Origin of the sequence: Marinobacter segnicrescens (genome assembly GCF_900111555.1) — a bacterium.
GTDB classification, from domain to species: Bacteria; Pseudomonadota; Gammaproteobacteria; order Pseudomonadales; family Oleiphilaceae; genus Marinobacter; species Marinobacter segnicrescens.
This window is the reverse complement of the sequence record NZ_FOHZ01000021.1, coordinates 1-46,659: the sequence shown is the minus strand read 5'-3', so window position 1 is coordinate 46,659 and position 46,659 is coordinate 1. Positions and strand designations below refer to the sequence as shown.

The following is a 46,659-nucleotide window of genomic DNA, read 5'->3' as shown; positions in this document are numbered from 1 at the left end:
CCCTATGTGTCAGCGTAGTTGTCGCCTGATGATTTCAGAGGACAACCATGCCCCATTACTCACCGGAACGTAAGGAAGCCATCCTCCAGAAGATGGCCCCACCTCACAGCCTGACGGTGGCCGAGTTAGCTGGCCAGGAAGGCATCAGCACCGCGACCTTGTACAATTGGCGCAAAGCCGCCAGAGAACGAGGTGCCGTTTTGCCGTCGAACTCAGCCACGCCTGAAAAGTGGAGTAGCGAAGAGAAGTTCCGCATTGTTCTGGAGACCGCCCCGATGACCGAGGCGGAACTCGGTGAATATTGTCGCAAGCACGGTCTGTATCCGGAACAAATCGAAGCCTGGAAGACCGCCTGCATGGGTGCCAACGCCCAGTCTGATGAACAGGCCAGGCGTAACCGGAAAGCGGCGACGACTGAGAAAAAGCGCGTCAAAAAGCTCGAATCTGAATTACGTCGCAAGGAAAAGGCCCTGGCAGAAACGGCAGCGCTACTGACGCTGTCAAAAAAAGCCGAGGCGATCTGGGGCCCCAAAGACGAGGACGAATGACCAGCCTCCCGGATCGCCAGCAGGCGGTTGCTCTGATCCACGAAGCTCAGAGCAGCGGCGCCCGGCTGGCCAAGGCCTGTGCCTTGCTGAACCTGAGTGTGCGCACCTTCCAGCGCTGGACGACTGATAAGGCTGTCAAAGCGGATCAGAGACCGGTGGTGCCCAGGCCGGCACCGACTAACAAACTGACGGATCAGGAGCGTCAGGCTGTGGTGTCACTCAGCAATCAAAAGAGATACCAGAGCTGTCCGCCGGCATTCATCGTTGCGGACCAAATGGATCAGGGGCATTACCTGGCCTCGGAGTCGACCTTTTACCGTGTGCTGCGGGAGCATGGCCAGGTTAACCCCAGAGGCCGTCAGAAAGCGCCACAGCCCAAGAGACAGGCGACGACACACCAAGCCACAGAACCCAACCAACTGTGGTCGTGGGATATCTCCTGGTTGCCGGGCCCAGCACGAGGCACCTGGTTCTATCTGTACCTGATGCTGGACGTCTACAGCCGCAAGATCGTTGGTCACGAGGTCTACCAGAGCGAAACGGGAGAGCTGGCCAGTGAGTTCATCGAAAAGGCTTACTGGCGTGAGCACCTGGCAGCCAGGGAGAAGCCTCTTGTGCTGCACTCGGACAATGGCAGCCCCATGAAGGCCTCGACCTTCCTGGAAAAGCTGTACGACCTGGGCATTACGCCCTCGAACAGCCGGCCCAGAGTAAGCAACGATAACGCCTACTCAGAGTCGCTGTTCAAAACCCTGAAGTTCCGACCAGGGTTCCCGGTCAACGGCTTCAGCACCATCGAGGACGCCCGTGACTGGGTGCTGGCCTTCGTGCGCTGGTACAACACCGAGCACCGTCACAGCGCCTTGAATTACGTAACACCTCAGCAGCGTCACGATGGCGAGGCTGACCAGATCCTGGCTCAGCGCAAACAGGTGATCGAGGCTGCGAAGACCGCGAACCCGCGGCGCTGGTCCGGTGATATCCGAAACTTCAGCTTGCCGGAATCAGTGACCCTGAATCCGGAGAAGGCGGTGAACTGTTAAAGAGCTGAATGCTTAAACGCGACAACTACGTTGACAGACTCCGGAGATGAAGGGTGAGCTGAAAAAGCGGGTCAACGCCCTGGCTAAATACGACCTGTTGGTCATTGATGAGCTGGGTTACCTGCCCATGACGCGGCAGGCCCGGTACAACCTGTTCCAGCTGATAAACAGCCTGTACGAATACCGCTCCATCATCCTGACCACCAGCAAGGACTTCACCAGCTGGGGCGAGTTCTTCCACGACGACAACGTGGCGGTGCCGATCATTGACCGGGTTATCCACCATTCACACATCTTCATGTTGGGAGGAGAAAGCTATCGACTGAAGCAGAAAGTTACAAGTTAGACTATGAAAGGTGGGTCAATTTTATTGGCCAAAGGTGGGTCAAAATAAATGGCCATTGACAGGCGTGGTGAAAATGGGGCAGAGGAGTATTTTTGCTGCACTGATATCATCGTGTGCTATGGAGGATTGAAATGATCACTTCTGGCGGCGCGACTACACGTTTCAGTGTTGCCAGTATGTTGAATGATTGGAATGCGGCGAATAGCGCGAGTGAACGGCGCCGAACTTGCTCACGCTTCCGTTTAGTCGAGGGCTGTATTGGGGAAGGTTGGAGTGGCGGTGATTCAACACCGGACAAAGTAAAAAGAAGTCGGCGCACCAATGATCTTGAATGGCTTTAGCAAGATTCTACTCAGGGGCGCACCTGAATGTCTGCGAGGTGAGATTGATGATGATCAGCGGGACTTTTGTTTCTGGGCCTCGATCTCAATCTGGAGCATGGTCGTTGATCTGCATTCGTCATTTTCAGTAGTGAGGTGGTGGAGACTCCTCGTGCTCGGGTTTGATGTTCGATGGTGAAATTTCAGAAAGTTGCTTCTTCAGGTGCTGCTTGGCTTCCCACAGCTTGCGGATATTCAGTTCCTGCTGGGCGACCTGGTCTGACAGGGTGTTGATCAGTTCATCCTGGAAGGCCAGGCGGGTTTCCAGTTCATCCATTCTTTCCAACAGTTTTTCTGTCGTGTTTGTGTCGGTATTCGCCATTATGTGGAACGCTTTGGTCAGGTTTGTGGGGAATCTGGTATTATGCCCGCTTTATTTGCCGGGGTGTCGGGTTTTGGCACGTGTCCGGTGAATAATGGTTATTTCCACAAACGTTATCAATGATTTTACGGAGCCCGTTGTATCCATGCGTAATCCAAAAAGAGCAATTCTGTCAGCGGTATTGGTTGCGATCCTCGCCCCGCTGGTTCTTGGATTTATCCTTGTAAACACCACGCCGGAAGTCCTTTATATCCTTTCCGCCGCCGGTAGCAGTGCGATTGCAGACAGCCCGCAATTTGTTCTGGGCAGCGCCCAGGGTATTGCCGCCTATATCATCACCTTTGTGTTGTTTGCCATTGTGGGTGTGCTGACGGTTGTCATCAATGAGCGCAAACCCGGTAAGGTATCCCGCCCCGTCAGCAACCAGGGTCAGCAGCGTTCACGCCCGCAGGCCCAGGATGACAATGACGAATACGATGATGAAGATTACGGCCCTGAGGGTGAGGAAGAAGGCACCGTCAAGTGGTTCAATGTGAAGAAAGGCTTTGGCTTTATTGTCCGCGAAAGCGGTGATGAGGTGTTCGTGCACTTCCGCGCCATCCGCGGCCGCGGCCGCCGGGTCCTGCGTCAGGGCCAGGCTGTGCGGTTTGATGTGGTCGAGGCGTCCAAGGGCTTGCAGGCGGATAACGTCTCTACCCTCGATTGACCGTTATATCCCTCTCCCTGTGATCAGGGAGAGGGATAGGGTTCTCAGCCCAGCAACTCCACCAACACCTGTTCGTAAATCTCGGACAAGGTGTCCAGGTCCTCTGCTTTAACGCACTCATCCACTTTGTGGATCGTCGCATTCAGCGGCCCCAGCTCCACTACCTGTGCGCCCGTCGGGGCGATAAAGCGTCCGTCGGAGGTGCCGCCGGAGGTGGACAGTTCGGTCTCACGGCCGGTCACACGACGGATGGCGTTCTGTGTGGCTGTCACCAGGGCTCCCCGGTCTGTCAGGAAGGGGCGACCGCTAAGGTGCCATTGCAGGTCGTACTTCAACTTGTGCCGGTCCAGTATGGCTACGACCCGCTCTTCGAGGCTCTCCGCCGTGTTTTCCGTGCAATAGCGGAAGTTGAAGTGCACCAGTAACTCGCCGGGAATCACGTTACTTCCCGTCCCCGCCTCGATCTTGGTGATCTGGAAGGTGGTGGGCGGGAAGAAGTCATTGCCATTGTCCCAGAACTCATTGGCCAGTGCGTCCAGCGCCGGGGCGGCCAGGTGAACGGGGTTCTCCGCCAGGTGGGGGTAGGCCACGTGGCCCTGCACGCCTTGGACGGTCAGGTACCCGTGTAGCGAACCACGACGACCATTCTTGATGATGTCTCCCACCTGATGAGTGCTGGACGGCTCGCCGATCAGGCACCAGTCGATCTTCTCGTTGCGCTTCTCAAGAGTATCCACCACCTTGACCGTGCCGTCCTGGGCGGGGCCTTCCTCGTCGCTGGTGATCAGCAACGCGATGGAGCCCCGATGCTCCGGGTTTTTCGCCACGAAGCGTTCGCAGGCGGTAACGAATGCCGCCAGGCTGCCTTTCATATCGGCGGCGCCTCGGCCATACAGGTAGCCATCGCGGATCACCGGATCAAACGGCGGGTGGGCCCAGTTTTTCTCAGGACCGGTCGGTACCACATCGGTATGGCCGGCAAAGGCCAGCACCGGTCCTTCGGAGCCCTTGCGGGCCCAGAGGTTGTCGGTTTCGCCAAAACGCAGGTTCTCACCCGCAAAGCCCAGCGGGGCCAGGCGGGACATCATCAGTTCCTGGCAACCCGCATCGTCCGGTGTGACGGACTGACGGCGGATAAGGTCGATCGCGAGCTTGAGGGTGGGGGACAGGTCCATATCAGTTATTCGCGTGCAAATCTTCGTTCAGCTCGATGGCGGTCTTGTTGGTCTTGCACTCCACCGCACCAGTCTGGCTGTTGCGACGGAACAGCAGGTCCGGCTTGCCAGCCAGGTCGCGGGCCTTGATGACTTCTACCAGGTTGTTCTGGTCATCCAGCAGGGCAACCTTGGTGCCAGCGGTAATGTACAGGCCGGCTTCTACGGTGCAGCGGTCGCCCAGGGGGATGCCGATACCCGCGTTGGCACCCAGCAGGCAGTTTTCGCCAACGGAGATGATGATGTTGCCACCACCGGACAGGGTGCCCATGGTTGAACAACTACCGCCCAGGTCTGAGCCCTTGCCGATCATGACGCCGGCCGATACGCGGCCTTCGATCATGCTGGTGCCTTCGGTGCCGGCATTAAAGTTGATGAAGCCCTCGTGCATCACCGTAGTACCTTCGCCCACATAGGCACCCAGGCGGACACGGGCGGTGTCGGCGATGCGCACACCACGGGGTACCACGTAGTCGGTCATCTGCGGGAACTTGTCCACGGATTTGACTTCCAGGATGCGGCCTTGCAGGCGTGCCTGCAGCTGGCGCTCCGGCAATTCATCCAGGTCGATGGCGCCTTCGTTGGTCCAGGCCAGGTTGGGCAGCAGGCCGAAGATACCGTCCAGCTTTACGCCATGGGGCTTCACCAGACGGTGGGACAGCAGGTGCAGCTTGAGGTACACCTCAGGGGTGCTGCTGGCGGTGTCGTCGGTTTCCAGGATGGTGACGGCCACTGGCCTGTTGCTTTCGGCGGCCTTCAGTGCCAGCTCTGCCTGGGCTGTTTGGGCGGTGGAGCCCAGTGCATCGGCGAAGGCCTTGAGCTGCTCCGCGGTGGCTTCAATGGCCTGGTTGCCGCCCTGGTAGCCCAGGGTGTTGCCGGCAATCTCGATCAGGTCGCTGTCCGGCATCAGCACCGGCTGCTGATAAAAGACTTCCAGCCACTCACTTTTCTGGTTCTGGCTGCCGATGCCAATTCCGAATGCAAAACTCATCTGGTGCTCCTCTGAAATCATTTCTTGAATCGTGTTGCCCACTCTTCGGCGTTGAAGCCAACGCTCACCTGATCACCGCTCTCCACCACCGGCCGTTTAATAATCGACGGGTTGTCGAGCATGATCTCGTGGGCGGTCTGGGCGCCAATGGTATCACGAAGCTCCTCCGGCAGCTTTCGCCAGGTGGTGCCCCGTTTATTGATCAAGGCTTCCCAGCCGATGGCCTGTTCCCAGCGGGACAGCAGGGTTTCATCCAGGCCGTCTTTCTTGAAGTCGTGGAAGTCGTAAGCGATGCCGTTGTCGTCCAGCCACTTGCGGGCCTTCTTGACGGTGTCGCAGTTCTTGATGCCGTAGAGTTTCATTGGTTGGTCCTGGTTTTTAAGCTTCTCTGCTCCGCAGAAACTTCACAATCCGCTCAGCCGCTTCTACACACTCTTCCAGCGGCGCGACCAGCGCCATGCGTACGCGGTTCTCGCCGGGGTTGTAGCTGTCGACGGTGCGGGACAGATAACGACCTGGCAGCACGTGTACGTTCTGTTCGGCGGAAAGATCACGGGCGAAGGCTTCGTCGCTCATGGGCGTTTGCGGCCACAGATAGAACCCGGCGTCCGGGAAATCCACCTTCATGACCTGCTGCAGGATGGGCACCACCGCTTCGAACTTGGCCCGGTAGGCGGCGCGGTTTTCCTTTACGTGGTCCTCGTCCTGCCACGCGGCGATGCTGGCCAGTTGGTTGTGGATCGGCATGGCGCAGCCGTGGTAGGTGCGATAACGCAGGTATTCTTTCAGGATATTCGCATCGCCGGCCACGAAGCCGGAGCGCAGGCCGGGCAGGTTGCTGCGCTTGGACAGGCTGTGGAACACGACGCAGCGGGCGTAGTCGTCCCGGCCGATGGCGGTGCAGGTCTGCAACAGGCCTTCCGGCGGGTTAGACTCGTCCGGGTAGAGCTCGGAGTAGCATTCATCGGAAGCAATGATGAAGTCGTGCTGGTCGGCCAGTTCGATGACCCGCACCAGGGTATCCCGGGGTATCACGGCGCCACTGGGATTGCCTGGCGAGCACAGGAACAGGATCTGGCAGTCTTTCCAGACGCTCTCGGGCACAGCGTCAAAATCCGGGATGAAGCCGTTGCTGCCATCGCAGGGCAGGTATACGGGCGTGGCACCGGCCAGCAGCGCTGCTCCCTCATAGATCTGGTAGAAGGGATTCGGGCTGACCACGGTGGCCGGACGGCTGGCGTCAATCGCTGCCTGCACAAATGAGAAAATGCCTTCCCGGGTGCCGTTAACGGGTACCACGTTGCCATCGGCCCTGAGGGTGCCCGGGTTCAGCTGGAACCGGCGGGTCGCCCAGTCAGCAATGGCCTGGCGCAGTTCCGGCATGCCGCCGGTGGTCGGGTAGTTGGCCAGCCGGTCCAGGTTGTCGGCAATCACCCGTTTGACGAATTCCGGCGAGGGGTGCTTGGGCTCGCCAATGCCCAGGGAAATCGGGGGGGTGTCAGCCGGTGGCACCACATCGGCCTTCAACTTGGCCAGTTTCTCAAACGGGTAGGGGTGTAGTCGGGACAGGTTGGAGTTCATCGCTATCGTTGCGAGAAATCCCCACGTTGGGTGAGGGGATAGCGTGTCGGTGCTAACCGACTCTGTTCTCGCGGCCTCCTTTAGATTGATTTCTATTTTACAGTTTTATGGCTATTGTGTAAGCCATGAAGAAGCGTGCCTACAAATACCGATTCTACCCAACGTCCGCGCAAGAACAGCTTCTTGCTCGGACGTTCGGGTGTTTACGTTTCGTCTACAATGCGGTGCTTCGCTATCGCACTGATGCTTTCTATGAGCGCCAGGAAACAATTGGTTATATTCAAGCCAATGCCCAACTGACGGCCTTGAAGAAAGACCCGGAATTGGCCTATCTGAGTAGGGTTAGCTCGGTGCCGTTGCAGCAATGTCTCCGGCATCAGCAAACCGCGTTCAAAAACTTCTTCGAGGGTCGGGCTCGTTACCCCCGGTTCAAGAGCAAGCGGCACCGCCAGTCGGCGGAGTTCACCCGTTCGGCATTCAAGTACCGGGATGGGCAGTTGTACCTGGCCAAGTCCAAAGAGCCGCTGGCGGTTCGCTGGAGTCGGGACCTGCCCTGCGAACCCACAACGATCACGGTTTCCAAAGACAGTGCCGGACGCTATTTCGTGTCCTGCCTGTGCGAGTTTGATCCAAGGACGTTGCCGGTCACTCCGAGAATGACCGGCATAGACCTGGGCCTGAAAGACCTGTTCGTGACCAGCGATGGATACCGAGTCGGCAATCCCCGCCATACGGCGAAATACGCGACCAAACTGGCGAAGGCGCAACGGCGCCTGAGCAGGAAAAAGCTTGGCTCCCGGAATCGGGCCAAAGCTCGGATGAAGGTGGCGCGTATTCACGCCAAGCTCTCTGATTGTCGGATGGACAATTTGCACAAATTGTCCCGCAAGATCGTCAACGAGAACCAAGTGATCTGCGTCGAATCCCTCAATGTCAAGAGCATGCTGCGCAACCGGGCCCTGGCCAAATCCATCAGCGATGCCGGCTGGGGCGAGTTCGTCCGCCAACTGGAATACAAAGCTGACTGGGCCGGTCGCCAGGTGGTGGCGATTGGCCAGTGGTACCCGTCCAGCAAACGCTGTTCGGGATGCGGCTTTGTGATGGACTCCATGCCTCTGAACATCCGGCACTGGACGTGTCCGAAATGCTCAGCCAAACACGATCGCGACCTGAACGCCGCGATCAACATTAAAGCCGCCGGGCTGGCGGTGTTAGCCCTTGGAGAGAATGTAAGTGGCATGGAGTCAGTCTCCTTGTCCGGTTCTCTGTGAATTGGGAATCCTCTTCCTTCAGAAGGGCGAGCAGTCAATGAATGTTATCCAGCATGATACGCAGGTCTTCTTGTAGGGCCTGGCAGACTTCCGGGTCGCGGATTGGCCAGCCATGCTCATCAGTGACAAAGAAAGCATCTTCTACCCGTTCGCCGAGGGTGGCGATCTTGGCGTTAGTTAGCCGCACCCGGTGATCCAGCAGGACCTGCCCAACCCGGGCCAGCAGCCCTGGGCGGTCGGGGGTGATCACTTCGATAACCGTGCGCTGATTATAGGTATCATTAGAAAGTGTGATCTCGGTAGGAAACGAAAAATGCTTCAGCCGCCGGGGCGTGCGCCGTTGAATGATTTCCGGGTAGTTGTCAGGGTCAGCCAGTTCTTCCTCAAGCCGTTGGCGTACGCGCTCCTTGCGGGCAGGATCCTTGCCAAGGGGTTGATCTTGGTCATCCAAAACCACGTAAGAGCTGATGGACCAGGGCCCCTTGCTGGCCACGCTGATGCGGGCGTCCACGATATTGAGGTTGAGCTGTTCCAGTATGGCGGTGGTCGCCGCGAACAGGGCTACCCGGTCCTTCACATAGATGACGATGTGGGAGTAACCGTCTGTCGGCCCGCCCCGTGTGTCACGGATCAGCACCAGCGGCTTGGGGTCGTCACCATGTCGGATAATGGCGGCGGTCTGCCAAGCGATGTCCACGGTGGAGTCCTGCAGGAAGTATTCCTCGTCCAGGGTGTCCCAGATGCGGTCAATCTGTTCGTCGGTAACGCCCTGGGCATTGAGGATGCCCCGGGCTTCCGCCTGGGTGGCACGCACCCACTCTTCCCGGTTGAAGGGCGTCTCGGTGCCCCGGCGCAGGGCCCGCTTGGTTTCCACGTACAATTGGCGCAGCAGGGAGGCCCGCCAGGTATTCCACAGTTTGGGATTCGTCGCGCTGATATCGCAAACCGTCAGCACGTACAGATAGTCCAGGTGGACCTGGCTGGGCACCGCCCGGGCAAATTCGTTGATGATGTCCGGGTCGGAGATGTCCTTGCGCTGGGCGGTCATGGACATGAGCAGGTGGTTCTCCACCAGCCAGGCGATGAGCTGGGTGTCCCGCTCGCTCAGGTGGTGGCGCTGGCAGAAGGCTTCCGCGTCCTCCGCGCCCAGCTCGGAATGGTCGCCACCACGGCCCTTGGCCACGTCGTGGTAAAGGCCGGCCAGGTAGAGCAGTTCCGGTTTTGGCAGCTGGTGCACCAGTCGCGAGGCCAGGGGAAACTCGGTGCGGCTTTCCGGGTGGTTCATCCGCACCATGTTGCGGATCACCCTCAGGGTGTGGGTATCCACCGTGTAGATGTGGAACAGGTCGTACTGCATCTGGCCGATGATCTGGCCGAATTCCGGCAGGTAGCGCCCCAGCACGTTGTACTTCTTCATGTGGGCCAGGGTTTCGTCCAGGGGATGGGGCGTCTTGACCAGCTCCATGAACAGGGAGGTCACCGCCAGGTCGTTTCGGAACTGGTCATCAATCAGGTGCCGGTGGGCCCGCAGGGCACGAATGGTGGACGCCCGTATACCCTTGATGGAGGGGTGCTGGGCCATCAGCAGGAAGATTTCCATGATGGCGTAGGGGGCGTAGGCAAACACCTGGGTGTTGATGGCTTCGATGTACTGGTCGCGGATGCGGAAGCGGCGGTTCAGGGGCTGGATCTTCGCTTCCTGGTCCTGCTGCAGGATGGCCTCGTCGTAGTACTGCAGGATAACGTCGGTCAGCTCGGACAGGGCCAGCACCGTGCGGTAATAGACCTGCATCATCTGCTCGACGCCCAGCTTGCGGCCCTTGTCCCGGTAACCCAGCATATCCGCCAGGGCCCGCTGGTGATCGAACAGCAGCCGGTTCTCGTTGCGGTCGGCAATCAGCTGCAGGCCGTATCGCAGACGCCACAGAAAGGTCTCGCCCTTGAGCAAAATGTCGTGCTCTTCCTGGGTGAGAATGCTGAACCGGGTCAGGTCGGCGATGCTGTCCAGGCCAAAATGGCGCTTGGTGATCCAGCCGATGTTCTGGATATCCCGCAGGCCACCAGGGGCGCCTTTAAGGTTTGGCTCCAGGTTGTAGTCGGTGTTGCTGTACTTGCGGTGGCGGGCCAGCTGCTCTTCCCGCTTGGCGATAAAGTAGCTGCGGTCGCTGCAGACTTCATCGGAGTAGACCATGCGGGTGAGTTCGGTGCGCAACTCTTCCGGACCCGCAATCATGCGGGTTTCCAGCAGGTTGGTGAGAACGGTGACGTCGTCACGGGCGGCCTGGCGGGATTCGTCCAGGCTGCGCACACTGTGGCCGATGTCCAGCTTGAGGTCCCACAGCAGGGTGACGAAGGCGCCCAGGTCATCGTGCCAGCTGTCCGCAATGCCATCGCGGGTCAGGATCAGCAGGTCGATATCGGAGTGGGGGTGCAGCTCCCCCCGGCCGTAGCCGCCGACCGCGAGCAGGGCAATGTCCGGGGAGCGGGCAAAGTCGTAACGGTTCCAGATGGTCCTCAGTACCTTGTCCACGGTATCCGCCCGGGACTTCACCAGTTCGCGAACATCGGCACCGCTGCGGAAAGCGTCGGCGTCGGCCTCGTACGCATCCCGTAACAGCTCCCGGGCGGACCGCACTGGTGACGGGTCGTTAGCGATCTGGTAGGTGAGAACCGTGGTGTCCACTCAGAAAGACTCTTCCTTGCGCTTGGTGAGCACTTCGTATCCATCCGCGGTGACCAGGATGGTGTGCTCCCACTGCGCGGACAGTTTGTGGTCCTTGGTGACGGCGGTCCAGCCATCCCCCAGCACCTTGGTGTGGTACTTGCCCTGATTGATCATGGGCTCAATGGTAAAGGTCATGCCTTCTTTCAATTCCATTCCGGTGCCGGGCGTGCCGTAATGCATCACCTGGGGCTCTTCGTGGAAGACCTTGCCAATGCCGTGGCCACAGAAGTCCCGCACCACGGAATAGCGGTGCTTCTCCGCGTGTTCCTGGATCACATGACCAATGTCCCCCAGGCGGGTGCCAGGTTTGACCAGCTCGATACCCTTATATAAGCACTCCTGGGTAATTCGGATCAGTCGCTCGGTGCCCGGCTTGGGGTTGCCGACGACCCACATTTTGCTGGTGTCACCGTGGTAACCATCTTTAATCACCGTGACATCAATATTGATGATGTCGCCGTCCTTTAGCACCTTCTTTTCTGTCGGGATGCCGTGGCAGACCACATGGTTGACAGAGGTGCAGATGGACTTGGGGAATCCCTTGTAGTTCAGGGGCGCCGGAATGGCCTGCTGCTCGTTGACGATATAGTCATGGGCAACACGGTCGAGTTCCTCAGTGGTAACGCCGGGCTTGACGTGCTCGTCGAGCATTTCCAGCACCTCGGCCGCCAGGCGACCGGCCACACGCATCTTCTCGATTTCGTCCGGTGTCTTGATGGATACAGTCATGGGAATTCCTGCTGAATGAATGGGGTCGCCTGGTGGGGCCGCACTGGTTTATCGGGTACCGGCATGGCACCTGCTGCGGCCTCTGCCGTCATGGGCAGGCGGGGCGAAGTCCCTATTTTAAGGGGCTGCCTCCACAGGTACAAGGAAGCACGAAAGACTGGCCTCAACGGGCCGGTTTATGGTATAAACGCGCCGCCGAAATGCGAACCCGGGCCTGGCTCGGGGCGCCGGCAAAATCACACACGCGTCAGCACGTTGTTCCAGGGTGCCTGTTTCATGGCCGGGAGGCCGCTCAGGTTGGAGCAATCGGACGTGTGGAGGACTAACCCGAAGCTAAAAGGTAACTATCATGGCTCAGGTAAATATGCGTGACCTGCTCAAGGCAGGTGCTCACTTCGGTCACCAGACTCGCTACTGGAACCCGAAAATGTCGAAGTTCATCTTCGGCGCCCGCAACAAGATTCATATCATCAACCTGGAACAGACTGTTCCTGCCATGAACGATGCGCTGCAGTTCATTGAGCAGCTGGCAGGTAACAAGAACAAGATCCTGTTCGTCGGCACCAAGCGCGCCGCCGCCAAGATCATCAAGGAAGAAGCCGAGCGTTCCGGTCAGCCGTTCGTCAACCATCGCTGGCTCGGTGGCATGCTGACCAACTACAAGACCATCCGTCAGTCTATTCGTCGCTACCGTGACCTGGAAACCCAGAGCCAGGACGGTACCTTCGACAAGCTGACCAAGAAAGAAGCCCTGGACCGCACCCGTGAAATGGAGCGCCTGGAGCGTTCTATCGGTGGTATCAAGGATATGGGTGGCCTGCCGGACGCCATGTTCGTTATCGACGTGGACCACGAGCGTATCGCCATCAAGGAAGCCAACAAGCTGGGCATTCCCGTTATCGGCGTTGTCGACACCAACAGTGATCCGGACGGCGTTGACTATGTGATTCCGGGCAACGATGACGCCATCCGCGCCATCCAGATCTACGTGAAGGCCGTTGCCGACACCTGCATCGAAGCTGCCCAGGCTGGCGGCGCTGCTGACGAGTTTGTTGAAGTCAGCGAAGAGCCTGCAGCCGGCGAAGCCCCCGCAGCCGAGTAACGCTGCTGGTCATACGGCTATCACGTTGACCCGATTGAATGGGGGGCGAGGGTAACCGCCTCCCTTTCGCTGGATTCAACCGCCGGGCCCAACCAGGGCCCGGCTGGTTCTAACTGTTAAGAGGATTGAACATGGCTGCTATTACCGCTGCAATGGTCAAAGAGCTCCGCGAGCGCACCGGCCTTGGCATGATGGAATGCAAGAAGGCACTGGTGGAAGCTGAGGGCAGTGTTGAAGCTGCAATTGAAGAGCTGCGCAAGTCGTCCGGTCTGAAGGCCGCCAAGAAAGCCGGCCGCACCGCCGCTGAAGGCGTGTCCCTGGTGAAGATCTCTGACGACAACACCGTCGCCTTTATCCTGGAAGTGAACTCCGAGACTGACTTCGTGGCCCGTGACGACAACTTCGTCAACTTCGCCAACGATGTGCTGGATGTTGCTTTCGAGCGTGGCGAAACTGACGTCGCCAAGCTGATGGAAGGTGACCTGGAAGCCAAGCGTGAAGCGCTGGTCCAGAAGATCGGTGAGAACATTACCGTTCGCCGTATCGTGAAGGTAGAAGGCCCTGTAGTTGGTGGTTACGTGCACAACACCAACAAGATTGCCGCTGTCGTGGCAATGACTGCTGGTGACCCGGAAATTGCCCGCGATGTCGCCATGCATGCTGCTGCCGTTAACCCCCGTGTAGGCAAGCCGGAAGACATGCCTGCCGAGGAAGTCGAAAAAGAGAAGGACATCATCAAGGCCCAGCCGGATATGGAAGGCAAGCCTGCCGAGATCGTCGAGAAGATGATGGGCGGCCGTATCAAGAAGTTCCTCAAGGAGAACAGCCTTGTAGAACAGCCTTTCGTGAAGAACCCGGACCAGACCGTTGGCGAACTGCTGAAAGCCAACGGCGCTGAGCTGGTCGGCTTCGTTCGCCTGGAAGTGGGCGAGGGCATCGAAAAGGAAGAAGTGGACTTCGCTGCCGAGGTGGCTGCCGCCGCCGGTACCGGCAAGGCCTGAGTCTGCTGACCCCCGGGGCGGTGTTCATCGCTCCGACGGGGTCTCCGGTTTTTGCCGGAGCCCCCTCAGTCTGCCACGCCAGTGCGGGTTCGCCCGGGCTGCCGTGGCGGGCTTGTATCTGAGATGCCCCTTTTGCCAGGGCATGAGGAGCATGTCAGATACAGGTCCATAGCACCCAGAAACTCCAGCGACGAGGGGAACAGCATGCCAGCATCATCCAAAACCCAGCCCAGATACAAGCGCGTTCTGCTCAAGCTCAGTGGCGAGGCCCTGATGGGTGAGCACGAGTTTGGTATTGATCCCAAGGTCCTCGACCGGATGGCACTGGAAATTGGTGCCCTGATCGGTATCGGTGTCCAGGTGGGGCTGGTGATTGGTGGTGGTAACCTGTTCCGGGGCGCAGCCCTGAACGCCGCCGGTATGGATCGCGTGACCGGTGACCACATGGGCATGCTGGCGACCGTCATGAACGGGCTGGCCATGCGGGACGCCCTCGAGCGCTCGAACATCCGCACCCGGGTCATGTCGGCCATTCCCATGAGTGGTATCGTGGAACATTACGACCGTCGCCGGGCCGTGCGTGACCTCAAGGACGGCGACGTGGTGATCTTCTGCGCCGGTACCGGAAATCCGTTCTTCACCACGGATTCCGCCGCCTGTCTCCGGGGTATCGAGATTGAGGCGGATGCGGTGCTCAAGGCCACCAAGGTGGATGGCGTTTACTCCGCGGATCCCATGACAGATCCTTCAGCAGTCAAATACGACCGCCTGACCTATGATGAGGTTCTGGACAAGAAACTGGGCGTGATGGACCTGACCGCCATCTGCCTGGCCCGGGACCATGGCATGCCGCTGCGGGTGTTCAATATGACTGCGCCGGGTGTGCTGACCCGCATTGTGACCGGTGAGCCGGAAGGGACCCTCGTCGAATAGGATCCCCGCCCAGCGATCAGGGCGCAATGGCGAACAAACCGCCCTGGCAGACGAATTCATGCTCCACGCCGTACTGGCATGGGCAGAGACAAACAGACAAGCGAGGACGCGCAAAGTGATTGACGATATCAAAGCCGATGCCGAAAAGCGCATGAAGAAGAGCCTGGAGGCCCTTTCATCCGCCTTCAACAAGATCCGTACAGGTCGTGCCCACCCTGCGATCCTGGACAGTGTGCACGTTAACTATTACGGCCAGGATACACCGTTGAAACAGGTGGCCAGCGTTAACGTCGAAGATAACCGCACCCTGACCGTATCACCCTGGGAGAAGAACCTGATTCCCACCATCGAGAAGGCCATCATGTCCTCCGACCTGGGCCTGAACCCCGCTACCAGTGGCGACATCATCCGCGTGCCCATGCCCATGCTGACGGAAGAGACCCGGCGGGAGATGGTCAAGCAGGCCAAGCACGACGCGGAAAATGCCCGGGTAGGTATCCGTAATGCCCGTCGTGACGCCAATAACGACCTGAAAGAGCTGGAAAAGGAAAAGGAAATCACCGAAGACGACCAGCGTCGCGGTGAAGACCTGATCCAGAAGTTGACTGACCAGTACATTGTCGAGGTCGACAAGGCGCTCAAGGCGAAGGAAGATGACCTGATGGCGGTATAACCGCCAGAAGTAATGCCCGATCGGTACCAGGGGACTGCATGACGGATTCAGTAACAGCGGAAATACCGGTAGAAGCCGGCAAGGTTCCGCGTCACGTCGCCATTATCATGGATGGCAATAACCGCTGGGCCAAGGCCCGGCGGCTCAACGGAGTGGCTGGCCACAAGGCGGGCGTGAATTCGGTGCGGTCGGTGGTTGAGACCTGCGCCCGGGAAGGGGTGGAGGTGCTCACCCTGTTCGCCTTCTCCAGCGAGAACTGGCGACGGCCGGAGGACGAAGTGTCCGCCCTTATGCGCCTGTTCCTGTTTGCGCTGGAACGGGAAGTTAAAAAGCTTCACCGCAACAACATCCGCCTGCGTATTATCGGTGATCGCAGCGCTTTCACCCCCTTGCTGCAGGAGCACATGGCGAGGGCGGAAGAGCTGACCCGGGATAATACCCTGATGACCCTGGTGATTGCCGCCAATTACGGAGGCCACTGGGACATCACCCAGGCGACCCGTCAGGTCGCGGCCAGGGTGGCAGCCGGTGAACTGACGCCGTCGGACATTACTGACGACCTCGTCCAGCAGTACCTGTCCATTGGTGATCTGCCCATGCCGGACCTGATGATCCGCACGGCAGGGGAGCAGCGCATCAGCAACTTCCTGTTGTGGCATCTGGCCTATACCGAGTTCTACTTCTCCGAGGTGTTCTGGCCGGATTTTCGCAGCGACGAGATGCGCAAGGCCCTGGAGGCCTACGCCCGGCGCAAGCGCCGGTTTGGCCAGACTGACGACCAGGTGGACCAGCGTCTGGCTGCCCAGCAATAATTGCTCAGTAACAAGGCGTTGCGGGCTGCTCCCGACGGGTTCGCTGGCCAGGCTCCGGTGGCTATCGGGGCTGGCCTGCGCCAGAGAACAAGAAACAGACTGAGCCAAGGACAAGAGCGAATAGCGACGTGCTCAAGACCCGAATTCTGACCGCGCTGATCCTGGCGCCCATCGCCGTCATCGGCATCTTCTTCCTGCCGCCGCTGGGCTTTGCCGTATTTACCGGCGTGGCGATCACCCTGGGTGCCTGGGAGTGGGCCAATATGGCCGGCTATACCAGTGGTCCGGCCCGCGCAGGTTACGGTGCCCTGGTGGCCCTGATCCTGGTGGCTGTCTATAACCTGCCAACCCTGCCGCTGCTGTGGCTTGGCCTGGCCTGGTGGCTGGTGGCCCTGCAAATGGTGCGCGTGTATCCGCGGGCCAGCGCCCTTTGGAGCAACCCGGTGGTCAGGGGCCTGATGGGCCTTCTGGTGCTGGTGCCGGCCTGGGTCGGCCTCAATCACCTTCGCAACGGCACGTTGTTGTTTGGCGAGCTGGACAGCGGCCTGATGGCGATTCTCTATGTCTTCCTGGTGGTCTGGGTGGCTGATATTGGTGCCTATTTCTCCGGCAAGGCATTTGGCAAGGCCAAGCTGGCACCCCGTGTCAGCCCGGGCAAGTCCTGGGCCGGGGTCTGGGGTGGCCTGGTGGCGGTGGCCCTGCTGGCCATTGCGGCGGGGCTTGTTGCAGGCGCCCAGACGGCCGATATCCTGTTGCTGCTGGTGGCCAGCGTTGTGGTGGCGGCGATTTCCGTTGTAGGGGATCTGCTCGAAAGCATGCTGAAGCGTTTTCGCGGCATCAAGGACAGCAGCCAGCTTCTGCCCGGCCACGGCGGTATTATGGACCGGATTGACAGCCTGACCGCCGCCATTCCCCTTTTCGCCCTGATCATTACCCTGGTGGGCTGGTTATCCGCAGGAGCTACGCTGTGACGACCCAGGCTGCCAAGCGCCACCTGACCCTGCTGGGGGCGACCGGATCCATCGGGCTCAGTACCCTGGACGTGGTACGCCGTCATTCGGATCGATTCTCTGTGTATGCGCTCACGGCGTCCACCAAGGTGGACGACATGGCCGCCCTGTGTCGTGAGTTCCGGCCTGCGGTCGCGGTGATGGCGGATGCTGCAGCGGCGGAACAGCTGGAAAGGGCCCTGGCGGACCTTTCCGGTACCCGGGTGCTGGCCGGTGAAGCCGGGCTGGTGGAGGTCTCTGAGGCGACAGAACCCGATACCGTGGTAGCCGCCATTGTCGGTGCCGCAGGACTGGCTCCCACGCTGGCCGCGGTCAAGGCCGGCAAGCGGGTGTTGCTGGCCAACAAGGAAGCCCTGGTGATGTCCGGGCAGTTGTTCATGGACGCCGTGGTGCAGTCCGGCGCCCTGTTGCTGCCCATTGATTCCGAACATAATGCCATCTTTCAGTGCCTGCCGGCGGAGCGGGTGCGGGACCTGCCCGGTGCAGGGGTGCGACGCATCCTGCTGACGGCCTCCGGCGGGCCTTTCCGTAACCATACGCCGGACATGCTCCGTGAGGTGACCCCTGCCCAGGCCTGCAAGCACCCCAACTGGTCCATGGGCCAGAAAATCTCGGTGGATTCCGCCACCCTGATGAACAAGGGGCTGGAGCTCATCGAGGCGTGCTGGCTGTTCAACACCCGGCCGGACCAGATCGAAGTCCATGTGCACCCTGAGAGCATCATCCACTCCATGGTTGAATATGTGGACGGCTCTGTGCTGGCCCAGCTGGGCAGCCCGGACATGCGCACCCCCATTGCCAATGGCCTGGCATGGCCGGAGCGGGTGGATGCCGGGGTGGCGCCACTGGACCTGTTCGCCCTGGGGCGCTTTCATTTCGAGCGCCCGGACGTGGAGCGCTTCCCCTGCCTGCGCCTGGCGGCGGAAGCTTTCGAGGCGGGCGGCACGGCGCCGGCGGTGCTCAATGCTGCCAATGAGGAGGCGGTGGCGGCATTCCTTTCCGGGGAGCTTTGCTTTGCCGATATCCCGGTTATCATAGAGCATACCCTTGCCAGGGTGCCCACCCGGGCCGCGGATGATTTCGGCGCCATCATGGCGGCGGACCAGTCTGGCCGGGTCGAGGCTTGCGCTGAAATCGAACGCCGGACCAGACGCACCCTGGCGCCCTGACGTTGTAACGGCCGGAGGCCACCCTGACACCATGTTGGACATTCTGCAGACAGTACTGGCGCTGATCGTCACCCTCGGCATCCTGGTGACCATCCATGAGTTCGGCCACTTCTGGGTGGCCCGCAAGTGTGGTGTGCGGGTGCTGCGTTTTTCGGTGGGCTTCGGCAATCCCATCTGGTCGCGCTATGACCGCCATGGCACCGAGTTTGCGATTGCGGCCATTCCCCTTGGCGGCTACGTCAAGATGCTGGACGAGCGGGAAGGGCCAGTGCCGGACGACCAGCTTCATGAGGCATTTACCTCAAAACCACCAGGGCAGCGTATCGCCATTGCTGCCGCGGGTCCTGCCGCCAACTTTATCTTTGCCATTGCTGCCTACTGGCTGCTCAGCGTGGTGGGCTTCACCACGGTCGCGCCGGTGACCGGCGAGATTGCCGAAGGCTCCATTGCAGACCGTATGGGGCTCCGGTCCGGCATGGAAATTCACCAGGTGGACGGCCGGAGCGTGACGTCCTGGCGGGACATCAATATGCGCCTGCTGGAGCGGGCCGGTGAGCAGGACGAAGTCAGCTTCACCATCAGCGACGGTCAGGGCGAGCGTACACTGACCACCACGCTGAACGGCTGGCAGCTGCCGGACGATAATCCCGATCCTCTTGGCCAGTTTGGCCTGAGTCCGCTGCGTCCGAATGTACCGGCGCAAATCGGGCAGGTTGTCAGCGGCGGACGTGCAGAGGCAGCGGGACTACAGGAAGGCGACCGGGTGCTCGCAGCCAATGGCGAGCCGGTAGCAGACTGGTTTGCACTGGTGGAAGTGATCCAGCAGTCACCCGAAAAATCCCTGGAGCTGCGGGTCCGGCGTGGTGATGACACCCTGACCCTGCAGGTTACCCCCGCTGTTCGAGAGGTGGAGGGTGTCGAGCAGGGTTATGTGGGTGCCGGTGTGGCCCAGGTCAGCTGGCCGGATAACATGCTGCGGGAGGTTCGTTACGGGCCGCTGGCGGCGATTCCCAACGCATTTTCGGAAACCTGGTCCGATACCCGGTTGACCCTGGTGGCGATACAAAAGATGATTACCGGCCTGCTGTCGCCAACCAATCTCAGTGGGCCGATCACCATTGCCCGGGTAGCAGAGGCCAGCGTCAGCTCCGGGTTTGAGGACTTTGTCCGTTTCCTGGCCTATCTGAGTGTCAGTCTGGGCATTCTCAACCTGCTGCCCATACCGGTGTTGGACGGCGGGCACATAGTTTATTACACCATCGAGGCCATCCGCCGGCGCCCGCTCTCCGAGCAGGTACAGGCACTGGGATTGCGGATCGGTATGGCCATGATTCTGACTTTAATGGTGTTTGCTCTTTACAACGACCTGATGCGGTTGTGAGAATTGCGAGCTCCTTACGCGCATAAACAGGCGATCTGACTGAATGAGACGTTCTTTACTGGGTGCAGCGATTGGTCTTGCCCTTGCCGGTATGGCCAGCCAGCCGGCCACGGCACAGGAATTTACGGTGGCGGATATCGAAGTCGAAGGCCTGCAGCGGGTTTCGGCCGGTAACGTGTTTTCGGCGTTTCCTGTCGATATTGGCGAATCCCTCAGTGAACAGGAGCTGGCCGAGGCCATTCGTACCCTGTTCAAGACGGGTCTTTTCACCGACATCGAAGCCTACCGTGACAACGGCACCCTGATCCTGGAGGTCCAGGAGCGGCCTGCCATTGCCTCCATTGATATCGAGGGCAACAAGAACATCGAAACCGATGTGCTGATGGATGCACTCTCCGGTGCCGGCATGCAGGAAGGACAGGTGTTCCGCCGGGCCACCCTGGAGCGACTTGAACTGGAGATTTTGCGCTCCTACGTTGGGCAGGGCCGTTACAATGCGCGGGTGAAGGCCAACGCAGAGGAGCTGCCCCGTAACCGGGTTGCTATTCGCCTGGATATTAACGAAGGCGACGTCGCCGCCATCCGCCATATCAACATCGTGGGGAACGATGCCTTCTCTGACGAGGAATTGCTGGACCTGTTTGAACTGCGCACCAGCAGCTGGTGGAACTCCCTTACCAGCAAGGACAAGTATGCCCGCGAACGCCTGAGCGGTGACCTGGAATCCCTGCGCTCCCATTACCTTGATCAGGGCTACCTGGACTTCAATATCGAGTCCAGCCAGGTGTCCATTTCGCCGGACAAGCAGGATGTCTTTGTGGCGGTCTCTGTGAATGAAGGCCGTCAGTACACGATTTCTGATATTCAGTTGCGTGGTGAGCTGATTGTCGGTGAGGAAGAACTGCGTGAGCTGATCGAGCTGGAGCCGGGGGATGTGCTCTCCCGCTCAGAGCTGACTGCCACTTCCGAGCGTCTGTCCCGCCGGCTTGGGCGTGAGGGCTACACCTTTGCCAACGTCAACGCCATTCCCGAGTCAGACTCGGAAGACACCGCGGCTGTGACCTTCTATGTGGAGCCGGGCAAGCGTACCTATGTGCGTCGTATCAACTTCACCGGCAACGTAACCACCAAGGACGAGGTCCTGCGCCAGGAAATGACCCAAATGGAAGGCGGGGTGGCCTCCACCGACCGCATCGAGTTCTCCAAGGACCAGCTGGAGCGCCTTGGGTATTTCCGTTCCGTTTCTGTAGATACCATACCGGTGCCCGGCTCGGACGACCTGGTGGATGTTAACTACAGCGTCGAAGAGCAGCCTACCGGCAGTCTGTCTGCCTCTATCGGATTCTCCCAGGTTTCCGGGGTCATCCTGGGGGCGAATATTTCCGAGAACAACTTTTTCGGCACAGGCAAGCGGGTGTCCATTGGCGCCAACGTGAGCGATTCCATCAAGAGCGCCAACTTCTCCTACGAAGATCCCTACTACACCGTGGACGGCGTCAGCCGGGGCTTCAGCCTGTTCGCCCGGGAGACGGACTTTGAGGAGCAGGACATATCCTCCTACCTGCTGGACGAATACGGCGGTCGCCTGACCTTCGGTTATCCCATCGACCGCTTCACCCGCCTGAATTTCGGGGTGGGCTATACCCTGTCGAAGATCAAGCCCGGTGATTACACCGCAGACGAGGTGCTGCGCTTTATCGAGGAAGAAGGCAACGACTTCAACAACTACTTCCTCACTGGTTCGTGGCGCCGCAGCACCCTTAACCGGGGCATGCTGCCCACGGATGGTTACAGCCATACGCTGTCGGCCGATGTGGCAGTGCCGGGCAGTGACCTGACCTTCTATAAGCTGCGTTATCGGGGAGACAGCTTCTGGCCGCTGAATGAGCAGGAAACCTGGGCTATCCGTGCCCGTGGCGAACTGGGTTACGGTGATGGTTACGGTGACCGCTCCCAGATGCCGTTCTATGAGCACTTCTATGCTGGCGGTTATGGCTCGGTAAGGGGCTTCGAGGCCAACTCCCTGGGTAACCGTGTCGATACCAACAAGACCTGGACCGACGATGATGACCCGTTTGGCGGTAACGTCCTCACGGAGGGCAGCCTGGAGCTGATCGTACCGACCCCGTTTGCCGGCGACACCCGCAGCATGCGCACGGCATTCTTCCTGGACGCCGGCCAGGTGTTTGACACGGCCCGCGGCTTTGACCCGGAGTTTGGTGAAATCCGCGCCTCGGTAGGTGTCGGCTTCCAGTGGATTACCGTAGTTGGCCCGCTGGCGTTCAGCCTGGCGAAGCCAATTACCGACAAGAGCGGTGATGAGACCCAGATATTCCAGTTCTCGCTGGGACAGAGTTTCTGACGACCGCATGCCATGGGGCGATCGCGGTCTCAGCAATGAGGTGGCTTTTCAGGCAAAAAGAGCGTGGAAACCGCATGGCAGGACAGGAGGTAACACAATGGCTGGATTCAGGAAATTCGTGAAGTGTGCGCCGGGTGTGCGAGTGTTTGTGGCTGCCGTGGCGCTGGTGATGGCTATGCCAGCCCTGGCGGAAACCCGTATCGGCGTGGTTGACCTGCGCCAGGCGTTGTTTTCGTCTGACGATGCGCGGGCATTCAGTGATCAGCTGGAGCAGGAGTTCTCCGGTACCGAGGCCCAGGTTCGTGAGGCCCAGCAGGAGGCCCGCCGGCTGCAGGAACGCCTGCAGAAAGACGGTGCCATGATGAACGAAAGCGAGCGCCAGCAGCTGACGGCCGAGTTCCAGCAAAAGGCAGAGGCGTTCACTCGCCAGAAGCAGCAGCTGGATCAGACGCTGAATAGCCGTAAGCAGGCGTTCCTGGACCAGGCGCGTCCGGAAGTCGATGCCGCCGTGAAAGCGCTGATGGAAGAACACGACCTGGATATCATCCTGCCTTCCGAGGCAGTGGTTTCGGTCAAGCCGGAACTGAACCTGACCGAACAACTGCTGGAAAAGCTGAATCAGTAATATGCCTGCCAGGACCATCACGCTCGGGGAGATTGCCAGTGCACTGGGTGCCGAACTCAGGGGTGACCCGCACCTGGTCATTACCGGGTTGGCGACACTGGAGGCGGCGCAGCCGGATCAGCTGAGCTTTCTGGCCAATCCCTCCTACGGTCGTTACCTGGAACGCACCCGGGCAGGGGCGGTACTGGTTTCCCCGGCCATGGCCGACAAGGTACCGACCAATGTCCTGGTACTGGACGATCCCTACCTTGGGTACGCTCGTATCAGCCACGAGTTTGATACGTCACCGGCGCCGGTGGTCGGGGTGCACCCCACGGCGATTATCGATGAGTCGGTGACGGTCCCTGCCAGTGCCAGCATTGGACCCTACGTGGTCATCGAAGCAGGCGTCAGGCTGGGTGATGGGGTGGTCGTTGGCGCTCACTCCATTATTGGCGCCGGTTGTGTGATCGGTGACCAGAGTATACTGCGTCCGCGGGTTACCCTGGCCCACGGTGTCACCATGGGCAAGCGTTGCCATATCCTCAGCGGCGCCGTGATCGGTTCTGACGGGTTTGGCTTTGCCGTTCACAAGGGTGCCTGGCACCGCATCGCCCAGATAGGCGGCGTGACCCTGGGGGACGACGTGGAAGTGGGCGCTAACACAGCCATTGACCGGGGTGCCCTGGACGATACCCGCCTGGGCAACGGCGTCAAGCTCGACAACCTGGTGCAGATCGCCCACAACGTCCAGATTGGCGATCACAGCGCCATGGCGGGTAAGGTCGGTATTGCCGGCAGTACCCGCATCGGCAGCCACTGCATGTTTGGTGGCGCTGCCGGAATCAGTGGCCACCTGACCATTGCCGATGGCGTACAGGTAACGGGCATGTCGCTGGTTACCGGAGATATCCGTGAGCCGGGGGTGTACTCCTCCGGTACTGGTCACATGACCAATCGCGAATGGCGCAAGAACGCTGCTCGCTTCAGACAGCTGGACGCCATGGCGCGCCGGTTGAAGGAACTGGAAAAGATAATTGAGGGCTGAGGCCAATACCCGATGATGCAAATTGATGAAATAATGAACTTTCTGCCACACCGATACCCCTTCCTGCTGGTGGATCGAGTGGTGGAAGTGGAAGCCGGCAAGTCCATTGCCGGTTACAAGAATGTGACCTTCAATGAGCCGTTCTTTACCGGCCACTTCCCGGGTAAGCCCATTATGCCCGGTGTGCTGATCATCGAAGCCATGGCCCAGGTCTCGGGTATCCTCGGCTATGTTACCGCGGGTCGCTCTGCCGCGGATGGTTCTATCCACCTGCTGGCGGGTTCCAACAAGGCCCGTTTCAAGCGTCCGGTCGTGCCGGGAGATCAGCTGCGGCTGGAGTCTACCCTGTTGTCCAACAAGCATGGCATCTGGAAATTTGACTGTCGCGCGCTGGTGGATGGCGAGGTAGTCTGTGTTGCAGAAGTCATGTCGGCCGAGAGAGACGCTTGATGACTGAAAAGCACTGGACCGGTGTCCATCCCCAGGCAATCGTTGACCCTTCCGCCAAACTGGCTGACGGGGTCAGTGTGGGGCCGTGGAGTTACATCGGACCGGGGGTCGAGATCGGTGAAGGCACCGAGGTGCATTCCCATGTGGTGATCAAGGGCCCGACCGTGATCGGTCGTAACAACCGCATATTCCAGTTTGCCAGTGTGGGCGAGGACTGCCAGGACAAGAAGTACGCCGGCGAACCGACTACCCTGGTCATTGGCGACAACAACGTTATCCGCGAGAGCTGCACCATCCATCGTGGTACGGTGCAGGACCGGGGCGAAACCCGTATCGGCAGTGATAACCTGTTGATGGCCTATGTCCACGTGGCCCATGACTGCGTGATTGGTGACAACACGATTCTGGCCAACTGTGCGACCCTGGCTGGCCACGTAACCATTGGCGACTGGGCGATCCTCGGCGGTGGTACCATGGTGCACCAGTTCTGCCATATCGGGGCCCACAGCATGAGTGGCGGGGGCAGCATCGTCCTGAAAGATATTCCCGCCTACGTGATGGCCAGTGGCCAGTCGGCCAGCCCCCATGGCATCAACACCGAAGGGTTGCGTCGTCGTGGCTTCAGCAAGGAGGTGCTGGCCGAGCTGCGCCGGGCCTACAAGATTATCTACCGTCAGGGCCTCACCACAGCCCAGGCACTTGAGGAGCTGGAGAAGGCGTGGCCCTCCCTGTCGGAAATGCAGCCCCTGATGGAGTCCCTGCGCATCGCCGACCGGGGCATCGTCCGCTAGGTCGTCCGGTGACTTCCGCCGACGTTTCCGTTACTGAGCAGCCTTCGTTGGTGCCCGGGGTTATTCACCGGGCACCGGTCACCATTGCCATGGTGGCCGGCGAGGCCTCCGGGGATATTCTCGGGTCTGGCCTGATTCGCTCCCTGCGCAAACGCTATCCCAATGCCCGGTTCGTGGGTATCGGTGGCGAGGAAATGATTGCCGAAGGCTTTCATTCCCTGGTTCCCATGGAGCGTCTATCGGTGATGGGACTGGTGGAGGTGCTTGGCCGGCTGCGTGAACTGTTTGCTATCCGTGCCCGCCTGATGAACTACTTGCTGACCACGCCGCCGGACGTGGTCATTGGCATCGACTCACCGGATTTTACCCTGGGTGTGGAAGAGCGCTGCCGCAAGGCGGGCATACCCACCGCCCATTACGTCAGCCCCTCAGTCTGGGCCTGGCGCCAGAAGCGTATTTTTCGTATCGCTCGCTCCGTTGACCTGATGTTGACCTTGCTGCCCTTCGAGGCCCGCTTCTATGAGGAACACCAGGTGCCAGTGGCCTTTGTGGGCCATCCCTTGGCGGAGCGTGTGTCGATGGAAGTGGACACCGCCGGTGCCCGGGACGCCCTCGGGCTCGACCAGGACAAGCCAGTGTTGGCGATACTGCCAGGCAGCCGGGCCGGGGAGGTGGAACGACTGGGCGGCCTTTTCATGGAAACTGCCCGAAAGTTGCAGGCGGTACACCCGGACCTACAGTTGGTGGTGCCCTGCGTAAATCGTGAAAGGGAGGTGCAGGTCAGGGCATTGGCCGATGCCCTGGATGTAAAACTGCCGCTGACAGTGGTCAGGGGCCGATCCAGGGAAGTGATGGCGGCCGCAGACGTCGTTCTGCTGGCTTCCGGAACCGCCACCCTGGAAGCCATGCTGCTGAAAAAGCCCATGGTGGTGGGCTATCGCCTGAGTAACCTCAGTTATGCGTTGGTATCTCGCCTGGTGAAAGTGCCCTGGGTGTCCCTGCCCAACCTGCTCGCGCAGGAGGAACTGGTCCCGGAATTGTTGCAGGATAACGCCACGCCAGAGAAACTGGCTGCAGCCGTACTGGAGCGGCTGGACAATCCAGCGGAGCGGGAGCGGCTGCATGAGGCCTTCACTCGCTTGCACCACATGCTGCGTCGCAACGCTGACGAGCGTGCTGCCGAGGCGGTGTCCGCATTGATCGAAAAGGAAAGACGCTGATGGCCGCTAAAGCTGTACTGCCTCCGTTCGAATGCCAATACCAGGGCTGGAAGCTGGCTGGTGTCGACGAGGTAGGTCGCGGTCCCCTTGCAGGGCCAGTGGTGACTGCAGCCGTCATACTGCACCCGGACCGTCCCATCAAGGGCCTGGCGGATTCCAAGAAACTTACCGAAAAGCGCAGGGAGGCGCTGTACGACGAAATCATTGAAAAGGCTGCTGCCTGGAGCCTCGGCCGCTGCGAAGCGGACGAGATCGACCGCCTCAACATATTCCAGGCCACCCTCGTGGCCATGGAGCGTGCCGTAGCGGGGCTATGCGTCCCGCCGGAATACGTGCTGGTAGACGGCAACCGCTGCCCCAACTGGCACTGGCCATCCGAACCCGTTATCAAGGGCGATGGCCGGGTTGCCGCCATCAGTGCTGCGTCTATCCTGGCAAAGGTTACCCGTGACCGGGAAATGGTCGCCATGGAAGAAATCTATCCTGGCTATGGCCTGGCGGGCCACAAAGGCTATCCCACACCCGTACACCTGGAGGCATTACAGCGCCAGGGCGTCACCCCCATTCATCGCCGCTCATTCCGCCCGGTCCAGGAGGCACTGGAGGCGTTCGGGGTCTGGCAGGGTGAACAGGCTGGTATTGCTGACATCCACGGGGAAGAACTGCATTGGCCGGAGGACCTTTTCGAGAAGGTCTGAAACCACCCCCCGACTGGTGTAAGCTCAGGGTGTCACGGTGTACCTTGGTCAGGAAGCCAGCCCATGTGCGGTCGTTATAACGTCACAGATTCGCCAGAGGTCCAGGAACTGATGGGGCAACTGGGCTTGCCGGGCATTGCGCCGCGCCCCCAGTTGAACGTCCCCCCGGGCGGTATTGGTGAGTTTGTTATGGAAGCTGGTGGAGATCGTTACCTTGAACCGGGTATCTGGTCGCTATTGATCGAGCCCCGGCCGGAGGGGCATGGCTACCGGCCAAATCCGAAGTTCCATACCTTCAATGCGCGCAGTGACCGACTCACCAGCAGCCCGCTCTGGAAGAAGGTCTATCCCTCCCACCGCTGTATTGTGCCGGTCAGCGGCTTCCATGAATGGCAGGGCAAGCAGGTCTACAACATCCACCCGCAGGGGGAGGCCACCGCCCTGGCCGGGCTATGGCAGTCGTGGCATTTTGGTGAGGAACAGGTGAGCTCTTTCACCGTCATCACCTTGCCGCCACACCCGAGGTTCAGTCACATTCACCCCACGAGCATACCGTTGATGCTCCGGCCGGAGGACTTCGACCTGTGGCTGGACCCGGACTTTCATCATACCGATGCCTTTGCACACCTGATGAAGACACATATCCCGGCGCCGTTGGTGTGTGAGCCGGTCAGGGGTACCAGGGACCTGAAACCCGTCGCAGAGGGCGAAGTGCTTCCGGCAGATTAGGCATTGAGAAAGAGCCAGAGAATGGCGCTACCCAGTGATTGGGGGGTGAAAGGAGAGAGCAATGACCAGATCCAGGTTGTGGTACGCTTCTTAAACCAGTACTTTGCAACCGTAAATAGATCAGCGCGGCGGACGTCTGTTTCCTGGAACTGAGTCAACGGTCCCGTTCCTCACGAGGAACGGGACCTGCGCTGCAACACCTATAATTCAATATTCACTTGATGGCTATCGGATTCACCATCATCTGTACGGCACCCTTAACTTTGGGTTGCCCCAGAACGAACATGAATTCATGCACATTATCTTTGGCTAGTTCAGCCGTATTCATGTTTTCAAGAATATAGACGCCATTCTTGGCCAGCAGGGTCTGATGAACTTCGAATACGCCGGTACCTTCTTCAAAGGGGATGACTTCCAGGCCCCAGTTATCAGCACCGATGGCAACGACGCCCTGATCAGCCAGATATTCAGCGCCATCGACACCTAGTCCCGGCTGAGCCTTGCCAAATCGTTCATTATCCTCCCCTACCAGACTGAGCCAGCCCGTGTGGAAGAGGACTACATCCCCCTCCTGAATCTTCACACCTTGGGCTTCCGCTGCAGCGCGGATTTCTTCGCGGTTGAAACCCTGCCCCTCGGTGAGCATGTCCTGGCCGAAGTGTTTCGTCATGTCCAGAAGCACGCCACGGGTGACGATAGGAGGAATACCTTCTGTGCCCAGCTTCTTCAAGCCATCAACAGCTACGATGTCCTCAGCTGCCAGCCCGTTGTAATGTTTGTGATCGATGCCGATGTGGCCGAAGCCATCGATCTGACTGCCAATGCCCAGCCAAGTATGAAGAACGTCATCCGTGCTGGTCAGCTTGGTTGGCCCGATAGCCTGACCGCCGGCCCTGGGCTCCATCACGGTGATGTCAAAGAAGCGCGTGCCATACGCAGGGAAGTCACGATTTAGCTCAACACCCAGGGAGTAGGCCTTGCCTTCAGTGACCAGGCGTGTCGCTTCCAGGATACGATCTGCGGACAGGTAATTGGCGGCACCAATCGTATCGTCGTCGCCCCACTTGGAAGTCTGCCAGTCCTCGTTCGCAACCGCGCCCGGCGCGATTGCGGCGATTAAAGTACCTGAGACGATTGTTGCCAGAAGTGGCTTTATTATTGCTCTCATGGGATCTGCTCCATCATGTGGTTTTTGTTGGGGAATGCTGGCTGCTTATGATTTGTATCAGTGATGCAGCACATGTCGGCTCATTTCCATTTACTGATGAAATCCACTGCGGCAGCATTGACCTCTTTTGGGTCTGAGGCACTCAAGAAGTGCTGGCCACCCTCAACAACTTTTAGCTGCGCATCCTTCGACCCGGTGAAGCGGGCGATGCCGTTTTCGGCGTTGGCAACGGAGTAAACCGAGTCCGCAGTGCCATGAATCCACAGCACCGGACAGGTAAGGCTGTTAAGCCGTGCCAACAAGCTGTCCCGGTCGCGCAGGTTGATCGAGCAAATCCGCAGACGCTCACGGCCGGCATCTCCGGAATAGTTCCTGCGGTAGACGTCCAGCCAGAAGGCCCGGTCCTCGTCTGATACCGAGTCGCCCAGGCCGGCGTCGAGCACGCCAATAACGAATTCATCCGGTACCACCCAGTCGTCGGGGACGGATTCAGCCAACGCGTCAATGGCTGGCGTACAGAACTCGGTGCCATCCCAGCAGCCGAGCGCCTGGCTTTGCTGGCTTTCGCGGTCCATGGACGTGCCCAGCGGAATAATGCCCTTGATTCGGTCCGGCGCGAGCATGGCGGTTTGGGTAACAATCCAGCCCCCTTGGGATGTGCCCATTGCGAAGGCCTGGTCAATGCCCAGTGCATCCAGCACCTGCAGGTTGGCGATCGCGCTGTCCCAATAGGTGAACTGGCGGTAGGTGGGGTGGGTTTTGCCGTGGCCGTATGGCTCGATGGCCAGGAGGTTGGCCACCTTCAAAAGTTCCTCGTCAGCGAATTGTGGCCTGAACAACTCAGCCGAGGTGGTAAACGAGTTATTCAGGATCAGTGTCGGGAGCGATGGATCGTAGGGCTTGCCAAAGCGGTAACCCACAGTGGAGCCACCGAGGTGGGGGATATCGACGGTTTGGGTGGTGTCAGTCATTGACCAATCCTTTTGTTATTAATATCAGAAAGGAAATATCGAGACATTTGTTACAGCTGGGCGTGGGAGTAAATGCCCAATTCAGTCAAAGCTACAATGGGCTGGAAGTCAAACCCGGGCGGGTGGCAGCCGGTTATTGCGCCGGGGTGCCGAGTGGGAGTTCTTCTGATTGTACTGAAGAAGGGCCGTCCCCGGCGATCACATCCGGGGACGGCTGAGCAGTGTTACTCCTGCCGACGGTAGGGATCCTGGTTATAGGCCTTTACCTCGGCGCGGGCGACCACATTATGGTGGACCTCGTCCGGTCCGTCTGCCAGTCTCAGGGTGCGCTGCTTGGTATACATGTCGGGCAGCTCTGACCACTGGCTGACGCCGGTGGCGCCGTGGATCTGGATCGCTTCGTCGATAATCTTGCAGACTTTCTCTGGCACCATGGCCTTGACCATGGAGACCCAGACGCGAGCTTCCTTGTTGCCAAGCACATCCATCGCCTTGGCGGCCTTGAGGACCATCATGCGCATGGCTTCAATTTCGATCCGCGCGCGGGAAATGGTTTCCATGTTCTTGCCCAGATCCAGGATCGGGCGACCGAAGGCTTCTCGGCTCTGACCGCGTTCGATCATCAGGTCCAGCGCTTTCTCGGCGGCGCCGATGGAGCGCATGCAATGGTGGATGCGACCCGGGCCCAGCCGCAGCTGTGAAATCTCGAAGCCGCGGCCTTCACCCCACAGTATGTTCTCTTTGGGGACCCGTACATTCTCGAGTGTGATGTGCATGTGGCCATGGGGGGCGTCGTCGTGGCCGAACACGTGCATCGGGCCGACCACAGTCAGGCCCGGCGCATCCATGGGGACCAGGATCTGGGACTGTTGACGCCAGGCCTCGGCATCCGGGCTTGTCTTGACCATGCAGATCATGATCTTGCAGCGGGGATCGCCGGCGCCGGAAATGTAGTACTTTTCGCCGTTGATGACCCATTCGTCGCCTTCCAGTACCGCGCTCGTTTCAATATTGCGAGCGTCCGAAGAGGCCACATGGGGCTCGGTCATACCGAAGCAGGAGCGAATCTTGCCTTCCAGCAATGGCTTAAGCCACTGCTCTTTCTGCTCGGGGGTACCAACCCGTTCCAGTACTTCCATGTTGCCGGTGTCCGGCGCGGAGCAGTTGAGGGTCTCCGAAGCCAGGGGGTTCTTGCCCAGCTCCACCGCCAGGTAGGCATAGTCGAGGTTGGACAGACCTTCACCGGTTTCGGCGTTGGGCAGGAAGAAGTTCCACAACCCGGCTTCCTTGGCTTTCTGCTTCGCGCCCTCAAGCAGCTCGAGCTGGCCGGGAGCGTAGCTGAACCGGTCTGCGCGGCCTTGGCCCAGGCGCTCGAATTCTTCCAGAATGGGGTCGACATTGTCACGGATATGTTGCTTGACGGCCTCAAGCAATGGCCGGGATTTTTCCGACATGGTGAGGTCGTTCATTTCTGCTGGCGTGGTAGTGATGTCCACGGGGGCTTCTCCTTGTTGTAGTGAGCTTTCCAGACTCGGGGTTGAGGGTGCTTTCCGACAGTTTACGGATTGCCTTCTGTTATTCTTCGTCCAGGTTCTGGCAGAGCCGATGCAGACTCTTGTGGTCCACAATATCAATCAGGCGGGACATAGGTCAGCTAACGCTAAAGGGCAGACCGGGAAGTGTCAATAATAAAACGAGCGGTCGCTCTATTGCTATTGCTCGGTGGTGCGCCCGGGAATGAGTTGAGCTCTTTGTATCGGCTTTCCAGCTTTACCAACCTCAGGGTAGGCGGTCTTGATACCACAGCGGCACTTTTTTCATCGTCTGCGATGGGATGCGCCCAGGAATCACACCAACGAGAAACAAAAAAGGCAGACCAGTAACTCACGGATCTGCCTTTCTTTTATAGGGTAGCGGGGAGCAGTTACACGCCCAACACGTTCAACCAGATTTTGATTGCTACCGTCTGATACTCCTGCATCAGACTGATCATCCTGAGTCGTTGCTTGCTGGCGACAAGCTCCTCGGGTAACAGTGGGTCGCGAATAATCTGACGAATGACGGACCGACCGAAGACCAGAGATTCCGCTGCGGCTGCTTCTGGTGACAGGCTTTCCAATCTCCTCAATTGATTGGACACCTGATCGACCAACCGTTTGTAGTCCCGGAGCAGGGCTTGCCTATCCCACAGTGACCTTGCTGCCTGCTCGTCCTGATCTGAAAAACCTTGAATCTCGAACACATGCGCTTCAGCAGCCAGACCCAGCCCCTACAGGTCCTTGCGCAGGACCTTGATGCCACCAACCAGGTTATCCGGGCGAACACTGAGCCCCTCAAACAGTCTCTCGAACCCTCGAAGCTTCATTGATCGTTCGTGAGCTCGCCACTGTGTCTTGTTCCGACGCGGTACCCCGCTATCCAGGATGCCCACCCATCCACCGTGCCATCATTACCGTTCTTCGGCCGGAGGATCATGAGGGCGAACTGCTTGGTTCATGTGGCCAGCCCTGTGTGGATGCTGAACTGCGCCTGATTGATGAGTCTGGAAACGATGTGCCGCATGTTGAGCCCGGCGAAATTGCCGTAAAGGCCCCCTCTATGATGAAAAGGTATTACAACGCCGATCAGCTGAACGCTGAAATGTTTACTGACGACGGCTGGCTCCGTACGCGGGACGTGGCGATTATGGACGAGCGCGGCTTCTTGCACATGAAAGACCGTACCTCCGATATGATCATCACCGGCGGCTACAACGTCTACCCACGGGAGGTCGAGGATGTCCTTATGGAACATCCTGCGATTGCCGAGTGTTCCGTCGTTGGCACCAAAGATGAAAAATGGGTCGAGGCGGTGACCGCGGCTATTGCGCTCAAGCCCGGTCAGGAAGTTACCGAGGCAAAGCTCATCGACTTTGTCAGCGGGCGCCTGGCCTCCTACAAGAAACCAAGAAAGGTCGTCTTCGTGGACAGTGTGCCGAAGACGGCGGTTGGAAAGCTGAACCGCAAAGCTTTGCGGGATATGCTGGCGGGCTAGCCACCACTCGGTTCTGGGGAGGTTACTAACCTTGACGGCCCGGGCCATCATTGGCTCGGGCGGGTCTTCGCTCAGTTCGATTTGTTGGTGAAATCGACAGCGGCGGTATTCAATCCGTTCAAATCTGACGCACTCAAGAAGTGCTGCCCACACTCAGCCTATGACTGTCACCAAGTCAAACTGCCAAAGCCGCTAAGGCTTGGAACAAGGCATGGCGGGCGTTCGCGGCTCCCCAAAAAGGGCGGCAGCCCACCGGGGCGGTAGGTTTTCCAGTAAGCGACCGTTTCTGTCGCTCTGGTCGCTTAATCTGACGACACATCTTGAGGGAGTGCGATCTGCAACAGAAAACAGATCAGCCCGACAAGACAGTGCCGCCAGATTCAAGGAGACAGAACATGCTGGATACCATCCGATCCTGGGTGAACGAGACCAATCTGCACTTCGCAACCTCCAGGCGCCCATGCACGGAGTTCAAGGAGCTGTTTGCCGGTTATTTCCCTGAAAGTTTCCTCGCCCGGAGCTACTACGTCGAAGTGCCCGAAGTACCGTTGCCACCGCAAGAGTATGTTTCGCAGGCAGGCCTGGATGACCTGTTTGACCGAAGTGTTGCAGGCCTGACTCTGGATGACACCTATTACCTGACGCCCTCAGCGGCCAATAACCTGCGAATTCATTTCCATGAACTGGTCCATGTGGCCCAGTGGCAGCAGCTTGGCTATCGCAACTTCATCTCTCGTTACCTGGAAGAAATTTCTATTTACGGATATGACCAGATGCCCCTGGAGCGGATGGCCTATGACCTTGATGCCCGGTTTGTTGCTGGCGGGCCGGTTGTGGATGTTCGTCAGACCGTCCGCAAACTCCTGGAAGACAACGCTACGGACGTCAGTTTGTGCAGGAATGATGGGCTAGAATAGCAATGTCGAAGCGAACCCAAGGCTGGAAGGTTGGATGCCTCTGTCCGGCTCTGTATCAACGGTAGGCGAGGATAGCGAAGTAATACTGCAGCATTGCTGCCCTCGTGCACGGTGCCGTTGAAAAGACGGTTAAATCCGTGTTGTGGGCAGGAATGCCTAAAATGGCGGTACCAGTAATTGTGGTCTGATAGCTTTTCGCTTATCTGATCCACCAGGGTAGAAAAAGAGCTGGTGCAACCAGCAATATCGGAATCTTCACCCATACCGGGAAGGCCTCCCACTCCTCCCAGCCCTCGACATGGTCGTTGAAGTAGCTGATACACAACATGGAGGCTGCAATCCAGAGCACCACATTCAGGACGAAAAGGCTAAAGATCATCGCACACCTCGCTTGATGGTGAACTGGAAAGTCATGGCATTGTGCTCACTGATCGTCAGCACGTGGATGGTAACGACGTCCTGGCTACGGTTCAGGTTGAGACGTTCCACCACCGGGTTTTCATAGCGTAATTCAATCATCCAGCGGTTATAGAAATGCTTCACCGCAGCGGTCAGGTCTCCGGTATTGGTAAGCAGTTCACAACGAATCATCGCGTCGGGTGAATGAGGCTGCTGATGGACCTGTGAATAAGGACTGAAAACCGGATCGTCGTGAATAAGTGCGTTATAAATCTCATGCTGGAAACCGAGCATGGTCGACGCGAAATCGTAGGACTGGGGGGTGAATCCATGTTCGACCAGAAGGTGGGTAAAGTCTGAGTGATTCAGGGTTACTCTCCTTTGCTTGCTGATTTGTCGGAAGCTTTACTTGGTATGGGGAAGAATCTAGCATGACGTTACGACATTTTATGTCGCCTATGGTGTCGTATAGATCATGCAAGGAATCTGCTATGTCCAACACCGCCGTTCGCTATCTCACCATGCTCCGGATGGTGCCCCGTTACCCGAAGTCGATCACTACACCCGAGCTTGCGAGCCGGCTGGAGGGGCGGGGATTCTCGGTGACCATGCGCTCCATCCAGCGGGACCTGGAAAAACTGAGTGCAGATTTCCCGCTCTTGGTGGATGAAGATTCCCGCCCTTATCGTTGGTCATTCGACCGGGATGCCACCATGGACATTATCCCGGCGCTGGACCTACCTGCAGCACTCACGTTTGAGCTTGCCAGGGCTTACCTTTCTCCCATGCTGCCTCCGAGAGCCCTCTCCCACCTGAAGCCGCATTTCGACGAGGCTCACCGCACCCTGCTCCGGGAGAAGAATCCGCTTGGCCAGTGGCCAAATCGGGTAAGGGTTATCAACCGTGGCCTTGGTGGGCAACGCCCGTCGATAGATGCCGATGTACTGGAAGCGGTGACGGAAGCCCTGCTGCGGGAATACCAATGTCAACTGACTTACCAGGCCCGGAACTGGCCAGAGCCGGAAGAAATCGTGGTGCACCCATATGGGCTAATCTTCCGCGACCCGAACGTCTATCTCATCGGTACTATCGAAGGCCGGGAAGGGATTCGCCAGCTGGTTCTGCACAGGGCGACTGAGGGGGCGGTCGTGGAAGAGCCAACGGTTCGCCCGGATGACTTCGACCTGGATCTGTACATCCGCTCCGGTGCCATGGGGATTCTCAAGTCAGAGGAACCGGTATACCTCAAGCTGCGCTGCGACAGGCCGGTGCTGAATCACTTGATTGAATCCCCATTGGGCTTTGATCAGCTGACCAGCGAGCTTGACGACAAGAGCTTCGAGATTGCCGTTACCGTGGGCGATACCCAGGACCTGCGATGGTGGCTGACGGCCCAGGCCGTCCATTGCGATATTCTGGAGCCCGCGTGGCTGCGGCAGGAGATCGAGGCTACGCTGGAGCAGGGGCTAAGGCGAGTCCGGCAGGATCCGTAACCTCTTTCCGGGCCTCCAAAACTCTGCAGTAATCGGCTGGGAGAGGTGGATTATCCGAGACGCCGCAGCGCCTCTTCCCGGGCAACATTCCAACTGGCATCGTCCGTAGGTAACCCATTGGCACCAAGCGGAGGTACTCCAAGCTTTTCGCGGCGTGAATTTACCTCGGCGGTATAGTCCGCACTCATGGGATTGATTCCCTGGCGGCGGTCATTGGCGTCAGCAATGGAGTCCATCATTGCGTCGTACTCTTCCGGAAACAGCTCGAAATGAATCTTGTTGATCATCTCCTCGAGCTGGTCCAGCTTGCGGCTTTCTTCCTCAGATAGTCCTTTGCGTTCCTCGATGCGCTTCTTGAGCATTTCTTGTTCAGCACGGTTCATCAGTTTCTCCCTGATCATTAGTCGGTTCAAATGATAGAACATCAGTGCGACGCCTTGTGTCGCAACCGACCGATATATTGCCGAGGATGGCAGACGAAGGGTACATTTTCCCAATGTAAACAAGAGTTACATTTGATTGGAATTAGCCCTAAATTCAAGCACTATTGCTTAAAATACGAATTAACTGCAGCCTAACCTTTCGTAACCACCAAAACAGGCTGAGCAAGAACGACCTACCAGGCAGGGATGAATGATGTACGACCTGATCGGCGATATTCATGGCCACGCAACCGAACTCAAAGCCCTCTTAACCAAGATGGATTACCGCGAAACAGACGGTGTGTGGCAGCACCCGGAGCGCATAGTCATCTTCCTGGGGGATTTCGTTGATCGCGGACCGGAGCAGGTGGAAACCGTTACCATTGCCCGTAACATGGTCGAGGGCGGCCAGGCTCTGGCTGTGATGGGCAACCACGAGTTCAACGCGGTGACCTGGGCCACGGCTGACCCGCAAAACCCTGGTGAGTCTCTCCGCCCCCATATCGATAAAAACCTGAAACAGCACAGAGAATTTCTGGAACAAGTTGGCGAGGGTAGCGAACTACACCACAGCATGATTGAGTGGTTCAAAACCTTGCCGGTTTATCTGGATCTACCGGAATTCCGCGTAGTCCATGCATGCTGGCACCCGGGACACCTGGCGGCGATCGCCGATTACACCGATTCAGACAACCGGCTGCTGCCGGGTGCCTGGGAAGCGGCAAGCCAAGAGGGTTCAGCGGCTTATGAGGCGATTGAAACCCTGCTTAAAGGCCTGGAAGTGCCGCTACCGGGAGATCACCACTTTTTTGACAAATATGAGCAAAAGCGCACCAATATCCGCACAAAATGGTGGCGGCAGGGTGAGTTAACCTACCGTGACTTGGCCATGGTACCCGGAAATGTAATCAACCAAATTCCCCATGAACCGGTGGCAGCACACGTTTTGCCGGGGTACGACGGCAAGAAGCCGGTGTTTGTCGGGCACTACTGGATGTCCGGAAAGCCGGCGCCTTTGAGTAAGCACGTAGCATGCCTTGATTACAGCATCGCGGGTGACAATGGTGGAAAGCTCTGTGCTTATAGGTGGGGTGGGGAGAACGAACTCACCGAGGCAAGTTATTGCTACGTCAGTCGCCACAGGTCATAAAAATTCAATCAAAAATAGGAAATAGAAATGGATTTTGTCAGTTTGCTTTCGCATCTACTTCCTGACTTTACTGCCTTAGCAAATGGCACACCGCAAGGTCTGGCAACGCTTTTTTGGCTGTTGATGATTTTCATATTCGTGGTTGCAGTCATTGCCGTCACGCGCCATTTTTTGCGTTTCAAAGGCAGGTTAAGCTCACTCAAAACCCTCATTGCTGATCAAGATAAACAATCACTTGCGAGCAGCCGTCGTGAAGTTTTGCAAAAAGCTCTGGGGTTAAAAAAAGAGGATGTTGGCAAGGTGTGGCGGGAGTTTGATGAAAGCCTGGTAATTTCAGGTGATCAAAAGGCGCTATTCAACACCTTGGATGCTGATCATTTCTTTAATGCGAGAACGCTTGCTCCTGGTCTTACAGGAAGTCGTCTACTTGCCGCGACGCCAAGCTTTTTAGTGGCAATCGGTGTACTCGGTACTTTCGTCGGCTTAACGGTCGGTCTGGATAGCTTGAATTTGAGTTCTCGCTCCGACATCCCCGAACTTCGTGATGGCATTGATCGACTCATTCAGGGGGCAACTGTTGCCTTTATGACCTCTGTCTGGGGTGTTGGTCTTAGCTTGCTACTCAATATGATTGAAAAGTTTATGGAGCGCTCTGCATTATCGAAAATCAAGTCGATACAGCAAGAAATTGACTTTCTCTATCCAAGAATACCGGCAGAGCAGTCTTTGGTGCACATTGCTGATAGTAGTCGGGAAAGCAAGGAGGCATTACAGGAACTCCATGAGCGTATAGGTGACAGGTTACAGGAAAGTATCAAAGGCGTTTCCGATTCGATGGAGGAGGCGTTTAGCACCGCGTTGAACAAGATCATGGCACCTGCTATCGAGTCTCTGGTTAACAATGCAAGCCAGCAGTCAACTCAGATCCTCGAGCGATTGGTCGGCGATTTCGTTGAGGGTGTAAGCGGTGCAGCGAGAAACCAGGGGGCATTGCTGGAACAGGCGGCCTCGGATGTGAATACTGCCGTCACAGACATGAGCTCCCAGCTTGAAGAACTCTTTACGAAACTTAACGAACAACAAGAAAGACAGCTTGAAAGTTCTCGCCAGCAGGCCGGTCGTTTTGATGCGCAGATAGCTCAGGTTGCGGACTCTGCCTCAAGCAGTCAAAAGGCGCTCGAGGACAAATTCGGTCAGTTGATGGCAAGCTTTACGGAAAAGGTGGAGGCACAGCTGGAGGCTGCCGACCAGCGAGCTGAGCGGGCATCAGAAGGGTCTTTGAAGCGCGAGCAGCAAATGGAACAAATGTTTGCGGGCCTGACAGAGCGAATGACGGAGAGCCTCAAGTCACAGATCGAAGCGGCAGATGAGCGAGAAAATCGCAGACAAGAACGCTTCAGGGAGCAGAGTGAGCAAGTCGCTGATCAGCAAAAACGTCTGCTTAACGAGATTGCAGAGTCTGTTAAAACAACTCAACAACAAAGCATTGAGTTGGCCGACCAGCATCGAGAGACCCTTGAACAGCTCGCCAAGGTGACAAGTTCGATATCCGAGAGCAGCAAACATCTGGACAGCAGTTCGAATCAGCTCGGCCTTCTCAGTTCTCAGGTAAAGCAAGCAACGGATGTTTTGGGCACAAGGATGTCTGAGGTTCTGTCTGTCATAGAGTCGGCTGGCGAACAGAATGGAATTCTCTCTGATCGTTTGAGCGAGCAATCAAGATTGCTTGAAGGCTTGCAAATGTCGATTCGCGAGAGCGTTGAGCAGTACGGCAATGCCGCAAAGCTAACCAACGAAGGTTTCGCAGAGCTCAAACAGCATCAGCAGGAATGGTTGAGATCAATAAAGACCGAATTCAGCGGACTATCCGAGAATCTGGCCGGGCAGGTCTCTGAAATCGAAAAGCAGGCAGAATCCTGGCTCTCCAGCTACTCCTCACAGGTGAATCAGCAAATCGAAGACCGCATGGAAAAATGGAATGACAGTTCCCGAGCCTATGCAGATTCAATGCTCCGAGTCGTAGAGAATATGAACAGTATTCTCGATGAGTTGGAGGCGCGCTAATGGCATTGCTCCGTTCTTCGAAGCATGTGTCGGTGGATGAAGAAAACCCATACTGGATGTCCTTCTCCGACATTATGTCTGGGTTACTTGTGATTTTCATCCTGGCCTCAGTGATTTTGATTCTTCAATTGATGGAGCTGCGGGAGCAAGCAGAACAAGAGCGGGAACGTTTACAGGACCAAGTCGTAGAGGTTGAGGAGGAAATTAAACTGCTTCGAAAGGCGGAAGAGGTTAGAAAAAATATACTAACAGAGGCCGCAGAAATCCTCCAAAAACGGGGTATTCAGGTAGAAGTCAGTGAAAATAGCACCGTTCTCAGGATTCCAAACCAGTTACTGGGATTTGATACCGGCGCGGACCAAATCGGACAACAATATCAGGATACTGCCCATGAAATAGGAGAAGTGCTTCGACAACTGATCTCCCAGGAAAATCGCTCAGACTATTTAGACACAGTTTTCGTCGAAGGACACACCGATAGCCGGCCTTTTAACGGGAGGCTCTGCGGAGAGAAGGGCAATTGGTGCTTGTCGACCTTCAGGGCCATCTCGTTATGGCAATTCTGGGAACGTGCACTTCCAACCGGGGCCAAGCTTAGCAGTCTGACGAATGGTGAAGGAAAACCGCTATTTTCTGTAAGTGGTTATGCAGAAACCCGGCCGGTGGTAGAAAACCAACGAACCGAGGATGATTACAGTAAGAACCGCCGTATCGATATCCGGTTTACAATACGGCGGCCCAGCAGTGAGGACTACGAGAAGGTCCGTGATAAGGTGGAACTGACTCGATGAGGCTACCTCGGCTTCCAGAGCTGAAAATGGAGTGGCCGGATTTGGTCGAATCCGATTGGGCCACGCTTATTGCTAAAACAGAAACGTTTGCCCAATCCATGGGTGGTGGTAGCGCTTTTGACTCGATGTGCGAGCGCATTACCAAGGCGATACGCCGTGGTGACTTCAATGATATCTATGATGTGCTAGAGAAGAGGATCGGAGGTCGGGCGTTAACCTGGTTGTGGTGCAATGACTCAGAAATCCGACAGCTCAGTTGCAGAGCATCTGTACTACGTACTTTGGTTGATCTTCAGAAGCCGAGACTAACGCGCACGACATTTCTCCAATTATGCCGGTTGTACTTCCAGGAGTTCGACCAGTTGGAAAGTCTGGAAGAGGGGCTTTTTGGGAATTTGGAGTCTGTTCTTGGGAACCAGAGTCAGAAAATGCCGCGGTATAAAAATGTGCAGGTGTCCAAAGATCCGATTGTTTCGATACAAGAGAATATTGATTGGATCCTCGGTATCAATGGGCCCGCTCGCTTGTCTCAACTGGCTCGTGATAACGGCGAAGAGCTTGAACAGAAGTTTTCGGTACTTGGATTGGTAGGTTATGACGATGGACGATATGGAGACCTTTGTCGCGCTCATTACTACTTAGAGACTCTTAAAGACATAGAGGTTGGCCACTGGGATCCCATTTTTGATGAGTTGTTGAAGCCATCTGTCAATCGGGCCCCGTTCGGTGATGGCAAGCGAATAGGTCATGTTGCGCTTGAGGTGATCATAGATCGAGCTGGCCGCGAGGTTTCGGAAGACTGGCAGGATTTTGTCCTGGGAATTGCGGGTGATCCTCGTATTAAGAGCTCTGCGGCCAGTTATCAGGAATGGTGGAAGCCTCTGGGTAATGCGCGCGTCGAAAAAGTGAGGGGCTGGCTTTCCAGAGAGGATCTCAAACTCTTTTTGCAGGCGCTGGAGCAGTATGGAATTGAGAGTAGAAAGGCAGATCTGCAGCGAATGTTTCCAGCCCGTAGACGGTTCCTGGAAGGGCTCTATAATCAGAACCTGATTCGCAACACCCGCCTGATGCTTGGACGGGCTGCAGAAGAAGTTGTTAAGAGGCTTTTGGGAGACGATATCAAAACCAATTTCGCCACATTGGACGGGGTGCTCTCTGATAAAGCGATTATCTACGTTGACTGTGGAGATTTTTATCTTGTAGAGGGGTCGCATAACTTCAAGATCTGGGTATATCTTGCCCCGCCAGGGAAAATCGTTCCGTCTTATGATTTCTCATCCTTTACTCATGGTGAGCTAACCCATCTAACGCCTGCTCAATATCGTGCAATGTATGACTTACCTTTGGAGGCTGTGACTCATAATAGGAGCTGGCAGTCCAAGGTAATTAACTTTCTATCGGAACATGGCATTGAGCTAGATATCGAATCACTGCTGAGTCCAGAAGATTACCGGGGTCACCTCTCCATATACGGATACCCCGTAGTAGAAACTCCAAAAGCAAGGGTCCCAGAACCGAAGGAATTGCCGGGCCATCTGAATGTGCTAGCCCCATCTCAGGTTCAGAAGCGTTCACCTCCGACGTTTGAAGAGTTATTTGCAGAGAGGTCTCCGGCCAATGCTGTCGATAGATTTTTACGAGGTCGACCAAGCGTGCCTCATTCCGAGCGCAGGAGCACTTCTCGACACCGGGAACCCAGCCCTCCGCATTCGAATGGTCTCTCCGATCAACATAAAACGGTACTTGGTTACCTGGCTCACAATCCAAATGTGAAAGCACGGCATGTTGCGGCGCTACTTGGTTTTCCTCTTAAAGAGATCGTTGCAATGTTTGCAGGCCCCCTGGCGCCCTATGTCGAAAGGAAAGACATGCATACCTGGGTAATAAAGTCGGAATTCATCAACAAGTTTAAATAAAGAGGATTTCTATGGGCCTGTTCGACCTTTTGCGTTCAATGGTGTCTGGGGAAAAAGAGGATGTTTCCGGGCAGGCGGGCTTTGATTTACGTGCAGATTCCACAGGTGTCTTGTTCTTTGTGGAACTTGAGAAATTCGCCGCGTTAAAACAGGGTGAGGGATCCGCCCTCCAGAAAATGCAGCTCATTGCCCTTCGTATGCTCGAAGAGCAAGGCCTCGCGAAACCCATGGCAAATGGCTACCACATCGGTGCAGAGAGTGTAGCTGGCCTTGATGATGAGCAGGCAAAAGTTTTGGGTCTGCCACAGAGATATCCGGGAGAGTTTGACACAGATATTAGTGGGCGCACGGGCAACAGCGGATTTCGTGTAAACCTCTCTGCCGTGATCGAGGGGCAACACTCGCCATTTATCAGAAAAGGCCCCTTTCTCTACCTGACCTCCGCGGAGAAGTATCGTCTTACTCCATCTGAGCTGTTCGCACTGACGGCTCTGGAGCATCACAAGCAGTTGCCGCCGGAAAATAAAGGTGAGGGCGCTAACTTGCGTCTGATGGCTGAGCTTCAGACGGCACAACGTAATGGTGTGAAACTGGACCTCGGTCACTTCGAAAAGCTCGATGTGGTAGTTCCTGAGGGTATAGGGGTTGTCGCAACCAGAATGCCTGACGGCAGCCTTTTCCTGAGTCCCAGTCTTGGCGACGGCACGCCACCGGAAGAGCTAGGTAGGAGATGGGATCAGCTTGATTTTAATTCAGATACTGGCGGCGCGCTGCGGATAGGAAAGCGTGTGGTCCTAATGGAGCCGGAGAAGATTGAAGCGGTTAAGGAGGTTTTTGGCAACCGCAGGATCCCGGCAGATAAGGTAAAAGAGTTTATTGAAACCCCTGGCGCCTTTCTGGACGCCTCTCTGGTCAACCTTGAGCTTGGTTTTTCCGTTCGTGTTGAGGGAGTGGGCAAGCTCCAGCACATGGAGTTTGGCGACCTTGATGCCAAGAAGCAGGACTGGTTTGCGCTTGATAAGCTCCCTGCGCCACCAGAAGCGTTACCCAGAGTGATTCAGTCAGAGGAAGATCTGGCTCAGTTCCAGGACACAGTTGAAGCTGCGTGGGGGCAGGGAGCTGAGACTCTGACTTTCAATGGCGAACCCATTGATATCTCGGACCGGCAGCAAGTTTCAGCGCAGCTTGAGCAGATTACTGAGAAACTTCGAAGCCCACAGACCTTTGCTGAACCTCAGGATGGTGATACCCCGGCCAAAAAAGAAAAACTCAGCCTGGTATTGAAGGAAGCCGCAGAATTGCACGAAGAACTTCGGCAAAAAGCGGGCGAATTTAAAGGGAATACGGAGCCCGACTGGGATCTGTACGCAAGGCGGCCATTTCCCCATCAGAAGGAAGGCATATCCTGGATGATGGGCCTTATTGAGCAGGCACGTAATGAAGAACGGGATAATCTCTACCGCCTTCAGGGCGCATTATTGGCTGATGATATGGGGCTCGGGAAGACCTACATGAGCCTCGTGGCCGTCGGTGAATACCTGAGACACCAGAAGGAATCCGGCAAACAGGAGAAGCCGGTCCTGGTCGTGGCGCCTCTTAGCCTTCTCGAAAACTGGGAGGACGAAGTGGGCGTCACCTACAATGGAATTCCCTTTAAAGACATTGTGGTGTTGCAGTCCGGCAGGGACCTTGCCAAGTACCGAGTCAAGGGAGAAAAGCGGGAAGCCGCTCAAATGGCCGAGCTTTTGGATAGCGACCAGGTATTGGATGAGGAAGCCATTCGTTACGCGTTGCATATCGGCCCGGATGCGGGTGCCAGACGTCTGGATCAGGAACGCCGCCTGGTACTTGCAACTTACCAGACACTTCGTGACTACCAGTTTTCTCTCTGCCGCATCGACTGGGGCATGGTGATTTTTGACGAAGCCCAGAACATCAAAAACCCGAATACCCTGCAAACCCGAGCAGCAAAAGGCCTGAAATCAGACTTTAAACTCCTCGCAACCGGTACACCGGTAGAGAACAGTCTGGGTGATTTCTGGTGTCTTATGGATACAGCCCAGCCCGGACTGTTGGGAAGCTGGACAACCTTTCGGGATACTTGGGTAAAACCCATACTGAGTGCCGATGAGGAGAATCGGGACGCAGTGAGGGCAAAGCTCGGACAAGAGCTACGGGAAGCGGTTGGGCCATTCATGTTGCGAAGGGTTAAGGAAGATCAGTTGACCGGCCTGCCGTCAAAGACCATACGATGCGGTGTGCCACAATCAGATCAAGGCAATTTGGTTTATACCTCCGACCTGACAAGCACCATGACGGGTTCCCAACGCCGAGCTTACGATGATGTGCTAAAGGGCTACCGTGAACAGCATGCGACTGAAGACATGCGGGGCAAGGCACTGGCTGTTCTGCAGCAGCTGAGAGAGATTTCCCTTCATCCCCGGCTCCGACATGAAGCCGAGCTGATGACCAATGACGGCGATTCAGCAAGAACAGTGATGACCGAATCTGCCAAGTTGGCAGTGCTCCTTGCCTCACTGGACGCAATTAAAAGCAAGGGCGAAAAAGTCATCCTGTTCATGGTCACCAAACGGCTACAAAGGCTGCTGAAATTGTGGTTGGACCAGATCTATGGCCTCGATATCGCAATCATTAACGGGGACACCGCAGCCGTCTCCAAGAAATCAGATGTGCTCAGCCGCAAACAGCTCATTACCCAGTTTGAGGCGGCAGAGAGCTTCAACGTGCTGATAATGTCCCCGGTCGCTGCAGGCGTAGGACTTACCGTTGTGGGGGCGAACAATGTCATTCATTTGGAGCGGCATTGGAACCCGGCAAAGGAAGCTCAAGCATCAGATCGGGTTTACCGGATAGGGCAGGAAAAGCCAGTAAACATCCATTTGCCAGCCATATTGCACCCGGAATTTGACTCCTTCGACGTCCATCTCGACCGACTGCTGCGCGGCAAGCTAATGCTCAAGGACGCGGTTGTGACTCCTGAAGCCGTCTCAGAGACTGAAGTAATGAAATCGATGGGCCTGTAATTTCTTCAGATCTGGCTTTTGTTTTTAAAACCGAAAATTAGGGGGGATTACCGGGTATGAAAAGAGAAGACGGTGGTGGCGGGCAACAAACCGGTTTGATTCAAGACGGGGAAGTACGTCGGGGGTTAATCATCGCCCAGCCCTGGATCGGAAAAATTCTGCGGGGTGAAAAAAACTGGGAAATGCGCAGCTCCCAAACCTCCGTCCGCGGGCCTGTTGCTTTGATTGAAAAGGGGACCGGCACGATCACGGGCATAGCGACTATCCAGGACTCCATCGGGCCATTGTCGTTTGAAGAGATTTTTGACAACGAAGACAAGCACCGCGTGGGCCCAGAAATCTACACGCGAGATGATTATAAGTGGAATCATGCGTGGATTCTGGGGCAGGTAACTTCTCTCGCCAAACCGATAAGATACAGACACAAAAGCGGAGCGGTAATCTGGGTCGAGCTCGATGACCTGGCCAGAAAGGAACTAAAGTGCCAGCTCACAAACACCGAATCAGCTTCACTGAAACGTCCCCCTGCCAGTGCGGCTGTGGCAAGGCAAAGTGTTACTCCTCAAATTGATCAATCAGTTCCGTTCGCCCGTGATGGTAGCTGGTTCTGCCAGAAGGCATGTAGCCGAAACGGCTACTACACGGTCGGCGAGAAAGGCGCTGAAAAGCGTTTCCCCGATTACAGATCAGCGCTCGATTACTTGAGAAAAATGCCAACAGCTAAATGGCGACGACCTAACCCCAAAGGCAACTGGGGAATTGTGAGTGCGGTGCGCTGGGGGTCACCGGATTAGAGCTGGGCAAAGATCGCCATCGCAATTAGTTCAGATCTGCAAATACCCCGATAAATCAAATAACTAAGGCACCAAATTTTACAAATCCACCCTTCCCCTTTGCACCAATCTGACGCATCATCACCGCAATAACCAAAATGTAATGTCATATAGAGCGACAAGGGATGTCGGCCCCTCTGGTTAGCATCCGCCCAAGAAAAAGTCGCTACAGCTGCAGGGATCAGGCATGCAAACACTCTACGCACCGGGTGCCCGGGTGCTTATCCGGGACTGCGAATGGATCGTCCGCCGGGCGGACGCCAGCGACGACGGCGGTTACGTGCTCACCGTGGATGGCCTGTCGGAACTGGTGAACGGCAAAAGTGCCCGCTTTCTTACCAAGCTGGAAGAACAGGCCGATGCCATCCGCGTTCTGGACCCGGCAGAAACCCGCTTCGAGCAAGACCTGACCCCCGGCTTTGAAAAAAGCCGCCTGTTTATTGAAACCCAGCTGCGCCAGATCTCCCCGGCGGATGAAAAAATCCATCTGGGCCACAAAGCGGCCATGGACCCGGTGCCCTATCTGCGTATTCCGGCGAACGTGACCGGTCATTCCGGGGATCGTGACCGGTTTGCACACGGCCATCACGCTGGAGTCAGTTTTGTACTTTGAGCGGTC

General features: G+C 57.2%; 44 protein-coding genes. 30 read left to right on the top strand and 14 right to left on the bottom strand.

Going from position 1 to position 46,659, the window contains the following annotated elements; genetic code table 11:
• Positions 1 to 47: 47 nt before the first annotated feature.
• Positions 48 to 1,591 (top strand): IS3 family transposase gene (locus BM036_RS15860; protein ID WP_091854165.1). Its coding sequence is split into 2 segments (ribosomal slippage): positions 48 to 519 and positions 519 to 1,591, totalling 1,545 coding nucleotides; the frame shifts between segments, so codons are not numbered across the junction.
• A 46-nt stretch (positions 1,592 to 1,637) separates the two neighbouring features.
• Positions 1,638 to 1,937 (top strand): ATP-binding protein, encoded by a 300-nt coding sequence (locus BM036_RS15855; RefSeq protein ID WP_281247031.1) that lies wholly within the window; start codon positions 1,638 to 1,640, stop codon positions 1,935 to 1,937.
• A gap of 465 nt (positions 1,938 to 2,402) precedes the next feature.
• Here the strand turns inward: BM036_RS15855 and BM036_RS15850 are convergent, their stop codons facing one another.
• Positions 2,403 to 2,639, bottom strand: coding sequence for a SlyX family protein (locus BM036_RS15850; RefSeq protein WP_091854163.1), 237 nt, complete (start codon positions 2,637 to 2,639; stop codon positions 2,403 to 2,405).
• A 145-nt stretch (positions 2,640 to 2,784) separates the two neighbouring features.
• On the opposite strand from BM036_RS15850, the gene BM036_RS20445 reads away from it, so the two are divergent.
• Positions 2,785 to 3,345, top strand: coding sequence for a cold shock domain-containing protein (locus BM036_RS20445; RefSeq protein WP_091854176.1), 561 nt, complete (start codon positions 2,785 to 2,787; stop codon positions 3,343 to 3,345).
• Positions 3,346 to 3,389: 44 nt separating this feature from the next.
• On the opposite strand, the gene dapE is transcribed toward BM036_RS20445, so the two are convergent.
• From dapE to dapC, 4 genes are read right to left on the bottom strand one after another with little or no spacing between them, the layout of a single operon-like run.
• On the bottom strand, positions 3,390 to 4,520 hold the full coding sequence (dapE, locus tag BM036_RS15840; RefSeq protein ID WP_091854161.1) for a succinyl-diaminopimelate desuccinylase: 1,131 nt from the start codon (positions 4,518 to 4,520) through the stop codon (positions 3,390 to 3,392).
• A 1-nt stretch (position 4,521) separates the two neighbouring features.
• On the bottom strand, positions 4,522 to 5,550 hold the full coding sequence (gene dapD / locus BM036_RS15835; protein ID WP_091854174.1) for a 2,3,4,5-tetrahydropyridine-2,6-dicarboxylate N-succinyltransferase: 1,029 nt from the start codon (positions 5,548 to 5,550) through the stop codon (positions 4,522 to 4,524).
• Positions 5,551 to 5,567: 17 nt separating this feature from the next.
• Entirely contained in the window at positions 5,568 to 5,912 is a 345-nt protein-coding gene (locus BM036_RS15830) for an ArsC family reductase (RefSeq protein WP_091854159.1), read from the bottom strand.
• Positions 5,913 to 5,928: 16 nt separating this feature from the next.
• Complete coding sequence (gene dapC / locus BM036_RS15825; RefSeq protein WP_091854157.1) at positions 5,929 to 7,131, bottom strand: succinyldiaminopimelate transaminase; 1,203 nt, start codon at positions 7,129 to 7,131, stop codon at positions 5,929 to 5,931.
• Between the two features lie 125 nt (positions 7,132 to 7,256).
• On the opposite strand from dapC, the gene BM036_RS15820 reads away from it, so the two are divergent.
• Positions 7,257 to 8,402 carry an RNA-guided endonuclease InsQ/TnpB family protein gene (locus tag BM036_RS15820; protein WP_091854155.1) on the top strand — a complete coding sequence of 382 codons (1,146 nt, stop codon included), beginning with the start codon at positions 7,257 to 7,259 and terminating at the stop codon, positions 8,400 to 8,402.
• 34 nt (positions 8,403 to 8,436) lie between these two features.
• Here the strand turns inward: BM036_RS15820 and BM036_RS15815 are convergent, their stop codons facing one another.
• Together BM036_RS15815 and map are read right to left on the bottom strand one after the other, a co-directional pair.
• Positions 8,437 to 11,085, bottom strand: coding sequence for a [protein-PII] uridylyltransferase (locus tag BM036_RS15815; protein WP_091854154.1), 2,649 nt, complete (start codon positions 11,083 to 11,085; stop codon positions 8,437 to 8,439).
• Complete coding sequence (map, locus tag BM036_RS15810; protein ID WP_091854152.1) at positions 11,086 to 11,856, bottom strand: type I methionyl aminopeptidase; 771 nt, start codon at positions 11,854 to 11,856, stop codon at positions 11,086 to 11,088. It lies immediately after the preceding gene.
• A gap of 349 nt (positions 11,857 to 12,205) precedes the next feature.
• Between map and rpsB the strand changes: the two genes are divergently transcribed.
• The 16 genes from rpsB to BM036_RS15730 all read left to right on the top strand — a co-directional run bounded on the left by rpsB (position 12,206) and on the right by BM036_RS15730 (position 27,839).
• The gene (gene rpsB / locus BM036_RS15805; RefSeq protein ID WP_091854150.1) at positions 12,206 to 12,958 is read left to right on the top strand and encodes a 30S ribosomal protein S2; all 753 of its coding nucleotides are present in this window, start codon (positions 12,206 to 12,208) and stop codon (positions 12,956 to 12,958) included.
• 131 nt (positions 12,959 to 13,089) lie between these two features.
• Positions 13,090 to 13,959 carry a translation elongation factor Ts gene (gene tsf / locus BM036_RS15800; protein ID WP_091854148.1) on the top strand — a complete coding sequence of 290 codons (870 nt, stop codon included), beginning with the start codon at positions 13,090 to 13,092 and terminating at the stop codon, positions 13,957 to 13,959.
• Between the two features lie 204 nt (positions 13,960 to 14,163).
• Entirely contained in the window at positions 14,164 to 14,892 is a 729-nt protein-coding gene (gene pyrH / locus BM036_RS15795; protein ID WP_091854146.1) for a UMP kinase, read from the top strand.
• A gap of 115 nt (positions 14,893 to 15,007) precedes the next feature.
• Entirely contained in the window at positions 15,008 to 15,565 is a 558-nt protein-coding gene (gene frr / locus BM036_RS15790) for a ribosome recycling factor (RefSeq protein WP_091854144.1), read from the top strand.
• A gap of 38 nt (positions 15,566 to 15,603) precedes the next feature.
• Positions 15,604 to 16,377, top strand: a complete 774-nt coding sequence (gene uppS / locus BM036_RS15785; RefSeq protein WP_091854142.1) for a polyprenyl diphosphate synthase — start codon at positions 15,604 to 15,606, stop codon at positions 16,375 to 16,377.
• A 128-nt stretch (positions 16,378 to 16,505) separates the two neighbouring features.
• Positions 16,506 to 17,348 carry a phosphatidate cytidylyltransferase gene (locus BM036_RS15780; protein ID WP_091854140.1) on the top strand — a complete coding sequence of 281 codons (843 nt, stop codon included), beginning with the start codon at positions 16,506 to 16,508 and terminating at the stop codon, positions 17,346 to 17,348.
• Positions 17,345 to 18,556 carry a 1-deoxy-D-xylulose-5-phosphate reductoisomerase gene (gene ispC, locus BM036_RS15775; protein ID WP_091854138.1) on the top strand — a complete coding sequence of 404 codons (1,212 nt, stop codon included), beginning with the start codon at positions 17,345 to 17,347 and terminating at the stop codon, positions 18,554 to 18,556. Before BM036_RS15780 ends, ispC begins: the two co-directional genes overlap by 4 nt.
• A 34-nt stretch (positions 18,557 to 18,590) precedes the next feature.
• Positions 18,591 to 19,937, top strand: a complete 1,347-nt coding sequence (gene rseP, locus BM036_RS15770; protein WP_091854172.1) for an RIP metalloprotease RseP — start codon at positions 18,591 to 18,593, stop codon at positions 19,935 to 19,937.
• Positions 19,938 to 19,980: 43 nt separating this feature from the next.
• Positions 19,981 to 22,299, top strand: a complete 2,319-nt coding sequence (gene bamA / locus BM036_RS15765; protein WP_091854136.1) for an outer membrane protein assembly factor BamA — start codon at positions 19,981 to 19,983, stop codon at positions 22,297 to 22,299.
• A gap of 169 nt (positions 22,300 to 22,468) precedes the next feature.
• The gene (locus BM036_RS15760) at positions 22,469 to 22,924 is read left to right on the top strand and encodes an OmpH/Skp family outer membrane protein (protein ID WP_413774431.1); all 456 of its coding nucleotides are present in this window, start codon (positions 22,469 to 22,471) and stop codon (positions 22,922 to 22,924) included.
• Position 22,925: 1 nt separating this feature from the next.
• A complete protein-coding gene (gene lpxD / locus BM036_RS15755; RefSeq protein WP_091854132.1) occupies positions 22,926 to 23,951 on the top strand; it encodes a UDP-3-O-(3-hydroxymyristoyl)glucosamine N-acyltransferase in 1,026 nt (341 codons plus the stop codon).
• Positions 23,952 to 23,963: 12 nt separating this feature from the next.
• Positions 23,964 to 24,401, top strand: coding sequence for a 3-hydroxyacyl-ACP dehydratase FabZ (gene fabZ, locus BM036_RS15750; protein ID WP_091854130.1), 438 nt, complete (start codon positions 23,964 to 23,966; stop codon positions 24,399 to 24,401).
• Positions 24,401 to 25,192 carry an acyl-ACP--UDP-N-acetylglucosamine O-acyltransferase gene (gene lpxA, locus BM036_RS15745; RefSeq protein ID WP_091854128.1) on the top strand — a complete coding sequence of 264 codons (792 nt, stop codon included), beginning with the start codon at positions 24,401 to 24,403 and terminating at the stop codon, positions 25,190 to 25,192. Before fabZ ends, lpxA begins: the two co-directional genes overlap by 1 nt.
• 62 nt (positions 25,193 to 25,254) lie before the next feature.
• Positions 25,255 to 26,412 (top strand): lipid-A-disaccharide synthase, encoded by a 1,158-nt coding sequence (gene lpxB / locus BM036_RS15740; RefSeq protein WP_281247033.1) that lies wholly within the window; start codon positions 25,255 to 25,257, stop codon positions 26,410 to 26,412.
• Positions 26,412 to 27,110, top strand: coding sequence for a ribonuclease HII (gene rnhB, locus BM036_RS15735; RefSeq protein WP_091854126.1), 699 nt, complete (start codon positions 26,412 to 26,414; stop codon positions 27,108 to 27,110). Before lpxB ends, rnhB begins: the two co-directional genes overlap by 1 nt.
• Before the next feature lie 63 nt (positions 27,111 to 27,173).
• Positions 27,174 to 27,839 carry an SOS response-associated peptidase gene (locus tag BM036_RS15730; RefSeq protein WP_091854124.1) on the top strand — a complete coding sequence of 222 codons (666 nt, stop codon included), beginning with the start codon at positions 27,174 to 27,176 and terminating at the stop codon, positions 27,837 to 27,839.
• Positions 27,840 to 28,053: 214 nt separating this feature from the next.
• On the opposite strand, the gene BM036_RS15725 is transcribed toward BM036_RS15730, so the two are convergent.
• From BM036_RS15725 to BM036_RS15710, 4 genes are all read right to left on the bottom strand, one after another.
• Positions 28,054 to 29,007 carry a cyclase family protein gene (locus tag BM036_RS15725; protein ID WP_091854122.1) on the bottom strand — a complete coding sequence of 318 codons (954 nt, stop codon included), beginning with the start codon at positions 29,005 to 29,007 and terminating at the stop codon, positions 28,054 to 28,056.
• An 80-nt stretch (positions 29,008 to 29,087) separates the two neighbouring features.
• The gene (locus BM036_RS15720) at positions 29,088 to 29,978 is read right to left on the bottom strand and encodes an alpha/beta fold hydrolase (RefSeq protein ID WP_091854120.1); all 891 of its coding nucleotides are present in this window, start codon (positions 29,976 to 29,978) and stop codon (positions 29,088 to 29,090) included.
• Positions 29,979 to 30,202: 224 nt separating this feature from the next.
• A complete protein-coding gene (locus BM036_RS15715; protein WP_091854169.1) occupies positions 30,203 to 31,447 on the bottom strand; it encodes an acyl-CoA dehydrogenase family protein in 1,245 nt (414 codons plus the stop codon).
• A 455-nt stretch (positions 31,448 to 31,902) separates the two neighbouring features.
• Entirely contained in the window at positions 31,903 to 32,220 is a 318-nt protein-coding gene (locus BM036_RS15710) for a PaaX family transcriptional regulator C-terminal domain-containing protein (protein WP_177186082.1), read from the bottom strand.
• 146 nt (positions 32,221 to 32,366) lie between these two features.
• Here BM036_RS15710 and BM036_RS15705 point away from each other — a divergent pair, with 146 nt between their 5' ends.
• Positions 32,367 to 33,011, top strand: a complete 645-nt coding sequence (locus BM036_RS15705; protein ID WP_281247032.1) for a class I adenylate-forming enzyme family protein — start codon at positions 32,367 to 32,369, stop codon at positions 33,009 to 33,011.
• A 395-nt stretch (positions 33,012 to 33,406) separates the two neighbouring features.
• Complete coding sequence (locus BM036_RS15700; protein WP_091854114.1) at positions 33,407 to 33,928, top strand: hypothetical protein; 522 nt, start codon at positions 33,407 to 33,409, stop codon at positions 33,926 to 33,928.
• A gap of 199 nt (positions 33,929 to 34,127) precedes the next feature.
• Here BM036_RS15700 and BM036_RS15695 read toward each other — a convergent pair whose 3' ends face one another.
• Positions 34,128 to 34,307: a hypothetical protein gene (locus BM036_RS15695; RefSeq protein WP_091854112.1), complete on the bottom strand. Its 180-nt coding sequence runs from the start codon at positions 34,305 to 34,307 to the stop codon at positions 34,128 to 34,130.
• A complete protein-coding gene (locus BM036_RS15690) occupies positions 34,304 to 34,519 on the bottom strand; it encodes a hypothetical protein (protein WP_218144825.1) in 216 nt (71 codons plus the stop codon). Before BM036_RS15690 ends, BM036_RS15695 begins: the two co-directional genes overlap by 4 nt.
• A gap of 299 nt (positions 34,520 to 34,818) precedes the next feature.
• On the opposite strand from BM036_RS15690, the gene BM036_RS15685 reads away from it, so the two are divergent.
• A complete protein-coding gene (locus BM036_RS15685) occupies positions 34,819 to 35,820 on the top strand; it encodes a helix-turn-helix transcriptional regulator (protein ID WP_091854108.1) in 1,002 nt (333 codons plus the stop codon).
• A gap of 50 nt (positions 35,821 to 35,870) precedes the next feature.
• Here BM036_RS15685 and BM036_RS15680 read toward each other — a convergent pair whose 3' ends face one another.
• Entirely contained in the window at positions 35,871 to 36,203 is a 333-nt protein-coding gene (locus BM036_RS15680; RefSeq protein WP_091854167.1) for a hypothetical protein, read from the bottom strand.
• A gap of 250 nt (positions 36,204 to 36,453) precedes the next feature.
• Between BM036_RS15680 and BM036_RS15675 the strand changes: the two genes are divergently transcribed.
• The 7 genes from BM036_RS15675 to BM036_RS15645 all read left to right on the top strand — a co-directional run bounded on the left by BM036_RS15675 (position 36,454) and on the right by BM036_RS15645 (position 46,653).
• Entirely contained in the window at positions 36,454 to 37,392 is a 939-nt protein-coding gene (locus BM036_RS15675) for a metallophosphoesterase (RefSeq protein WP_245742674.1), read from the top strand.
• 27 nt (positions 37,393 to 37,419) lie between these two features.
• Positions 37,420 to 39,456, top strand: a complete 2,037-nt coding sequence (gene zorA / locus BM036_RS15670; protein WP_091854105.1) for an anti-phage ZorAB system protein ZorA — start codon at positions 37,420 to 37,422, stop codon at positions 39,454 to 39,456.
• A complete protein-coding gene (locus tag BM036_RS15665) occupies positions 39,456 to 40,247 on the top strand; it encodes an OmpA/MotB family protein (RefSeq protein ID WP_091854103.1) in 792 nt (263 codons plus the stop codon). The genes zorA and BM036_RS15665 overlap by 1 nt, the downstream gene beginning before the upstream one ends.
• Before the next feature lie 26 nt (positions 40,248 to 40,273).
• Positions 40,274 to 42,163 (top strand): EH signature domain-containing protein, encoded by a 1,890-nt coding sequence (locus BM036_RS15660; protein ID WP_177186081.1) that lies wholly within the window; start codon positions 40,274 to 40,276, stop codon positions 42,161 to 42,163.
• Positions 42,164 to 42,174: 11 nt separating this feature from the next.
• A complete protein-coding gene (locus BM036_RS15655; RefSeq protein WP_091854099.1) occupies positions 42,175 to 45,207 on the top strand; it encodes a DEAD/DEAH box helicase in 3,033 nt (1,010 codons plus the stop codon).
• A 56-nt stretch (positions 45,208 to 45,263) separates the two neighbouring features.
• Positions 45,264 to 46,001, top strand: coding sequence for an ASCH domain-containing protein (locus tag BM036_RS15650; protein ID WP_091854097.1), 738 nt, complete (start codon positions 45,264 to 45,266; stop codon positions 45,999 to 46,001).
• A 226-nt stretch (positions 46,002 to 46,227) separates the two neighbouring features.
• Positions 46,228 to 46,653 carry a hypothetical protein gene (locus BM036_RS15645; protein WP_091854095.1) on the top strand — a complete coding sequence of 142 codons (426 nt, stop codon included), beginning with the start codon at positions 46,228 to 46,230 and terminating at the stop codon, positions 46,651 to 46,653.
• Positions 46,654 to 46,659: the final 6 nt, after the last annotated feature.

Bases quoted from the DNA above. Each gene is read 5' to 3' on its own strand.
- BM036_RS15855 (WP_281247031.1), top strand. From the start codon at position 1,638: ATGAAGGGTGAGCTGAAAAAGCGGGTCAACGCCCTGGCTAAATACGAC.
- BM036_RS15850 (WP_091854163.1), bottom strand. From the start codon at position 2,639: ATGGCGAATACCGACACAAACACGACAGAAAAACTGTTGGAAAGAATG.
- BM036_RS20445 (WP_091854176.1), top strand. From the start codon at position 2,785: ATGCGTAATCCAAAAAGAGCAATTCTGTCAGCGGTATTGGTTGCGATC.
- dapE (WP_091854161.1), bottom strand. From the start codon at position 4,520: ATGGACCTGTCCCCCACCCTCAAGCTCGCGATCGACCTTATCCGCCGT.
- dapD (WP_091854174.1), bottom strand. From the start codon at position 5,550: ATGAGTTTTGCATTCGGAATTGGCATCGGCAGCCAGAACCAGAAAAGT.
- BM036_RS15830 (WP_091854159.1), bottom strand. From the start codon at position 5,912: ATGAAACTCTACGGCATCAAGAACTGCGACACCGTCAAGAAGGCCCGC.
- dapC (WP_091854157.1), bottom strand. From the start codon at position 7,131: ATGAACTCCAACCTGTCCCGACTACACCCCTACCCGTTTGAGAAACTG.
- BM036_RS15820 (WP_091854155.1), top strand. From the start codon at position 7,257: ATGAAGAAGCGTGCCTACAAATACCGATTCTACCCAACGTCCGCGCAA.
- map (WP_091854152.1), bottom strand. From the start codon at position 11,856: ATGACTGTATCCATCAAGACACCGGACGAAATCGAGAAGATGCGTGTG.
- rpsB (WP_091854150.1), top strand. From the start codon at position 12,206: ATGGCTCAGGTAAATATGCGTGACCTGCTCAAGGCAGGTGCTCACTTC.
- tsf (WP_091854148.1), top strand. From the start codon at position 13,090: ATGGCTGCTATTACCGCTGCAATGGTCAAAGAGCTCCGCGAGCGCACC.
- pyrH (WP_091854146.1), top strand. From the start codon at position 14,164: ATGCCAGCATCATCCAAAACCCAGCCCAGATACAAGCGCGTTCTGCTC.
- uppS (WP_091854142.1), top strand. From the start codon at position 15,604: ATGACGGATTCAGTAACAGCGGAAATACCGGTAGAAGCCGGCAAGGTT.
- bamA (WP_091854136.1), top strand. From the start codon at position 19,981: ATGAGACGTTCTTTACTGGGTGCAGCGATTGGTCTTGCCCTTGCCGGT.
- BM036_RS15760 (WP_413774431.1), top strand. From the start codon at position 22,469: ATGGCTATGCCAGCCCTGGCGGAAACCCGTATCGGCGTGGTTGACCTG.
- lpxD (WP_091854132.1), top strand. From the start codon at position 22,926: ATGCCTGCCAGGACCATCACGCTCGGGGAGATTGCCAGTGCACTGGGT.
- fabZ (WP_091854130.1), top strand. From the start codon at position 23,964: ATGATGCAAATTGATGAAATAATGAACTTTCTGCCACACCGATACCCC.
- lpxA (WP_091854128.1), top strand. From the start codon at position 24,401: ATGACTGAAAAGCACTGGACCGGTGTCCATCCCCAGGCAATCGTTGAC.
- rnhB (WP_091854126.1), top strand. From the start codon at position 26,412: ATGGCCGCTAAAGCTGTACTGCCTCCGTTCGAATGCCAATACCAGGGC.
- BM036_RS15730 (WP_091854124.1), top strand. From the start codon at position 27,174: ATGTGCGGTCGTTATAACGTCACAGATTCGCCAGAGGTCCAGGAACTG.
- BM036_RS15725 (WP_091854122.1), bottom strand. From the start codon at position 29,007: ATGAGAGCAATAATAAAGCCACTTCTGGCAACAATCGTCTCAGGTACT.
- BM036_RS15720 (WP_091854120.1), bottom strand. From the start codon at position 29,978: ATGACTGACACCACCCAAACCGTCGATATCCCCCACCTCGGTGGCTCC.
- BM036_RS15715 (WP_091854169.1), bottom strand. From the start codon at position 31,447: ATGAACGACCTCACCATGTCGGAAAAATCCCGGCCATTGCTTGAGGCC.
- BM036_RS15700 (WP_091854114.1), top strand. From the start codon at position 33,407: ATGCTGGATACCATCCGATCCTGGGTGAACGAGACCAATCTGCACTTC.
- BM036_RS15695 (WP_091854112.1), bottom strand. From the start codon at position 34,307: ATGATCTTTAGCCTTTTCGTCCTGAATGTGGTGCTCTGGATTGCAGCC.
- BM036_RS15690 (WP_218144825.1), bottom strand. From the start codon at position 34,519: ATGATTCGTTGTGAACTGCTTACCAATACCGGAGACCTGACCGCTGCG.
- BM036_RS15685 (WP_091854108.1), top strand. From the start codon at position 34,819: ATGTCCAACACCGCCGTTCGCTATCTCACCATGCTCCGGATGGTGCCC.
- BM036_RS15680 (WP_091854167.1), bottom strand. From the start codon at position 36,203: ATGAACCGTGCTGAACAAGAAATGCTCAAGAAGCGCATCGAGGAACGC.
- BM036_RS15675 (WP_245742674.1), top strand. From the start codon at position 36,454: ATGATGTACGACCTGATCGGCGATATTCATGGCCACGCAACCGAACTC.
- zorA (WP_091854105.1), top strand. From the start codon at position 37,420: ATGGATTTTGTCAGTTTGCTTTCGCATCTACTTCCTGACTTTACTGCC.
- BM036_RS15665 (WP_091854103.1), top strand. From the start codon at position 39,456: ATGGCATTGCTCCGTTCTTCGAAGCATGTGTCGGTGGATGAAGAAAAC.
- BM036_RS15660 (WP_177186081.1), top strand. From the start codon at position 40,274: ATGGAGTGGCCGGATTTGGTCGAATCCGATTGGGCCACGCTTATTGCT.
- BM036_RS15655 (WP_091854099.1), top strand. From the start codon at position 42,175: ATGGGCCTGTTCGACCTTTTGCGTTCAATGGTGTCTGGGGAAAAAGAG.
- BM036_RS15650 (WP_091854097.1), top strand. From the start codon at position 45,264: ATGAAAAGAGAAGACGGTGGTGGCGGGCAACAAACCGGTTTGATTCAA.
- BM036_RS15645 (WP_091854095.1), top strand. From the start codon at position 46,228: ATGCAAACACTCTACGCACCGGGTGCCCGGGTGCTTATCCGGGACTGC.